The sequence below is a fragment of the Myxococcus sp. AB056 genome, from assembly GCF_006547365.1.
GTDB lineage: Bacteria > Myxococcota > Myxococcia > Myxococcales > Myxococcaceae > Myxococcus > Myxococcus virescens.
Map to the genome: position 1 here is coordinate 1 of NZ_VHLB01000057.1, position 54,249 is coordinate 54,249.

The 54,249-nt window shown below is 68.0% G+C and carries 59 protein-coding genes and 1 pseudogene (1 of these 60 only partly in view); 45 read left to right on the forward strand and 15 right to left on the reverse strand.

Annotated features, from left to right (window positions below):
- The 30 genes and pseudogenes from tuf to rplQ form a co-directional block, all read left to right on the forward strand.
- Positions 1–128: pseudogene (gene tuf, locus FMP39_RS23315) on the forward strand (elongation factor Tu); the annotation flags it as partial.
- A 201-nt stretch (positions 129–329) separates the two neighbouring features.
- Positions 330–638, forward strand: coding sequence for a 30S ribosomal protein S10 (gene rpsJ, locus FMP39_RS23320; RefSeq protein ID WP_002633608.1), 309 nt, complete (start codon positions 330–332; stop codon positions 636–638).
- A 53-nt stretch (positions 639–691) separates the two neighbouring features.
- Complete coding sequence (gene rplD / locus FMP39_RS23325; RefSeq protein WP_002633607.1) at positions 692–1,315, forward strand: 50S ribosomal protein L4; 624 nt, start codon at positions 692–694, stop codon at positions 1,313–1,315.
- Complete coding sequence (locus tag FMP39_RS23330) at positions 1,312–1,605, forward strand: 50S ribosomal protein L23 (protein WP_002633606.1); 294 nt, start codon at positions 1,312–1,314, stop codon at positions 1,603–1,605. Before rplD ends, FMP39_RS23330 begins: the two co-directional genes overlap by 4 nt.
- A 34-nt stretch (positions 1,606–1,639) precedes the next feature.
- Positions 1,640–2,485 (forward strand): 50S ribosomal protein L2, encoded by an 846-nt coding sequence (gene rplB / locus FMP39_RS23335; protein ID WP_141592467.1) that lies wholly within the window; start codon positions 1,640–1,642, stop codon positions 2,483–2,485.
- A 9-nt stretch (positions 2,486–2,494) separates the two neighbouring features.
- A complete protein-coding gene (gene rpsS, locus FMP39_RS23340) occupies positions 2,495–2,782 on the forward strand; it encodes a 30S ribosomal protein S19 (protein ID WP_002633604.1) in 288 nt (95 codons plus the stop codon).
- Between the two features lie 35 nt (positions 2,783–2,817).
- The gene (gene rplV / locus FMP39_RS23345) at positions 2,818–3,162 is read left to right on the forward strand and encodes a 50S ribosomal protein L22 (RefSeq protein WP_013939877.1); all 345 of its coding nucleotides are present in this window, start codon (positions 2,818–2,820) and stop codon (positions 3,160–3,162) included.
- 41 nt (positions 3,163–3,203) lie between these two features.
- The gene (gene rpsC / locus FMP39_RS23350) at positions 3,204–3,866 is read left to right on the forward strand and encodes a 30S ribosomal protein S3 (RefSeq protein WP_002633602.1); all 663 of its coding nucleotides are present in this window, start codon (positions 3,204–3,206) and stop codon (positions 3,864–3,866) included.
- A 66-nt stretch (positions 3,867–3,932) separates the two neighbouring features.
- Entirely contained in the window at positions 3,933–4,352 is a 420-nt protein-coding gene (gene rplP / locus FMP39_RS23355) for a 50S ribosomal protein L16 (RefSeq protein WP_002633601.1), read from the forward strand.
- Positions 4,353–4,397: 45 nt separating this feature from the next.
- Positions 4,398–4,604, forward strand: coding sequence for a 50S ribosomal protein L29 (gene rpmC / locus FMP39_RS23360; RefSeq protein ID WP_011553344.1), 207 nt, complete (start codon positions 4,398–4,400; stop codon positions 4,602–4,604).
- Positions 4,605–4,694: 90 nt separating this feature from the next.
- The gene (gene rpsQ / locus FMP39_RS23365; RefSeq protein WP_194858534.1) at positions 4,695–5,021 is read left to right on the forward strand and encodes a 30S ribosomal protein S17; all 327 of its coding nucleotides are present in this window, start codon (positions 4,695–4,697) and stop codon (positions 5,019–5,021) included.
- Between the two features lie 67 nt (positions 5,022–5,088).
- Complete coding sequence (gene rplN / locus FMP39_RS23370; RefSeq protein WP_002633598.1) at positions 5,089–5,457, forward strand: 50S ribosomal protein L14; 369 nt, start codon at positions 5,089–5,091, stop codon at positions 5,455–5,457.
- A gap of 43 nt (positions 5,458–5,500) precedes the next feature.
- Positions 5,501–5,836, forward strand: coding sequence for a 50S ribosomal protein L24 (gene rplX / locus FMP39_RS23375; RefSeq protein WP_011553346.1), 336 nt, complete (start codon positions 5,501–5,503; stop codon positions 5,834–5,836).
- A gap of 181 nt (positions 5,837–6,017) precedes the next feature.
- Complete coding sequence (rplE, locus tag FMP39_RS23380; RefSeq protein ID WP_020478749.1) at positions 6,018–6,671, forward strand: 50S ribosomal protein L5; 654 nt, start codon at positions 6,018–6,020, stop codon at positions 6,669–6,671.
- A gap of 27 nt (positions 6,672–6,698) precedes the next feature.
- Positions 6,699–6,884, forward strand: coding sequence for a type Z 30S ribosomal protein S14 (locus tag FMP39_RS23385; protein WP_011553348.1), 186 nt, complete (start codon positions 6,699–6,701; stop codon positions 6,882–6,884).
- Between the two features lie 162 nt (positions 6,885–7,046).
- The gene (gene rpsH, locus FMP39_RS23390; RefSeq protein ID WP_011553349.1) at positions 7,047–7,463 is read left to right on the forward strand and encodes a 30S ribosomal protein S8; all 417 of its coding nucleotides are present in this window, start codon (positions 7,047–7,049) and stop codon (positions 7,461–7,463) included.
- A gap of 64 nt (positions 7,464–7,527) precedes the next feature.
- On the forward strand, positions 7,528–8,094 hold the full coding sequence (gene rplF, locus FMP39_RS23395) for a 50S ribosomal protein L6 (RefSeq protein WP_141592469.1): 567 nt from the start codon (positions 7,528–7,530) through the stop codon (positions 8,092–8,094).
- Between the two features lie 108 nt (positions 8,095–8,202).
- On the forward strand, positions 8,203–8,559 hold the full coding sequence (gene rplR / locus FMP39_RS23400) for a 50S ribosomal protein L18 (RefSeq protein WP_026114014.1): 357 nt from the start codon (positions 8,203–8,205) through the stop codon (positions 8,557–8,559).
- A 22-nt stretch (positions 8,560–8,581) separates the two neighbouring features.
- Complete coding sequence (rpsE, locus tag FMP39_RS23405; RefSeq protein ID WP_011553352.1) at positions 8,582–9,103, forward strand: 30S ribosomal protein S5; 522 nt, start codon at positions 8,582–8,584, stop codon at positions 9,101–9,103.
- A 3-nt stretch (positions 9,104–9,106) separates the two neighbouring features.
- A complete protein-coding gene (gene rpmD, locus FMP39_RS23410; protein WP_011553353.1) occupies positions 9,107–9,376 on the forward strand; it encodes a 50S ribosomal protein L30 in 270 nt (89 codons plus the stop codon).
- 20 nt (positions 9,377–9,396) lie between these two features.
- On the forward strand, positions 9,397–9,924 hold the full coding sequence (gene rplO / locus FMP39_RS23415) for a 50S ribosomal protein L15 (protein ID WP_011553354.1): 528 nt from the start codon (positions 9,397–9,399) through the stop codon (positions 9,922–9,924).
- A gap of 134 nt (positions 9,925–10,058) precedes the next feature.
- The gene (gene secY, locus FMP39_RS23420) at positions 10,059–11,405 is read left to right on the forward strand and encodes a preprotein translocase subunit SecY (RefSeq protein ID WP_090491527.1); all 1,347 of its coding nucleotides are present in this window, start codon (positions 10,059–10,061) and stop codon (positions 11,403–11,405) included.
- A 163-nt stretch (positions 11,406–11,568) separates the two neighbouring features.
- Complete coding sequence (locus tag FMP39_RS23425) at positions 11,569–12,216, forward strand: adenylate kinase (RefSeq protein WP_141592470.1); 648 nt, start codon at positions 11,569–11,571, stop codon at positions 12,214–12,216.
- 356 nt (positions 12,217–12,572) lie between these two features.
- Positions 12,573–12,791 carry a translation initiation factor IF-1 gene (gene infA / locus FMP39_RS23430; RefSeq protein WP_002614803.1) on the forward strand — a complete coding sequence of 73 codons (219 nt, stop codon included), beginning with the start codon at positions 12,573–12,575 and terminating at the stop codon, positions 12,789–12,791.
- Positions 12,792–12,864: 73 nt separating this feature from the next.
- On the forward strand, positions 12,865–12,981 hold the full coding sequence (gene rpmJ / locus FMP39_RS23435; RefSeq protein WP_011553357.1) for a 50S ribosomal protein L36: 117 nt from the start codon (positions 12,865–12,867) through the stop codon (positions 12,979–12,981).
- Positions 12,982–13,035: 54 nt separating this feature from the next.
- Entirely contained in the window at positions 13,036–13,419 is a 384-nt protein-coding gene (rpsM, locus tag FMP39_RS23440; RefSeq protein WP_011553358.1) for a 30S ribosomal protein S13, read from the forward strand.
- A 61-nt stretch (positions 13,420–13,480) separates the two neighbouring features.
- Positions 13,481–13,921 carry a 30S ribosomal protein S11 gene (gene rpsK, locus FMP39_RS23445; protein WP_140862539.1) on the forward strand — a complete coding sequence of 147 codons (441 nt, stop codon included), beginning with the start codon at positions 13,481–13,483 and terminating at the stop codon, positions 13,919–13,921.
- A 69-nt stretch (positions 13,922–13,990) separates the two neighbouring features.
- Entirely contained in the window at positions 13,991–14,617 is a 627-nt protein-coding gene (rpsD, locus tag FMP39_RS23450) for a 30S ribosomal protein S4 (RefSeq protein WP_141592471.1), read from the forward strand.
- A 143-nt stretch (positions 14,618–14,760) separates the two neighbouring features.
- The gene (locus tag FMP39_RS23455; RefSeq protein ID WP_011553361.1) at positions 14,761–15,783 is read left to right on the forward strand and encodes a DNA-directed RNA polymerase subunit alpha; all 1,023 of its coding nucleotides are present in this window, start codon (positions 14,761–14,763) and stop codon (positions 15,781–15,783) included.
- Between the two features lie 183 nt (positions 15,784–15,966).
- Positions 15,967–16,386 carry a 50S ribosomal protein L17 gene (gene rplQ / locus FMP39_RS23460; RefSeq protein ID WP_011553362.1) on the forward strand — a complete coding sequence of 140 codons (420 nt, stop codon included), beginning with the start codon at positions 15,967–15,969 and terminating at the stop codon, positions 16,384–16,386.
- Between the two features lie 103 nt (positions 16,387–16,489).
- Here rplQ and FMP39_RS23465 read toward each other — a convergent pair whose 3' ends face one another.
- The 3 genes from FMP39_RS23465 to FMP39_RS23475 form a co-directional block, all read right to left on the reverse strand.
- On the reverse strand, positions 16,490–17,074 hold the full coding sequence (locus tag FMP39_RS23465; protein WP_228558270.1) for a hypothetical protein: 585 nt from the start codon (positions 17,072–17,074) through the stop codon (positions 16,490–16,492).
- A gap of 132 nt (positions 17,075–17,206) precedes the next feature.
- Positions 17,207–18,586, reverse strand: a complete 1,380-nt coding sequence (locus FMP39_RS23470) for a lipopolysaccharide assembly protein LapB (protein ID WP_141592473.1) — start codon at positions 18,584–18,586, stop codon at positions 17,207–17,209.
- Between the two features lie 14 nt (positions 18,587–18,600).
- Positions 18,601–19,395 (reverse strand): 1-acyl-sn-glycerol-3-phosphate acyltransferase, encoded by a 795-nt coding sequence (locus FMP39_RS23475; RefSeq protein ID WP_141592474.1) that lies wholly within the window; start codon positions 19,393–19,395, stop codon positions 18,601–18,603.
- Between the two features lie 235 nt (positions 19,396–19,630).
- Here FMP39_RS23475 and FMP39_RS23480 point away from each other — a divergent pair, with 235 nt between their 5' ends.
- The 3 genes from FMP39_RS23480 to FMP39_RS23490 are packed head-to-tail and all read left to right on the forward strand — an operon-like array spanning position 19,631 to position 23,173.
- On the forward strand, positions 19,631–20,245 hold the full coding sequence (locus tag FMP39_RS23480) for a deoxynucleoside kinase (RefSeq protein WP_011553366.1): 615 nt from the start codon (positions 19,631–19,633) through the stop codon (positions 20,243–20,245).
- Complete coding sequence (locus FMP39_RS23485) at positions 20,242–21,417, forward strand: hypothetical protein (RefSeq protein WP_186817663.1); 1,176 nt, start codon at positions 20,242–20,244, stop codon at positions 21,415–21,417. Before FMP39_RS23480 ends, FMP39_RS23485 begins: the two co-directional genes overlap by 4 nt.
- A gap of 55 nt (positions 21,418–21,472) precedes the next feature.
- The gene (locus FMP39_RS23490; protein WP_141592475.1) at positions 21,473–23,173 is read left to right on the forward strand and encodes an FHA domain-containing protein; all 1,701 of its coding nucleotides are present in this window, start codon (positions 21,473–21,475) and stop codon (positions 23,171–23,173) included.
- A gap of 15 nt (positions 23,174–23,188) precedes the next feature.
- Here FMP39_RS23490 and FMP39_RS23495 read toward each other — a convergent pair whose 3' ends face one another.
- Complete coding sequence (locus FMP39_RS23495) at positions 23,189–24,100, reverse strand: DMT family transporter (RefSeq protein WP_141592493.1); 912 nt, start codon at positions 24,098–24,100, stop codon at positions 23,189–23,191.
- 75 nt (positions 24,101–24,175) lie between these two features.
- Here FMP39_RS23495 and FMP39_RS23500 point away from each other — a divergent pair, with 75 nt between their 5' ends.
- Complete coding sequence (locus tag FMP39_RS23500; protein ID WP_141592476.1) at positions 24,176–25,087, forward strand: pseudouridine-5'-phosphate glycosidase; 912 nt, start codon at positions 24,176–24,178, stop codon at positions 25,085–25,087.
- 21 nt (positions 25,088–25,108) lie between these two features.
- On the opposite strand, the gene FMP39_RS23505 is transcribed toward FMP39_RS23500, so the two are convergent.
- On the reverse strand, positions 25,109–25,594 hold the full coding sequence (locus FMP39_RS23505) for a GAF domain-containing protein (protein ID WP_141592494.1): 486 nt from the start codon (positions 25,592–25,594) through the stop codon (positions 25,109–25,111).
- A gap of 99 nt (positions 25,595–25,693) precedes the next feature.
- On the opposite strand from FMP39_RS23505, the gene FMP39_RS23510 reads away from it, so the two are divergent.
- Positions 25,694–26,431 (forward strand): NAD-dependent deacylase, encoded by a 738-nt coding sequence (locus tag FMP39_RS23510; protein WP_141592477.1) that lies wholly within the window; start codon positions 25,694–25,696, stop codon positions 26,429–26,431.
- Positions 26,432–26,487: 56 nt separating this feature from the next.
- Here FMP39_RS23510 and FMP39_RS23515 read toward each other — a convergent pair whose 3' ends face one another.
- Positions 26,488–28,176, reverse strand: coding sequence for a serine/threonine-protein kinase (locus FMP39_RS23515; protein WP_194858535.1), 1,689 nt, complete (start codon positions 28,174–28,176; stop codon positions 26,488–26,490).
- Between the two features lie 122 nt (positions 28,177–28,298).
- Here FMP39_RS23515 and FMP39_RS23520 point away from each other — a divergent pair, with 122 nt between their 5' ends.
- Positions 28,299–30,272, forward strand: coding sequence for an ABC-F family ATP-binding cassette domain-containing protein (locus FMP39_RS23520; RefSeq protein ID WP_141592478.1), 1,974 nt, complete (start codon positions 28,299–28,301; stop codon positions 30,270–30,272).
- A gap of 23 nt (positions 30,273–30,295) precedes the next feature.
- Here the strand turns inward: FMP39_RS23520 and FMP39_RS23525 are convergent, their stop codons facing one another.
- Both FMP39_RS23525 and FMP39_RS23530 read right to left on the reverse strand, forming a co-directional pair.
- Positions 30,296–30,958 carry a zf-TFIIB domain-containing protein gene (locus tag FMP39_RS23525; protein ID WP_141592479.1) on the reverse strand — a complete coding sequence of 221 codons (663 nt, stop codon included), beginning with the start codon at positions 30,956–30,958 and terminating at the stop codon, positions 30,296–30,298.
- Between the two features lie 85 nt (positions 30,959–31,043).
- Positions 31,044–33,287, reverse strand: coding sequence for a sensor histidine kinase (locus tag FMP39_RS23530; protein ID WP_141592480.1), 2,244 nt, complete (start codon positions 33,285–33,287; stop codon positions 31,044–31,046).
- Between the two features lie 107 nt (positions 33,288–33,394).
- Here FMP39_RS23530 and FMP39_RS23535 point away from each other — a divergent pair, with 107 nt between their 5' ends.
- The 8 genes from FMP39_RS23535 to FMP39_RS23570 all read left to right on the forward strand — a co-directional run bounded on the left by FMP39_RS23535 (position 33,395) and on the right by FMP39_RS23570 (position 42,784).
- Positions 33,395–35,800 (forward strand): transglycosylase SLT domain-containing protein, encoded by a 2,406-nt coding sequence (locus FMP39_RS23535; RefSeq protein WP_141592481.1) that lies wholly within the window; start codon positions 33,395–33,397, stop codon positions 35,798–35,800.
- Positions 35,801–36,030: 230 nt separating this feature from the next.
- Positions 36,031–36,234 carry a cold-shock protein gene (locus tag FMP39_RS23540; protein WP_011553379.1) on the forward strand — a complete coding sequence of 68 codons (204 nt, stop codon included), beginning with the start codon at positions 36,031–36,033 and terminating at the stop codon, positions 36,232–36,234.
- A gap of 135 nt (positions 36,235–36,369) precedes the next feature.
- Positions 36,370–37,767, forward strand: coding sequence for an L-seryl-tRNA(Sec) selenium transferase (gene selA, locus FMP39_RS23545; protein WP_141592482.1), 1,398 nt, complete (start codon positions 36,370–36,372; stop codon positions 37,765–37,767).
- Entirely contained in the window at positions 37,764–38,357 is a 594-nt protein-coding gene (locus FMP39_RS23550) for an HNH endonuclease (protein WP_140862554.1), read from the forward strand. Before selA ends, FMP39_RS23550 begins: the two co-directional genes overlap by 4 nt.
- A 220-nt stretch (positions 38,358–38,577) precedes the next feature.
- The gene (locus tag FMP39_RS23555; protein ID WP_141592483.1) at positions 38,578–39,531 is read left to right on the forward strand and encodes a P-loop NTPase; all 954 of its coding nucleotides are present in this window, start codon (positions 38,578–38,580) and stop codon (positions 39,529–39,531) included.
- A complete protein-coding gene (locus tag FMP39_RS23560) occupies positions 39,528–41,384 on the forward strand; it encodes a helix-turn-helix domain-containing protein (protein ID WP_141592484.1) in 1,857 nt (618 codons plus the stop codon). The genes FMP39_RS23555 and FMP39_RS23560 overlap by 4 nt, the downstream gene beginning before the upstream one ends.
- A gap of 85 nt (positions 41,385–41,469) precedes the next feature.
- Complete coding sequence (locus FMP39_RS23565; protein WP_011553384.1) at positions 41,470–41,733, forward strand: hypothetical protein; 264 nt, start codon at positions 41,470–41,472, stop codon at positions 41,731–41,733.
- Between the two features lie 10 nt (positions 41,734–41,743).
- Positions 41,744–42,784, forward strand: a complete 1,041-nt coding sequence (locus FMP39_RS23570; RefSeq protein ID WP_141592485.1) for an RluA family pseudouridine synthase — start codon at positions 41,744–41,746, stop codon at positions 42,782–42,784.
- Here FMP39_RS23570 and FMP39_RS23575 read toward each other — a convergent pair.
- Together FMP39_RS23575 and FMP39_RS23580 are read right to left on the reverse strand one after the other, a co-directional pair.
- A complete protein-coding gene (locus FMP39_RS23575; RefSeq protein ID WP_141592486.1) occupies positions 42,765–44,075 on the reverse strand; it encodes an HD-GYP domain-containing protein in 1,311 nt (436 codons plus the stop codon). The two genes, FMP39_RS23570 and FMP39_RS23575, sit on opposite strands and share 20 nt — an antisense overlap.
- A gap of 4 nt (positions 44,076–44,079) precedes the next feature.
- Complete coding sequence (locus FMP39_RS23580; RefSeq protein WP_141592487.1) at positions 44,080–45,846, reverse strand: HEAT repeat domain-containing protein; 1,767 nt, start codon at positions 45,844–45,846, stop codon at positions 44,080–44,082.
- Positions 45,847–46,004: 158 nt separating this feature from the next.
- On the opposite strand from FMP39_RS23580, the gene FMP39_RS23585 reads away from it, so the two are divergent.
- Entirely contained in the window at positions 46,005–46,346 is a 342-nt protein-coding gene (locus FMP39_RS23585; RefSeq protein WP_141592488.1) for a hypothetical protein, read from the forward strand.
- Positions 46,347–46,509: 163 nt separating this feature from the next.
- On the opposite strand, the gene FMP39_RS23590 is transcribed toward FMP39_RS23585, so the two are convergent.
- The 5 genes from FMP39_RS23590 to FMP39_RS23610 form a co-directional block, all read right to left on the reverse strand.
- Positions 46,510–48,975 (reverse strand): OPT family oligopeptide transporter, encoded by a 2,466-nt coding sequence (locus tag FMP39_RS23590; protein WP_141592489.1) that lies wholly within the window; start codon positions 48,973–48,975, stop codon positions 46,510–46,512.
- A 161-nt stretch (positions 48,976–49,136) separates the two neighbouring features.
- Positions 49,137–50,024 (reverse strand): RNA polymerase factor sigma-32, encoded by an 888-nt coding sequence (locus tag FMP39_RS23595; RefSeq protein ID WP_020478755.1) that lies wholly within the window; start codon positions 50,022–50,024, stop codon positions 49,137–49,139.
- Positions 50,025–50,455: 431 nt separating this feature from the next.
- Positions 50,456–52,510, reverse strand: coding sequence for a DUF3488 and transglutaminase-like domain-containing protein (locus FMP39_RS23600; RefSeq protein WP_194858536.1), 2,055 nt, complete (start codon positions 52,508–52,510; stop codon positions 50,456–50,458).
- Complete coding sequence (locus FMP39_RS23605; protein WP_141592491.1) at positions 52,507–53,475, reverse strand: DUF58 domain-containing protein; 969 nt, start codon at positions 53,473–53,475, stop codon at positions 52,507–52,509. Before FMP39_RS23605 ends, FMP39_RS23600 begins: the two co-directional genes overlap by 4 nt.
- A protein-coding gene (locus tag FMP39_RS23610; protein WP_141592492.1) for a MoxR family ATPase crosses the window boundary here: on the reverse strand, positions 53,472–54,249 show its 3' portion. 203 nt of this gene lie beyond the right edge of the window; 778 of the gene's 981 nt are visible here — the last part of the coding sequence; the start codon falls outside the window, past its right edge — the gene reads right to left on this strand; its stop codon occupies positions 53,472–53,474. Before FMP39_RS23610 ends, FMP39_RS23605 begins: the two co-directional genes overlap by 4 nt.

Here is a 54,249-nt window from a genome sequence, read left to right on the forward strand (position 1 = left end):
CGGGCGACAACATCGCCATCGAGGTGGAGCTCATCACCCCTGTGGCCATGGAGAAGGAGCTGCGCTTCGCTGTTCGCGAGGGTGGCCGCACCGTGGGCGCCGGCGTCGTGGCGGAAATCATCGAGTAGCGCAAACCCCCAGTGGCTCCCTGCGTTCCCAATTCCGGGAAATTTCAGGGAGCCGTTGGGAATCATGTTGCACACCCTGGGGCGGGATGGTACACACCGCGCCCCTTCGTTCTGAAGAAACGGCTCTGTGAAATCCAGGGGACGTCGGTCGTAACGCCCTCCCGCGGCAGAGGCAGAGTCCGTTCAAAGAGGTTCTTGCGAATGGCGACACAGAAGATCCGCATCCGGCTGAAGGCGTACGACTCGAAGCTCCTGGACCAGAGCGCGGGTGAGATCGTCGAGACGGCCAAGCGCACAGGCGCGAAGGTGGCCGGTCCGATCCCCCTTCCCACGCGCATCAACAAGTTCACGGTGCTGCGGTCTCCGCACGTGGACAAGAAGAGCCGTGAGCAGTTCGAGATCCGCACGCACAAGCGCCTGCTCGATATCCTCGAGCCCACGCAGCAGACGCTGGATGCGCTGATGAAGCTGGATCTGTCGGCTGGCGTTGACGTCGAGATCAAGTCCTAGGAAGCGGGTGGGCGTTCGAGTGGTTTCACTCCGACCCCCGCGAGGAAAGTGCCATGGCGAAGTTTGACGTTGTCGACCTGGATTTGAAGAAGGTGTCGGAGATTGAGCTCTCCGACGATGTCTTCGGCACCGAGCCGAACGCCCACCTGTTTTACGAGGTGGCGAAGATGCAGCAGATCAACCGGCGCCGCGGCACGGTCGGGGTGAAGAACACCTCGCTGGTCAGCGGCGGCGGCAAGAAGCCCTGGAAGCAGAAGGGCACCGGCCGCGCTCGTCAGGGCTCCATCCGCGCTTCCCACTGGGTGGGCGGCGGTAAGGCGATGGCTCCCAAGGCGCGCGACTACTTCTACCGCCCGCCCCGCAAGGTGCGCCGCGGCGCCCTGAAGTCCGCGCTGTCCCTGCGGGCCCAGGAGAAGACGCTCATCATCCTGGACGGCTTCTCCCTGGATGCTCCGAAGAGCAAGCAGGCCTTCGAGGTCCTCACCAAGCGTCTGAAGCTCCAGAACGCCCTGGTGATTGACGACAAGGGCAACACCAACCTGCACCGCAGCGTGCGCAACCTGGCGAAGTTCGACGTGCTGCCGCCCGAGGGCCTGAACCTCGAGGCCGTTCTCCGGCACTCGCACCTCGTCCTCACGTCCGCGGCCGCGAAGACCCTCGAGGGGGCGCTGTCATGAATCTGAACGACGTCATCAAGGGCCCGCTCATCACCGAGAAGCTGGACAAGGCCCGCGAGAAGTTCCGCCAGTACTCGTTCATCGTCGACCGCAAGGCGACGAAGCACGACGTCGCCCGCGCGGTGGAGACGCTCTTCAAGGTCACCGTCGAGGGCGTGAACACCAACATCGTCCGCGGCAAGATCAAGCGGGTGGGTCGTAGCATCGGCAAGCGGCCCAACTTCAAGAAGGCGGTTGTGACGCTGAAGCAGGGCGACTCGATCGAACTCTTCGAGGGAGGGGCGGCCTGACGCCACGGCGTCGAGCCAGCCTGAGGAACACACCATGGGCATCAAGAAGTACAAGCCGACTAGCGCCGCCCGCCGTCTGATGACGGTGTCCGACTTCGCGGACATCACCAAGGACTCGCCCGAGAAGAGCCTCACCGAGCCGCTCAAGCGCTCCGGTGGTCGCAACGTCCACGGGCACATCACCCGCCGGCACCAGGGCGGCGGCCACAAGCGCCGCTTCCGCGTCATCGACTTCAAGCGCCGGGACAAGGATGGCGTCCCCGCGAAGGTCGTGGCCGTCGAGTACGACCCCAACCGCACCGCCAACATCGCCCTGCTGCACTACGCGGACGGCGAGAAGCGTTACATCCTCGCTCCGGTGGGTCTGAGCGTGGGTGACACGGTGTTCGCCGGCGAAGGCGCGGACATCCGGCCTGGCAACAGCCTGCCGCTGCAGAACATCCCGGTGGGTACAGTCATCCACAACGTGGAGCTGAAGCCGGGCCGTGGCGCCCAGGTCATCCGCTCCGCCGGCACGTCCGGACAGCTGATGGCGAAGGAGGACCGTTACGCGCAGGTGCGTATGCCCTCCGGCACCGTCCGCAAGGTCCTCATCGAGTGCCGCGCCACCGTGGGCCAGGTCGGCAACATCGAGCACGAAATCATCCGTATCGGCAAGGCGGGTAAGAGCCGCTGGCTGGGCATTCGTCCCACCGTCCGCGGTCTGGCGATGAACCCGGTCGACCACCCGCACGGCGGTGGTGAAGGCAAGTCCGGTCAGGGTAACCCGCACCCTGTGTCGCCCTGGGGCAAGAAGACCAAGGGGCTCACCACGCGCACCAACAAGCGCACTGACAAGTTCATCGTGTCCGGCCGCCGCCAGGGCGCGCGCAGCCAGTAAGAGGATTCCATGGCTCGTTCGATCAAGAAGGGTCCGTTCGTCGACGACTTCCTCGTGAAGAAGATCGAGGACATGATCAAGACGAACAAGAAGGCCGTCGTAAAGACGTGGTCCCGTCGCTCCACGATTCTTCCGGAGTTCGTGGGTCACACCTTCGCGGTGCACAACGGGAAGAAGTTCATCCCGGTGTTCGTCACGGAGAACATGGTTGGCCACAAGCTCGGCGAGTTCGCCCCGACGCGTACGTTCGGCGGTCACTCGGCGGAGAAGAAGGTCGCCAAGGCCCCGGGCAAGTAGCCTGGCGCATTGCCTGAGAGCCTGAGGAGAAGACCATGGAGTCGACTGCACATCTGCGTTTCCTGCGCATGAGCCCCCGCAAGATTTCCACCGTTGCGGAGCTCGTCCGGGGCAAGCCTGTTGAGGCGGCCCTCAACATCCTGAAGTTCACCAAGCGCGCCGCGGCCAAGCCGGTGGAGAAGCTCATCAAGAGCGCCGTGGCCAACGCGACTGACAAGTCCAAGGGCCAGGTCGACGTGGACACGCTCTACGTGAAGACCATCTCCGTGGACCAGGGTCCCACCCAGCGCCGGTTCATGCCGCGCGCCATGGGCCGGGCCACCCCCATCAAGAAGAAGACGGCCCACGTCCACGTGGTGCTCGCCGAGGCGAAGAAGTAGGACCCGTCGGGCCCTGCCCGGACGCTTCAAGGAGAATCACGTTGGGACAGAAAGTTCATCCGATCGGGTTCCGGCTTGGTGTCATCAAGACCTGGGACTCCAAGTGGTTCGAGCACAAGAACTACGCGCAGTGGCTCCACGAGGACATCCGCATCCGCGAGTTCGTGAAGAAGTCGCTGAACCACGCGGGCGTGTCGAAGGTGGAGATCGAGCGCGCGGCCAACAAGGTCAAGGTCAACGTCCACACTGCGCGGCCGGGCATCGTCATCGGCAAGCGCGGCGCGGGCATTGAGACGGTGAAGAAGGACCTCCAGCAGTTCACGAAGAACGAGGTCTTCCTCAACATCGTCGAGGTCCGCAAGGCTGAGACCGACGCGCAGTTGGTGGCGGAGAACATCGCCACGCAGCTCGAGCGCCGCATCGCGTTCCGCCGGGCCATGAAGAAGGCCCTGCAGACGGCGATGAAGTTCGGTGCCAAGGGCATCCGCGTGGCCTGCTCGGGCCGCCTCGGTGGCGCGGAGATGGCGCGCTACGAGTGGTACCGCGAGGGTCGCGTGCCCCTGCACACCCTGCGCGCGGACATTGACTACGGTTTCGCCGAGGCGAAGACGACCTACGGCAAGATCGGCTGCAAGGTCTGGGTCTGCAAGGGCGAGGTCCTCCCGGGCAAGGGTGGCCAGGCCCCCATGCCCTCCAACCGGTAATCAGCCCACCCGCGCCGGGCGCTCCCAAAAGGGGCGCCCGGGGCAGGGCGGCGAAGGACAGCGACGATGCTTCAGCCTGCTCGTACGAAGTACCGCAAGATGCACAAGGGCCGCATGCCTGGCAGTGCCCACCGGGGTAGCGACATGACCTACGGTGAGTACGGCCTGATGAGCCTCCAGCCGGGGTGGATCACCTCCCGGCAGATCGAGGCGGCTCGTATCGCGATGACGCGTCACGTGAAGCGTGGCGGCAAGATCTGGATCCGTATCTTCCCGGACAAGCCCATCACCAAGAAGCCCGCTGAGACCCGTATGGGTACCGGTAAGGGTGGCGTGGAGTACTACGTCGCGGTGGTGAAGCCCGGCCGCATCCTCTACGAGATGGAGGGTATGACGCCGGAAGTGGCCACCGGGGCGCTGAAGCTGGCGCAGGCGAAGCTGCCGGTGCTCACGAAGATCGTGAAGCGGGCGGACCTGAGCCTCTAAGGCACCGAGCGGCGGGAGCTGGTCCCCTGGACAGCTTCCGCTCGCATGGAGAGTGAAATGGCGACTGCGAAGGAATTGAAGGAACTGTCGGCGGACGACCTGAAGCAGCGCGCGGCCGAGCTGCGCGAAACGCTGTTCCAGGACCAGCTGAAGCGGCGGACCGGTTCGCTGGACAACCCGGCCGAGCGCACCCAGCACCGACGGGACCTGGCGCGGGTTCTGACCGTGCTGACCCAGAAGACGAAGGCTTAAGGGCTGAACACCCACGACTCCAAGCGCGCTCAGCTGATAGAGGAGCGCGTGCGGCCATCCGGGCGCCAATGCCCGGGTGCATGAGAGACAGTGAGAGAGAAGATGGCTGAAGCGACCGAGACGCAGGCTTCCGAGACTTCCACCCGTGGCCGTCCCAAGACGCGCGTGGGGATTGTCACCTCCAACAAGATGCAGAAGACGGTGGTCGTCACCGTCCAGCGCCGGGCTCCGCACCCGAAGTACGGGAAGATCATGAGCCTGCGCGAGAAGTACAAGGCGCACGTGGAGGATCACGACTACCCCAAGAAGGTCACCATCAACGAGGGTGATCGGGTCCGGATCGCCGAGACCAAGCCCGCTTCGAAGGACAAGCGTTGGCGCGTGGTCGAGGTGCTGGAGAAGAGCAAGAACGTCTAGCACGCATGTCCCTTCCGCGCGGCCGTGAGGCGGCGCGGGATGGTCACCGGCGACAGGAGATTCCCAGATGATTCAGATGACGAGCGTGCTCGACGTGGCGGACAACTCGGGCGCGAAGAAGGTGTTCTGCATCAAGGTGCTCGGTGGTTCGAAGCGCAAGTATGCGTCCATCGGCGACGTGATTGTCGTCTCGGTGCGCGAGGCGCTTCCCAACTCGAAGGTGAAGAAGGGTGACGTGGCCAAGGCCGTCATCGTTCGCACCAAGCGCGAGGTGGGTCGTCCGGACGGCAGCTACATCAAGTTCGACGGCAACTCCGCGGTCCTCATCAACAAGGACATGGAGCCCATTGGTACGCGTATCTTCGGGCCGGTGGCCCGTGAGCTCCGCGCCCGCAAGTTCATGAAGATCATCTCGCTGGCGCCCGAAGTCCTCTGAGAGGACGGCAGGCCGGACGGCGAGCAGCCAGAGAGAGGAAGCCATGCAGAAGCTGAAGGTTGGAGACACGATCCAGGTCATGGCCGGGGCCGAAGCCTCCGAGAAGAACCCGGCGACCAAGCGCGGCAAGGTACTGAAGATCGATCGCGAGGCTGAGCGCGTGACGGTCGAGGGCCTGCGCCTGGTCAAGCGTCACATGAAGAAGACGCCCCAGAGCCCGGAAGGCGGCATCGTCGAGAAGCCGGGCACGATCGCGCTGGCGAACGTGCAGGTGGTTTGCGCCAAGTGCGACAAGCCGACCCGAGTGGGCATCCGTACTGAAGGTGAAGAGGGCAAGAAGAAGCGGTTCTGCAAGAACTGCGACGCCCTGATTGACTAGGTGTCCGCGTTGGTGCATGTATGCGCGCCCTTTGCCCACCCTGGTGGTGGCGAAGGGCGGGCGTGCAGGCATGGAGGGCCCGTGGAGCAACAGGGGCCCTCGCGGTGTTTCCAGGTTCCATACGAAGGACTGATCGGGCGTGCTGGGTCCACGACGGCGCCCCGAAGCAGAGGACAGGACGATGGCTGACGAGAAGAAGGCCGAGCAGAAGGAAAAGAAGGCGAAGCGGGGCAAGAAGGAAGAGGCCAAGAAGGTTGGCTTCGCCGCCAATATCGAGGAAGGCTTGGAGTCCAAGCCGGCCCGTCTGAAGGTCCGTTTCTTCAAGGAAGGTGTTCCGTCCCTCCTGAAGGAGCTGAGCCTGAAGAACCCGATGCAGGTTCCGCGTCTGGAGAAGATCGTCGTCAACATGGGTCTGGGCGAGGCGCTCGCCAACAACAAGATCCTGGAGTCGGCGGTGGAGCAGCTCGCGGCGATCACCGGCCAGAAGCCGATCGTCACGCGCGCCCGCAAGTCCATCGCGAACTTCAAGCTGCGCCAGGGGCAGGCCATCGGTGCCGCCGTCACGCTGCGCGGCGACCGTATGTACGAGTTCATGGACCGCCTCATCACCGTGGCGCTGCCGCGCGTGCGTGACTTCAAGGGCGTGTCCCCCAAGGCGTTCGACGGGAAGGGCAACTACACGCTCGGCGTGCGCGAGCAGATCATCTTCCCTGAGATCAACTACGACCAGATCGAGAAGGTGAAGGGGCTCAACATCAGCTTCGTCACCACTGCTGCCAACGACGAGCAGGGGCTGGCGCTGATGCGTCACTTCGGCATGCCGTTCCGTCAGTAAGCCCTCGAGTCAAGGACCCGACGAAACATGGCCAAGCTCTCCAAGATCGCCCAGGCAAAGCGCAAGCCGAAGTTCTCGGTGCGCCAGTACAACCGCTGCCCGCTGTGTGGCCGGCCGCGCGCGTTCCTGCGCAAGTTCAAGATGTGCCGTATCTGCCTCCGCAACCGCGCTCTCCGCGGTGAGGTCACCGGCGTTACCAAGTCGTCCTGGTAGCCAGAAGGGCAGGGTGCCTGGCGGGCCTCATCGGCCGGCCAGGCACATTGAAGTAGGAAGTTTGTAGTGGCGGTCAGCGCGAACCCCCGGGATGGGCCCGGCAGGCGCGATGGCCGCGAACGCGGGGCGCCCGGTATGGGGCCTCGTTTGGGAAGGTACTCCATGCCGGTCAATGATCCCGTCGGCGACATGCTGACCCGCCTGCGCAACGCTTCGCGCGCGCGTCACGACAAGGTCGTCATCCCCCACTCGAAGCTCAAGCTCGAGATCATCAAGGTCCTCAAGGACGAGGGCTACATCGGCGAGTTCGTGGTGCACGAGCAGACCGTGCAGAACAAGCGCACGGTGTTCCCTGAGATCTCCGTGCAGCTGAAGTACGGTCCGGACCGTGCGCCTGCCATCACCGGTATCCGTCGTGTGTCGAAGCCGGGCCTGCGTCGCTATGCCGCCGCGCGTGAGATTCCGCAGGTGCTGGGTGGCCTGGGTATCTCCATCCTGTCCACCTCCCGCGGCATCATGGTGGATTCCGAGGCCCGCAAGCAGAAGGTCGGCGGCGAGCTGCTCTGCACCGTCTACTAGCCAGCCGCCAGGGTGCGGCGCCCCGTGAGGGAGCGCGCCCCAGGCACACAGGACCGAGGCAACCATGAGTCGGATTGGAAAACTGGCGATCAAGCTCGGCGACAAGACGAAGGCCGTCATCGCCGGCGAGCAGGTGAACTTCGAGGGCCCCAAGGGCAAGCTGTCGGTGAAGCTGCCTGGCAAGGTCAAGGTCGAGATCAAGGACGGCGAGATGACCGTGCAGCGCGAGGATGACTCGCGCGAGGCGCGCAGCCTGCACGGCCTGACCCGGACCATCCTCGCGAACGCCGCGAAGGGTGTGAGCACGGGCTTCGAGAAGAAGCTGGACATTCGCGGCGTTGGTTTCCGCGCCGAGGTGAAGGGCAAGGCCATTCACTTCGCGCTGGGGTTCTCGCACCCGGTGGTGTTCAACCTGCCCGAGGGCGTGACCGCCGAAGTCGACAAGGCGCCGCGCAACGAGGACAGCTTGCCCACCGTGGGCCTGACGCTCCGTTCTTCAGACAAGGAAGCGCTGGGCGCGACGGCGGTGAACATCCGCTCGCTGCGTCCCCCCGAGCCCTACAAGGGCAAGGGCATCAAGTACGCCGAGGAGCGCATCCGCCGCAAGGAGGGCAAGACCGGTACGACCTAGTCGTCCTGTCTTTCCTAAGTGTTCCAAACTCCACCGGGTCCTCGGGACCTGGTGGCATCATCCGGAGGCGGAAGGCCGCATCGCCTCCGGACGGAAAAGGAAGCAGCCATGCCTACGAAGATTGAAGCCCGTCTCAAGAGGAAGAACCGCATCCGCAAGAAGCTGTCGGGTACGACAGAGCGGCCGCGGCTCACCGTGTACAAGAGCCTCAAGCACATCTACGCGCAGGTGGTGGACGACACCACGGGCAAGACGCTCGCGTTTGCCTCGTCGCTGTCCAAGGACCTGAAGGGTCAGGACGAGGGCGACAAGAAGGCGGATGCGAAGCGGGTTGGTGCTCTGATTGCGCAGAAGTGCAAGGCCGCCAACGTCGAAGCGGTGGTGTTCGACCGCAACGGCTTCCCTTATCACGGGCGCATCGCCGCCGTGGCCGACGCCGCGCGCGAGGCCGGGCTGAAGTTCTAAGAATTCGAAAGGAATCCCCCAAGTGGCAACTCCGATCAATCCGAACGATCTGGACCTCACCGACCGCGTGGTGAATATCAACCGCGTGGCCAAGGTCGTGAAGGGCGGCCGCCGTTTCTCGTTCGCCGCCCTGGTGGTGGTGGGGGACGGCGCCGGACACGTGGGCGTCGGCCTGGGTAAGGCCAACGAAGTCCCCGAGGCCATCCGCAAGGGTGGTGAGAACGCGAAGAAGAACCTGTTCCGCGTCCCGCTCGTGGGTCACACCATTCCGCACGAGGTGCTCGGGCACTTCGGCGCTGGCTGGGTGCTGCTGAAGCCGGCCACCCAGGGTACGGGCGTCATCGCCGGCGGCGCGGTTCGCGCGGTGCTGGAGGCGGCGGGCATCCGGAACATCCTGACCAAGAGCCAGGGGTCGCGGAACCCGCACAACGTGCTGAAGGCCACTGTCGCTGGCCTGAAGCTGCTGCGCAGCGCGGAGCAGGTTTCGCGTCTCCGTGGCAAGGACGTCGAGCCGGCGAAGCTCGCCGGGGAGCAGAGGGGCTAGCCCATGGCGCTCAAGGTGAAGCTGGTGAAGAGCTTTGCGGGTGCGTCCAGCGACATGCTGGACACCATCCGTGGGCTGGGCCTGAAGAAGTTCGGTGACGAGCGGCTCCTCAAGGACACGCCTGCGGTTCGCGGGATGGCGTTCAAGGTGAAGCACCTGGTCACCCTGGAAACCGTTTCCGGCGATGCGCCGGCGCCCAAGCGCCGCAAGCCCGCCAAGATTGCCCTGCGGGAGCGGGCGATCGCGTATCAGGCCAAGCAGAACAAGGCCTGAGTCACGAGAGGATCGAGACGATGAGCACTCTGAACAAACTGCAGCGTCCGGCGCGCTCGTGGCACCGCAAGAAGCGCGTAGGCCGCGGCCAGGGTAGTGGTCTTGGCAAGACGGCCGGCCGTGGTGGCAAGGGCCAGAAGGCCCGCACCGGCAACATGCGGTTCGAAGGCTTCGAGGGTGGCCAGAGCCCCCTGCAGCGGCGCCTGCCGAAGTTTGGCTTCACGCCGCCGAACCGGACGGTCTACGCGGTCGTCAACCTGTCGGACCTCGAGCAGCACTTCGATGCCGGCGCCACGGCGGACGTGGAGACGTTGCGCAAGGTCGGCCTGGTCAAGGGCCGCTACCATGGCGTGAAGCTGCTGGCCCGCGGCGAACTGACCAAGAAGGTCACCGTGGTCGTGCACAAGGCGTCTGAGGCGGCGAAGGCGGCCATCCAGAAGGCGGGCGGCGCAGTGGAAGAGATTCCGCTGGTGGCCCACAAGCCGGAGTCCGCGGCCAAGGCGCACGCTGGCAAGGGCGTCAAGGCTCCTCGGCAGCCCAAGGCCTGAGCGTGCCTGGCGCGCATCACTTGCTGGTGGTGCGCGCAGTTTCGCTTGTGTAGGCTTCTGCGCCCCTTTCCCACTCGTGGAACAGGGGCGTTTTGTCGTCCTGGCAGAACCCTCTCGAAGAGGATGGCTACCCCGTGGCTCTGAACGCCTTCGCCAACGTCTTCCGTATCGCTGAGCTGCGCAGTCGGCTCGCGTATACGCTCGCGCTGCTCGCCGTCTATCGCATCGGCATCTTCATCAACACGCCAGGCGTGGACCGTTCGGCGATGAACGCGTTCATGGACGCCCAGAAGCAGTCGGGCGGCCTCGTCTCGCTATTCAACCTCTTCTCCGGCGGCGCGCTGGAGCAGATGTCCATCTTCGGATTGGGCATCATGCCGTACGTCAGCGCCTCCATCATCATGCAGCTGCTCGCCGTGGTCGTACCCAGCCTGGAGCGGCTGCAGAAGGAAGGTGCCGGCGGCCGGCAGAAGATCAACCAGTACACCCGCTACGGCACGATCGCGCTCTCCGTCGTGCAGGGCATCGGCATCTCGCGGTGGCTGGCGTCGCTGGGCCGCTCCGACGGTGGCCAGAGCGGCTTCAACCAGGTGGTCGTCCCCGACGACAGCGCCTGGTTCACCTTCATGACGGTGGTCAGCCTCACGGCCGGCACGGCCTTCATCATGTGGCTGGGTGAACGCATCACCGAGCGCGGCATCGGCAACGGCATCTCGCTCATCATCTTCGCCGGTATCGTGGCGGGCCTGCTCCCGGGCGCGAAGCAGTTGCTGGACCTGACCCGTCAGGACGTCATCTCGATGGCCGAGGTGCTGGCGCTGGTCGTCTTCATGCTCATCATCATCGCCGCGGTCGTCTACGTGGAGCGCGGCATGCGGCGCATCCCCATCCAGTACGCCAAGCGGATGGCGGGGCGGCGGATGTTCGCCGGCCAGGCGACGTACTTCCCGATGAAGGTGAACACCTCGGGCGTGATTCCTCCCATCTTCGCGGGCGCAGTGCTGTCCTTCCCGGCCACGCTGGGAACCTGGTTCCCGTTCCTCCAGGGGTTCCAGCGCGCCATCGAAGGCAACCTGTGGATCTACAACGGGCTGTTCGTCGTGATGGTCATCTTCTTCGCCTACTTCTATACGGCGCTGACGTTCCGGCCGGACGACGTGGCGGACAACATCAAGAAGCAGGGTGGCTACATCCCGGGCATCCGTCCGGGCCGTCAGACGGCGGAGTTCATCGAGCGCGTGCTCAACCGGCTCACGTTCGGTGGTGCCATCTACCTGTCGGTCGTCTGCGTGATTCCGTCGGTCATCAGCGGCTTGCTGGGGGTGCGGTTCACCTTCGGCGGCACGGCGCTGCTGATTGTCGTGGGCGTGGCGCTGGATACGGTGCAGCAGATCGAGGGCCATCTCATCAGTCGTAATTACGAGGGCTTCGCCGGCCCTCGCGGCCCGCGCATCCGGGGTCGGGTGCGCGTGGCGGCCTGAGCCTCCGCGCGGGCGTTCCGGGCGCCTCTCCCCGTCGCGGGGAGGGGCGCCTCGTCGTTCCCAGGCTAGGTGTTGTTCAAGGATATTCGCTGGTGCACACGGAGCGCGCTCGGGGGTTTGAGTCCTACGACTTCCGTGCCTTCCTTCGGAGCTGAGAGGACACATGAACCTGATCCTGTTGGGGCCGCCGAACGCGGGGAAGGGTACGCAGGCGAAGCGACTGTTCGCCGACTTCCAGATCCCCCAGATCTCCACCGGGGACATCCTCCGCAAAGCAGTCGCGGAGGGCACGGAGCTGGGCCGGGTGGCTGGCCCGCTGATGGCCGCCGGGCAGTACGTCCCGGACGACGTCGTGATTGGCATCGTCGAGGAGCGCCTCAAGGAGGCGGACGTGGCCAAGGGCTTCGTCCTGGACGGCTTTCCGCGCACGCCAGGCCAGGCGGACGCGCTGGACAAGATGCTGGGTCGCCTAGGCAAGCAGCTGAGCGCCGTCATCTCGCTCGAGGTGCCGCACGCGAAGCTGGTGGAGCGCGGCTCCGGCCGCCGGGTCTGCCCGGTGGACGGCAGCGTCTACCACGTCTACCAGAGCCCGCCGAAGCGGGCGGGGTACTGTGACAAGTGCAATACCGGGCTTGTCCAGCGCCCGGATGACATGCCCGAGGTCATCGAGAAGCGCCTTCAGAAGTACGACTCGGAGACGGCGCCACTGAAGGCCTTCTATGAGAAGAAGGGCCTGCTCAAGAGCGTGGACGGCGTGGGTGCGCCCGAGGGCATCTACGAGGAGATCAAGGCCGCTGCGGGCAAGGCCTGATCCATCTGGCGGGTGGGGTACCGGCCTGGCTGGTACCTCCTCGCCGGTTCGTCGCTTCAGCGACGGAGCTTGCTTTCGCTGGACATGGGGAGCTCCGGCCTGGGGGATCTGGACTCCCGTCAAGGATGGGCGCATTTTCACCCCGCCGGGAGAGCACCCGCTCCAGGTGTGGGCCTTGACGTGGGTCTCACAGATTGAGTTGATTTTCCCATGACTGCGGGTGAAGTAGCCCGCTGTTATGAGGGGTTAGTAGGAAACCAAGTTTTGCAGTCGCGCGACGCTTGCCACTTGCGGACCAAAGTGCTATCCCGCCGCGCTTCCAAGAGGTTCGTGGTCCGGGGAAGAGAGTCTGACGCTTGCCGAAGGATGATTCCATCGAAGTCGAGGGGACCGTGATGGAGCCCCTCCCGAACGCGATGTTCCGCGTGGTGCTGGACAACGGCCACAAGGTGCTCGCGCACATCTCGGGCAAGATGAGGATGCACTTCATCCGCATCCTCCCGGGTGACAAGGTGAAGGTCGAACTGTCTCCGTACGACCTGACGCGCGGGCGGATCACGTACCGGGCGAAGTAGTAGGGTGCACCCGCCTGGGAATGGCGGGCCGCCCGTTGGGCTTTTCTTTAGCTGAGGAAGGAAGTTCGCTCCAATGAAGGTACGGGCGTCCGTCAAGAAGATCTGCGACAAGTGCAAGATTGTTCGCCGTAAGGGAATCGTGCGCATCATTTGCGCCTCCAACCCCCGGCACAAGCAGCGCCAGGGCTAACGGCCAAGCGGCCGTTGGCTTCAGACCAACTCCACTTAAGAAGGAAGACCGAAGATGGCTCGTATCGCCGGCATCGATCTGCCGCCCAACAAGCGCGCGGTGATCTCGCTCCAGTACATCTACGGGATCGGCAACAAGTCCGCGCAAGACATCATTGCTGCGGCGGGCATCGATCCCACGACCCGGACCAAGGACCTCACCGAGGAGCAGGCCCGCAAGATCCGCGAGATCATCGAGGCCAGCTACAAGGTGGAGGGCGACCTCCGGCGCGAAGTCACCATGAACATCAAGCGGCTGATGGACCTGGGTTGCTACCGGGGCCTTCGTCACCGCAAGGGCCTGCCGGTTCGTGGCCAGCGGACCCACACCAACGCGCGTACCCGCAAGGGTCCGAAGCGGGGCATCGTCCGGGCGAAGCCGGCAGCTCCGGCCCGGTAAACGCAGCGCTGGCCCGTAAGGTGCCGGCGTCGATCACCTCCTCCCAGGAGCAGCAATTCACATGGCTGACGAGATCAATACTTCGGCTGCGGCGTCCACGGGCGCCGAGGGCGAGGCCCCTGCCGCGAAGAAGTCGAAGCGCAAGGGCAAGAAGAGCATCCTCAACGGCGTGGTCCACATCCAGTCCACGTTCAACAACACCATCATCACGATCACGGACGTGTCCGGGAACGTGATCTCCTGGTCGTCCGCCGGGGCGCGTGGCTTCAAGGGAAGCCGCAAGTCCACCCCGTTCGCGGCGCAGGTGGCCGCTGGCGACGCCGCGGCGAAGGCGATGGAGCACGGCCTGAAGAACGTGTCCGTGTTCGTGAAGGGCCCGGGCGCGGGCCGCGAGTCGGCGCTGCGCGCGCTGGCGGCCGCCGGTCTGAAGATCAACCTCATCCGCGACGTGACGCCCATCCCGCACAACGGATGCCGTCAGCCCAAGCGTCGCCGCGTCTAACCCCTTCGTCAGGGCTGCCCTTGCACCTTGGTGTGAGGGCGGCTCCAGATCACCTCTAAGGACCTCTCAATGGCTCGTTACACTGCCAGCGCCTGCCGTATCTGCCGGCGCGAAAACCTGAAGATGTACCTCAAGGGCGACCGTTGCTACACGGACAAGTGCGCCATTGAGCGCCGCCCCTATCCCCCGGGTCAGCACGGCCAGGGCCGCGTGAAGTTCTCCGGCTACGGCGTGCAGCTGCGCGAGAAGCAGAAGGTCAAGCGCATGTACGGCCTGCTGGAGAACCAGTTCCGCGGCTACTACCACCGCGCGTCCGCCGCCAAGGGCAAGACGGGTGACAACCTCCTGCAGCAGCTGGAGCTCCGTCTGGACAACGTGGTGTTCCGCATGGGCTTCGCGGACACGCGCAACGAGGCGCGCCAGCTGGTGCGTCACGGTCACTTCCAGGTGAACGGCCGCAAGGTGAACATCCCCTCGTTCGCCGTGAAGCCGGGCACCGCGGTGGAGGTGGTGGAGAAGAGCCGCAAGGTGCTCCGCATCTCCGAGGCGCTGGAGACGGTGGACCGCCGTGGCGTTCCGCAGTGGATCTCCCTGGACAAGAAGGCGTTCAAGGGCACGGTCACCACGGTTCCGAACCGTGAGGACCTGACGATGCCCATCTCCGAGCAGCTCATCGTCGAGCTCTACTCGAAGTAAGCACGCTGGATGTCGCAGTGGACGCCCTGGCCGACGAGGCCGGGGCGTCTTGCTTTCAAGCAGTTGCAGTCCCCGCGTGCGCATCCTCCCGCCAGGCCGGTGGGTAAGTCGGTGGTGCGGCACGAACCGAGGAGCGGTACACCATGGCTGATACGTTCGTTGCGAAGAACTGGCGTGACCTGATCAAGCCCCGTCGCATGGAGGTGGATCAGGACAGCGCGACCCCCACCTACGGCAAGTTCGTCGCGGAGCCGCTCGAGCGCGGTTTCGGTACGACGCTGGGCAACTCGCTCCGCCGGGTGCTGCTATCGTCGCTGCAGGGCGCCGCCATCACCACCGTCAAGATTGAAGGCGTGGACCACGAGTTCACGACCATCCCCGAGGTGTCCGAGGACGTCACGGACGTCGTGCTGAACCTGAAGGAAGTCCTCCTTCGGATGCACACGAACGAGACGAAGACGCTCCGCATCGAGGCGGAGGGCCCCAAGGAGGTCAAGGCCGGTGACATCATCACCGACCCGGACACCGAGATCCTCAACCCGGGCCACCACATCTGCACAATCTCCGAGGGTGGCAAGCTCCGCATGGAGCTGACCTGCCGCCGCGGCCGTGGTTACACGCCGGCCAACGTGAACAAGGTCGCCGGTTCGCCCATCGGCACCATCCCCATCGACTCGCTGTTCTCGCCCATCCGCAAGGTGAACTACCAGGTCACCAACGCGCGCGTCGGTCAGGTCACGGACTTCGACAAGCTGTCGCTCGAGGTCTGGACGGACGGCTCCGTGTCCCCGCAGGACGCGGTGGCGTACGCGGCGAAGATCATCAAGGAGCAGCTCACCGTCTTCGTGAACTTCGACGAGACGGAGGAGCCCGTCGTCGCCGAGGCGCCGAAGGAAGAGGCGAAGCTGAACGAGAACCTGTTCCGCTCGGTGGATGAGCTCGAGCTGTCGGTCCGCTCGGCGAACTGCCTGCAGCAGGCGAACATCAAGTCCATTGGCGACCTCGTGCAGCGCACCGAGGCCGAGATGCTCAAGACGAAGAACTTCGGCCGCAAGTCTCTGAAGGAGATCAAGGAGATCCTCGCGGAGATGGGCCTGTCGCTGGGCATGAAGCTGGAGAACTGGCCGCCGAAGCAGGCGCCGGCTCCCGCGCAGCCGAAGGCGTAGTAGGGTTCACGCAGGGCCTCCCCACGCGGCCGCGGTACGGCGGTCAGCGGCGCGAGGGGAGGGGGCTGGGACGTCTTCCGGTCCAAATGACAGCGGCGGGCCTCGTGCCGGGTCCGCCCATCCCACCCGGTACCTGATACGGCCGGAGTGGTGGAGTCCTCACCAGGACTCCGGAGCACGACGATGCGCCATAAGGTCGGACAGAGGAAGCTTCACCGCAGCACGAGCCACCGGCTCGCGATGCTCAACAACATGGTGACCTCGCTGCTGGAGCACCAGGCCATCCGCACCACGCTTCCCAAGGCCAAGGAGGCCCGGAAGATCGCGGAGCGGATCATCACCCTGGGCAAGCGTGGCGGCCTCGCCAACGTTCGCCTGGCGGCCCGTACGGTCAAGGACCGCGACGTGCTGCAGAAGGTGTTCGGCGAGTACAAGGACCGGTACGCCAGCCGTCCCGGTGGCTACACCCGCATCGTTCGGCTCGGCTTCCGCCGGGGCGACGCCGCGGAGATGGCCCTCCTGGAGCTCGTGGACCGGCCGGAGAAGGCCGCTCCCGTCGACACCGAGGCGGCTGCGCCTGCGGAAGAGACGAAGGCGGAGTAGTCCAGCACGGACTGCATACCTGGCCCCTTCGTGAGAAGGGGCTGGGAGCAACGCGAGGGCGCGCTTCCGAGAGGAAGGGCGCCCTTCGTGTTTCCACGGCGGACTACCGCTGCGGCTTGTGAATGCGCTCCCAGGCGGCGTTGAGGTCCTCGGTGAGGTCCGCGCTGTCATCCCGGCTGCGCATCTGGATGGACTGGAAGCGGAGGTCCGCGGGCGCGGCGCCGCTGGAGCCCATCAGTTGCTTGGGAGTGATGGTGATGAACTCACCTGGGGCCACCGTCAGCACCGCCGCCTGGTACTGCCCGTTGACGGTGAGGGTGACGTCGTACCAAGGCTCCTTGCTCTCGTTCCAGATGGTGACCGAGGGCCGGTCCAACCTGTCACTGAGCACCAGGCGCGCGTCCATGTCCCCCTTGCGCACCGTGCTGCCCGGGCACGCAATGGCCAGGCTCGTCACCGTCATCACCAGCCAGCCGGCGATGATGGACGCCTTGTATTTGAAGAAGCGGTCGCTCCGTCGGAAATCCGCGACCAGCTCCTTGAGGATGGAGAGGCCATTGAGGAGGTGGTTTGACGCATCTCCTGCCAGGCGCTTCCCCAGCGGTCCGTCTGGCTTCTCCTTCAGGAGCGGCTCGGCGCGCGCGGCGGACATCACCCGCAGGTTGGACTGGCTGGGTGCGCGCGGCATGCCGGGGTTCGTCGGCGTGCGCGGCTGAGAGCCAGACGGAGACGCCGCCCGAGGAGGCTGCGTTCCAGGCTGGGGGGGCTTGCGACCGTCGCTCATCGGACAACGAGTGTAGAGGGCTGGGCCCGTGGATGGCTACTGTGCCTTGAGTTGCTGAAGCGCGCGTGACGCCACCGCGTTTTCAGGCTGGGTCTCCAGCACCTTCATCAGCCAACGCTCAGCCTCGCTGGCCGCTGTCTTCCGCGCTTCGGGGCGCGAAGCCTTCATCGCCTGCTCCGTGTAGAGCAACCCCAGCCGCAGGCTGAACTCCATGTTCTCCGGGTCCTTTTCGACCACGCGGCGCAGCTCGCGCTCGGCGGCGGCGAAGTCACCCTCCAGTTGGTACACGAGCGCCAGCTTGCCTCGCATCGCCACGGCTTCCGGTGCCAGGGCGGTGGCCACGGTGAAGGACTCGCGGGCGGCCGTGAGGTCCCTGCGCTCCAGGTGGATGTCACCCAGGTGGAACCACGCGGTCTCCAGCAGTGGATGGAGCGCCACGGCTTTCTCGAAGGAGAGGCGGGCCGCGTCGGGGCGCTGGCGCGCCAGGTAGAGCTCGCCCAGATAGAAGTGGTTCTTGCCGTCGCGGGGGGCGCGTTCGATGGCCTGCTTGAACTCATCCACCGCGCGACCCGCGTCATCCAGGCGTTGGTAGGCCAGGCCCAGCAGGGCATGCACCACCGCGACGTCCGGGTAGTCGAGCAAGATCTCCTCGAAGGCGAGGATGGCGTGCTGGGGCGCATCCAGGTCCTTCAGGTAGCGCATGCCTTCTTCCAGCTTGGCCTCGGCGGCCTTGGGGAAGCCGGAGAACGGATCCGCGATCTGCTCCATCAATGCCCGCGCGGTGGTGACCTCGGCCGGCGTGGGCTGGCCCCGCACCACCGTGCCCAGGGCTTCCACGGCTCCGGGCGCGTCTCCCGTGCGGTGCAGCGCCTTGGCCAACGGCAGGCGCCAGGCGGTGCGGGCTGGCTCCAACGCCGTGGCGCGCCGCAGGGGGCCGAGCGCCTCCGTGTATTGTTCGGACTCCAGCTGCGCGAGCCCCAGCCGGTAGTGGAACTCCGCGGTGTCCGGTGCCAGGGTCGCGGCGCGCTCGAAGGCGGCGACGCTGGGCGCCCCCGCGTCGCGAGCGCGTGAGAAGAGGGCGAGGCCCAGCATGTACTGGTCGACCGCGCGCTCACCCGCCGCGATTCGCTTCTGGAGCTCCGCGATCCACGCGTCCGTCTGCCCCGCCTTCACGTAGGCCTCGGTGAGCGAGCGCGCCACGTCCAGGTCGTCCGGCGTCTGCCGGTGCAGGTCCGTCAGCAGCCCCAGGGCCTTCGTGGGCTGGTGCTCGTCCAGGTAGGCCCGCGCCTGGGAGAGCGGATCGGTGGGGCGCGCCTTGGCGGAGTTGGAGGAGGTGGTGCTGCAACCAGTCAGGAGGCCGACGCCGAGTACCGCGGCGCGAATCCAGGGACGGGAACGGAGGTGGCGAATGGTCATCTCGGAGAGGCGTCTCAGGTGGAGGAGAGGGCTCGGGCGCTCGCGTCGCTGACGCCCTCGGCGCCCGCGGCGGCCACGGCGTCATCCACGTCGCCGCCCTTGCCCCCGAGGGACAGGCTGTCCGCGATGATGACGGCGCGGACGGCTCGGGCCAGCCCTTCGCGGTCGTTCTCGGCGAACGCGGTCGTGTCGATGGGCTGGCCAATCTTCACGCGGATGGGACCGGGGGTGATGTTCCAGGTTGACTTGGGCATCAGGTCGCCAGAGCCCTCGATGGTGACGGGGCAGACGGGGACGCGGGCCTTCAGCGCCAGGGCGAAGGGGCCCTTCTTGAAGGGCAGGACGCGGCCGTCCGTCGAGCGGGTGCCTTCCGGATACAGGAAGATGCTCGTGCCGCCGCGAATCTTGGCCGCTGCCGCGTTGAGCGAGGCGATGGCCTTGGAGCGGTTGGACCGGTTGATGAAGACGTGGCCCGCGAGCGCCAGGTACCAGCCGATGAGGGGCACCCACTTGAGCTGCGTCTTGGCGACGTAGCGGAAAGGGATGGGGACGGCCAGGAAGTGCGCCGGGATGTCGATGGTGGACTGGTGGTTGGCCACGTAGATGGTGGGCCGATTCGGGTCCACGTTCTCCTGGCCGATGATTTCCAGCTTCGCGCCTCCTGCCCACAGCAGCACGGGCGACCAGAGCTCGCGCGCCACCCAGATGGAGCGCGATGGGTTGAGCGTGAGCAGCATCGCCAAGAGGGCAAGGGGGAAACAGAAGAGCGTCCAGACGCCCGCCACGAAAATGCAAAAGAGCTTGCGCATCCCTCAGCCCGCCTCCTGGGGGCCGATGTTCAGAGCCGGAAGGTGCCCGGGCCCGCGGGCTTGCCCGCCGAAGCTCCCTGGCCAGGCGGTCAGGCGGCGACTCCCACGAGGGAGGACGGCGGCACCTGTCACGCGTTGAACGGGACGACGGGGGGGCATGCACTTCTTCTACCACGTCCTACCTACACGTTGTTTCTGGTGCGCGTCGCTCGGCGGGGTTACAAGCAGGGGTGGTGTGGCCAGGAAAAAGTTCATCGCCATCGCGGGCAACATCGGCGCCGGAAAGACGGAGCTGACGTCCTTCCTCTGCCGGAAGTACGGGTTGACGCCCTCTTTCGAACCCAACGACCAGAACCCTTATCTGGCGGACTTCTACAAGGACATGAAGACGTGGGCGTTCCGCTCACAGCTCTTCTTCTTGACGCACAAGTTCCGCTTGCACCGGGAGCTGGAGCGCACCTCCGGGACGGTGCTTCAGGACCGCACCCTCTATGAGGACGCGGAGATTTTCGCCAAGAACCTCCACCGGCAGCGGCTCATCGACAAGCGGGACTGGAAGACGTACTGCGAGCTGTACGAGACGATTTCGGAGTCGTTGCGGCCCCCCGACCTGATGATCTACCTCCGCTGCCCTGTGCAGACGATTCGTGAACGCATCCGCATCCGTGGCCGGGCCATGGAGCGGGACATCCCCACCCGCTACCTGCAGCGCCTCAATGCCCTCTATGAGGAGTGGTTCGAGGGCTACCGCCTGTCACCGGTGCTCGTGCTTCCCACGGACAAGCTCGACTATTTGACCAACCTGGTGGACCGCGTGGACCTCTTCCGGCAGATCGAGAAGCACCTGTGATGGAGGTCTACCTGCTGGCGACGGAGCAGGAGGGCCCGGCTCCCCTCGATGCACTGCGCGCGTCCTTCGCGAACGATGAGGTGGAGTTCACCCCGGACGCGGACGGCGAGGGGTTCACCCTGCGGGCGGACGGCTCCGAGGTGCTGGTGCGCCTGACGCGGGGCTCCGAGGGACTGCCGCGCTTCCGCAAGGAGGTGTTCAGCGGCAGCCCGGAGGCCTTCGAGCGGCTGGGGCGCGCCAAGGCCTACTACCATCTGTCCGTGGAGCCGGGCGGGGCGCAGCCCACGCTGCCTGTCTTCGAGGCCCTGTGGGCCGTGCGCACGCTGCTGGAGCACGTGCAGGGCGTGCTGGTGGACCTCACCGCCTTCAAGCTCCACGAGCCCGACGACGTGGCGGAAATCACGGAGCTGGATTTCGACATCCGCGACCATGTCCACCTCCATGCCGTGGAGGCGACGGAGGGGGACACGCCCCTGTGGGTGCACTCGCACGGGATGGAGAAGTTCGGGGCCCGGGACCTGGAAATCTTCCACCTGGCCGAGAAGGACCTGCTGGCCGCGGAGAGCTTTCTTCACGAGCTGTGCACCGACCTGGCCTTTGGACAGGGGCCGGCGCTGCGCACTCAGGTAGGCACCAGCGAGGGGCAGGTCTTCACGCTCGTGCCCTCGGAAGAGGCCCGCGCCAACCTGCTGGGCGTTCCCCTGGACACCTTCGAGGGCCATGAGGGGCTCTTCCTCACCGTGGTGTCCCCGCTGGGCCGGCACAACACGTCCCAGCTCCTGGCGCCCTATCGTGAGCGCTTCGAGAAGGAGCCGGAGGAGCAGACCCAGGCCATGCGGCGGGAGGCCCAACTGGTGCTCCCGTCCTTCCTGGCGCGCTTCCAGCGCAAGGGCCTGATGGAGCCGCTCACCTTCCTGGTGCGTGCTCCTTTCGACACCCATCCCGAAGGGAACACCGTCACGGAGAACCTGTGGCTGGAGGTCATGGGCCGGGATGAGGGCTCCGTGGTGGGCAAGCTCGTTGATGGCGCGGTGCATACAACCGAGTGGCGTAAGGGTGCCCACGTGGAGGTCGCGGAGACCCAGGTCAACGCGCTGGCCATCAGCCGGGAAGGCCGGGCGCTGGACGAGCGGGAACTCCGTGAACTCCTGAACGCCGAACGGCCGATGTAGCAAGCGGCGCCGGGGGCCTTGCCCAGCCATCGCGGGGCGCTAGGCTCCGCGCCCCATGCCCGCCCTCCTGCTGCTCACCGGTCCTTCCGCGGGGCGTCGTCACGACGTACTCGCGGAGGCGACGATTGGCCGCAGTCCATCGTGTGAAATCCCGCTGGATGACCATCAGGTCTCCCGCAAGCACGCGCTGATTTCCGTTCTGGACGGGCTGGCGCGCATCCGCGACTTGCGCTCGCGCAACGGGACGTTCGTCAACGGCGAGCGCCTCGTGGATGAGGTGGTGCTCAAGCCCGGTGACCAGGTGCGCGTGGGCGTGACGACGGCCCTCTTCGAGCCGCCCCCGGTGACCCTGGTGGCCGACGGGCCGGAGAAGATGGGGCAGGTGCCCATCGAGGAAGTGCTGCCTCACGTGGGCGCGGCGGCGGCGATGTACTCGGCGGGCATTGCCCTGCTGGGCGCGACGAGTGGCGCCCTGGTTCTGCGGCGCCTGGCGGATGAGGTCGCGCACGCACTCAATGCCGACCGCGCGGCCGCACTGCTAGGCAGCAGTGATGGCTTGCTCACCGCGGCGGTGGCGGGCGCGGATGCGCTGACGATGCCGCGTGCGCTGGCGCAGGCCGCGCTGGAGCGCAAGGAGCTGGTCCAGACGGATGACGTCCTCTGCGCGCCCCTGGTCGCCTCAGGCGGCATGCCCTTCGGCGTGCTGTACGTGACGCGGGCGGAGCCGAAGTTCAGTGAGGGCGAGGGCCAGTTGCTCGCGGCGCTGGGACGGTTGGGGGGCGAGGCCTACACCACCGTGCGCTCCCGCGTAGATGCGGAGCCGCCCGTGGCCGCGCTCTCCGGGACGTCCCGGCCGCTGCGGGCCTTGCTGGAGCTGGCGCGCCGGGTGGCCGCCAGCGCCGCGCCGGTGGTGATTCATGGCGAGCCGGGCGTGGGCAAGGCGCTGCTGGCGCGCTTCGTCCATGCGCGGTCGCCTCGGGCCCTGGGGCCTTTCATCGTGGTGGACTGCCGGGAGCCGGCCGACGCCGTGGAGGAGGTGCTGTTCGGCAGGGCGAGCGGGCCCGGGCAGCCGCCTGTCGTCTCCGCGCTGCTGCGCGCGGATGGGGGCTCGCTGGTGCTGCTCCACGTGGAGTCGCTCGCGCGGCCTGCTTCGGAGCGGTTGGCGAGGGCCCTGGCGCGCCGTTCAGCGCCCGCGCGGCAAGGTGGCGAGGAGCCCGTGGACGTGCGGGTGCTGGCCACCGCGCCCGCGTCGGTGTCGTTGCTGGCGGCGCGCGGCGACGTGGAGGCCTCGTTGGCTCGGGCGCTGTCGGGCTTCGAGCTGGATGTCCCGCCCATCCGCGAGCGGCGTGCGGACGTGCTGCCGCTCCTGGAGCAGTTCTCGGCGCGCGCGGCCCGCCGGATTCGCAAGGAGCCACCGACGCTCAGTCCCGAGGCCCGGCGCCTGCTGACGGAGTACGGGTGGCCGCAGAACCTGCGGGAGCTGGAGCTGGTGGGGGAGCGCCTGGGCCTGCTGTACGCGGCGAGCCGAGTGGGCGCGCTGCAACTGCCCCCGGAGTTCCAGGAGGGCGGCGACGAGGGCGCGAAGACGTTGCAGGGACGCGTGGCCCGGCTGGAGCGGGATGCCATCGCCGAAGCCCTGCGCGAGGCGTCGGGAAAGAAGGTCCGCGCCGCGGCGTTGCTCGGCATCAGCCGCCCCACGCTGGACAAGAAGATTGAGGAGTACGGGCTCGCGGTGGAGCGGGGACGCCGGGAGTGAGTCAGGCCCTGGCGCCTACGACTTCCGCCGGCTGAGCAGCACGCCGGAGAGGACGAGCCCCGCGCCGAGCACCTGCGTCCAGGTGGGCCGCTCTCCACGCACGGCCCACGCCGTGAGGGCGGCCACCACGGGGATGCCCGTGTTGTAGAGCCCCGCGCGGCTGCTGCCCACCTTCTGCACGGTGCGGCCCCAGATGAAGTACGCGAGCACCAGCGGCACCAGCGCCGAGTACACGACGCCCGCCCAGGCGCCGGCGCGGATGTTCTCGGTCTCCAGCCGCAGCAGCTCGGGCACGCCCACGAGCACCACGCCCGGTGCGCCCGTGAGCATGCTGATGGCGGTGATGCGCAGCGCGGACACCTCCGGGCCCACGGTGCGGATGCCCACCGTGTAGATGGCCCAGCAGAGGCTCGCGCCGACAATGAGCCCGTCGCCGAGCAAGGACGCGCCATGTTCGGAAGCGCCGCGTCCCCCCAGCACCAGCAGCATCCCCACCACGCCCAGCGCCAGTGCCGCGATGAGCGGGCGGGTGAGCCGATCCACGCCGAACAGGGCGCCAAGCGTGGCCACCAGCACCGGCGTCACCGCTGTCAGCATCCCGCTGTTCGCCACCGAGGTGTTCGCCAGGCCGACGATGAAGCACACCTGGTACACGGTGTTGCCCACCAGCCCGAGCCCCAACAGCTTGAGGAACACCGGGCGCGGAAGCGGCTTCCAGCCTTCGACGCCGAGGAGTAGCGCGCCCATGGCCAACGCCGCGATGGTGAAGCGCAGCGACATGAAGGCCAGGGGAGGGAGCGTCTCCATCGCCTCCTTCACCACCGTGTAGTTGGTGCCCCAGGCAATCACGACGCCGACGATGGCCAGGTCGGACGCGGAGATGCCGCGTGAGGGGACAGGCACAACGGCGGTGGTGGGCGTGGACACGGCGGCAGGGGAATAGGCCCGAGGGGCTGCGCGCGCAAGCCGACGTTTGAAGCCGGGCATGCTAAACGCCTGGGCATGGACCTACGCTTTTCGGAAGAGGTGCGCCGCGCGCTCAAGGCCGGCCAACCGCTGGTGGCCCTGGAGACGAGCGTCGTGGCCCAGGGCCTTCCGTATCCAGACAACCTGGCCGCGGCCCGAGCGTGCGAGGAGGCCATCCGCCGCGCTGGCGCCGTTCCCGCCGCCACCGCCATCATCGACGGGCAGCTGTGCGTCGGGCTGGAGGAGCCGGAGATGCGCCGGCTGGCGGAGGGCAAGGAGCGTCTGCTCAAGGTGGCGTCCCGAGACCTGGCTGTCGCCATGGCCACGCGCGCCACGGGAGGCACCACCGTGAGCGCCACGTGTGAGATGGCCGCCGCCGCGGGCATTCGTGTCTTCTCCACCGGTGGCATCGGAGGTGTGCACCGTGGGGCGTCGGAGCACTTCGACATCTCCCAGGACATCGCCGCGCTGGCGCGCTTCCCCGTCGCCGTGGTGTGCGCGGGCGCCAAGTCCGTGTTGGACCTGCCCAAGACGATGGAGCTGCTCGAGACGGCCGGCGTGCCCGTCATCGGCGTGGGGACGGACGAGCTGCCGTCGTTCTACAGCCGGGGTTCTGGCATCCCCCTGGAGCACCGCGCGGATGACGTGGACACGGCTGCCCGCATCGCCCGCGCCCGCTTCGAGTCGCTGAAGCAGGGTGGGGTGCTCTACACCGTGCCTCCGCCCGAGGAGACGTCCCTGCCTCGCAACGAGGTGGAGTTGCACATCGCCGCGACGCTCGCCGACGCGGACCGGCAGGGCATCCGCGGCAAGGCCGTGACGCCCTTCCTCCTTTCGGAAATGGCGAAGCGCACCGGGGGCAAGACGCTCAAGGCCAACGTGGCGCTGCTCACCAACAACGCGCGCTTCGCCGGTCAGCTCGCCGTGGCGTACGCACGCGCGAGCTGAGTCCCCGGACGCGGGCCGCCGCTACCGCTGGAACCAGCGCACCAGCTCTTCCAGCTCGCGGCGGTCCACTTCGTCGAAGGCGTTCTTGTGCTCGGAGTCGATGTCGAGCACGGCCAGCAGCTCCCGGTTGCGGCCGAACACCGGGACAACGATTTCCGATGCCGAGCGCCCGTCACAGGTGATGTGGCCCGGGAAGGCGTGGACGTCCGCCACCACCACCGACTCGCCCTTCGCCGCGGAGGTACCGCACACGCCCTTGCCGAACGGGATTTCCAGGCACCCGAGCGTGCCTTGGTAAGGGCCCACCCTCAGCAGCCGGCCCGGCGTGACGACGCGGTAGAATCCCGTCCACAGGTGACCGAAGGCGTGGTGCAGCAGGCAGCTCATGGTGGCCATGCCGGTGATGTCGTCATCGATGCCCTCGAGCACCGCGCGCACATGCTGCTTCAGCTCGGCGTAGGCTTCGGCCTTGGGCATGCCGCGCAGATCCAGGGTGACTTCCGCCATGATGGGACCTCGCAAGGCGACCTCCCGCGAGCACCAGGCCCCGGTAGGGTCAGCGTCCCATCCATAGCTTGATTCGCTTTCCGCCGCACAGGAGCCGACATGGATTCGCTCATCCTCGATTCGAATACCTGGCTGCTCGTTCTCACGGGCGCGGGAGTCTCCGCTGAAAGCGGAGTCCCCACCTTCCGCGGGATGAGCGGACTCTGGGAGGACCAGCCCGTGGAGGCCGTGGCGTCGCCGGAGGGCTTCCGGAAGGACCCGGCGCTGGTGTGGCGCTTCTACTCGGAGCGCCGCAAGGCCGCCGCCGCCGTCCACCCGAACCCGGGCCACGAGGCGCTCGTCGCCTGGGAACGCCACCTGGGGGACCGCTTCCTGCTCGCCACCCAGAACGTCGATGGCCTGCACACGCGCGCTGGAAGTCAGCGGGTGGTGGAGATGCACGGCAACCTCTTCAAGACGCGCTGCAGCCGCTGCGAGCGGCCCCCGTTCGAGGACGCCACCGTGTACCCCGCGGGGGTGGTGCCCGAGTGCGACGCGTGTGGGAAGCTGCTGCGGCCCCACATCGTCTGGTTCGGCGAATACCTGGACCCGGCGGACATCCAGCGCATCGAGGACTTCTCGCTGCGGGCCGCCACCTCGGGTGGACGCTTCGTCTTTCTGGCGGCGGGGACCTCTGGCGCCGTGTACCCGGCCGCTGGAATCGTGGACCAGGTGCGCAAGGCGGGAGGGAAGACGTGGCTCGTCAACCTGGACCCGGCGGAGAACTCCAGCCGCTTCGAGCACCGCATCGTGGGCAAGAGCGGGGAAGTCCTCCCGACCCTCGCGAAGCTCGCCTGACGCGGGTGTCGGAAGGACAGGGGGCACCGCGGCGCTTCCGCGTGCCCCCTGAGGGACTATTCGAAGACGGAGATGTCAGGCCCGGACGGGCTCGCCGGCTTCGGCGGGGGGCGCGGCGAACGTCCGGGAGCCGCGGCTCGCACGGGCTCCAGCACCACGTTCGCCGTCTGCGTATCCCCGGCCACCCGGCGCAGGTTGAGCGTGAGCTCCTTGTCTTGGTGTCCCGGCAAGCGGAAGCTGAAGGAGTGCACCTTGTCGCGGCGGAGCTGGAGCTTCGTGGGCGTGGTGCCCACCATCTCCTCGCCTTCGTAGATGGATGCGCCGGACGGCGTCGAATCGAGGCTCACCGTGAGGACGGGCGCCTCCTCGGGCGTTCCCGTCGTGGCGGTCGCGGTCTGCGTCGTGGCCGGTGGGGCGTCGCGGGGGACGTTCACCACCACCGGCGTCGTGGGGGCGCTGCCGCCCGGGGTGCCCAGGACCACGGCCGCGCCAATGCCCAGCAGGACCAGCGGCACGGCGACCAGCGCCACCTTCTTGCCGGTGGACATGCCCTCCGGCTCGGGAGGCGGGGGCGGCGGCGCGGACCGGGATGTCTGCGAGCGGATGCGGCTGGGAGAGGACGACGAGCTGCTCCCGCCGCCCTGGGACCTGGCGACGACGACGTTGGACGGCGTGGAGCCCCGGCCCAGGGTCGGCGCGGCGCCCACCCGCGAGGAGCGGATGCCGCTCTGGCTCCCCTGACGGCTGGAGCGGCTGCGGCTGTTGCTGCCGCGCTCGCTGGCGCTGGGGACGCCGCCGCTGGGCATGGCGTCGAGCTCCTCGGAGGTGAGGTCCGCCACGGTGTCCAGCATCGCGTCGATGAATTCCTGCGCGTTCTGGTACCGGTCCTCCTTCTCCGGGGCGAGCGCCTTCTTGAAGAAGGCATCCAGCGCGGCCGGCACGGGGGCGCCCTGGCGCTTGGTGTTGACGGCGGGCACCGCCTGGGTGAGCGACGCCGTCAGCGCCTTGCGCACCGTGTTCGCGCCGAAGGGCGAGCTGCCGGTGAGGCAGAAGTAGAGCACGCCGGCCATGGAGTAGAGGTCGGAGCGCTGGTCCACGGACTCGCCGCCGGCCTGCTCGGGCGGCATGTACTGGGGCGTGCCCAGCACCTGTCCGGTCGAGGTGAGCTGCTCCTCCTCCTCGGACTCCATGGCCTTCACCAGACCGAAGTCCAGCACCTTGACGAAGTCCTGGCCGCTGAGCTGCTGCACCATGATGTTGTGCGGCTTCAGGTCGCGGTGGACACAACCCTCCGCGTGCGCGTGCGCCAGGCCCTGCGACGCCTGCTCCACGAGGCTCAAGGCCCGTCGCAGGGACATGGGGCCCTGGCGCTTCACCGTCTCCTTCAGGCTTTCGCCTTCCAGGAGCTCCATCACGTAGTAGCAGGTGCCGTCCGGCGACCGGCCGAAGTCGAAGATGGTGATGACGTTGGGGTGCCGCAGTCGGCTGGCGAGCTCCGCCTCCCGGCGAAAGCGCTCGAAGAACTGGGGGGCGGCGGCCAGCGACGGGTTGAGCGTCTTCACCGCCACCGGGCGTTGCACGGACGTCTGGGTGGCGCGAAACACCATGCCCATGCCGCCCTGGCCCAGGACGCTTTCGATTTTATAACGGCCGTCGAGCACCTGGCCGAGGAGCTGGAGGCTCTGGCCTGAACAGAGGTGGTCGACGCCGTCGGTGCTTCCGCAATGGGGACAGGGGGCAGCCATGTGGGGTCAGAGTATAGACAGGCCCCGGCCCAACCCGGAAAGCCCCTGTAGGGCCCCTGAGCGAACGGACGGGCACATCCGACATTCCCGAGGGGCTCGCGGGCTGTTACATCCCCGGCGCCATGAGCCTCGTCATCGCCCAGGACCTCTGTCTCTCCTACGGAAAGAAGGTCCTCTTCGATCAGGACAGTTTCACACTGGGTCCCAGGGACCGGGTGGGCCTCGTAGGGGCCAACGGGACGGGCAAGAGCTCGCTGATGAAAATCCTGGCGGGCGTGTCCCAGCCCGATTCGGGGACGGTGCAGTACAGCCGCAAGGCCCGAGCGGGCTATCTGCCGCAAGAAATCGCCGGGCTGCCGGATGGCACCGTGGTGGAGGCGGTGATGAGCACCGTGCCCGGCCGCGATGCCATGGAGGCGCGCCTCAAGGAGACGGAGGCGGCGCTCGCCGCCGCCACGGACGAGGAGGACCAGCTGGAGCTGTCCCAGTCCCTGGCGGACCTGCACGCGGAGCTGGACGACTTCGAGAACCGCTACGGCCGCCACCACGCCGAGCGCATCCTCAAGGGCCTGGGCTTCCGCGACACGGACCTGGCCAAGCCCACCTCCGCGCTGTCCGGCGGCTGGCGGATGCGCGCGGCCCTGGCGGGACTGCTGCTCCAGGACCCCGACCTGCTCCTGTTGGACGAGCCCACCAACCACCTGGACGTGCCCACGCTCACGTGGTTCGACGACTTCATGCGCCGCTCCAACAAGGCGCTGGTGCTCATCTCCCACGACAAGGACTTCCTCAACCGGCAGATCAACCGGGTGGTGTCCCTGGAAGTGGAGGGCGTGCGCGAGTACGCGGGGAACTACGACGAGTACAAACGCCTGCGCGCCGAGGAGAAGGAGCTGTTGAGGGCCCGCGCCGAGAAGGTGGAGTCGCGCCGCGCGGAGCTGCAGGGCTTCATCGACCGCTTCGGCGCCAAGGCCACCAAGGCGCGTCAGGCCCAGAGCCGCGCCAAGATGTTGGAGAAGCTGGAGAAGGTGCAGGTCCTGGAGGAGCGGACGTCGATGAAGTTCCGCTTCCCCGAGGTCGAGCGGAGCGGGCGCGACGTGGTGACGCTGGAGGGCATCACCAAGCGGTACGGCGCGCAGACCATCTACGACGGCCTCACCGGGCGCGTGGAGCGTGGGCAGCGCATCGCCGTGGTGGGCGCGAACGGCGCGGGCAAGACGACACTCCTGAAGATGGTCGCTGGCGAGCTGGCGCCGGACACCGGGACGGTGACGCTGGGGCACAACGTGGTGGTGGGCTATTACGCGCAGCACCACGCGGACAAGCTGAACCGGCAGAACACCATCATCGAAGAGGTGCGCCCGCTGGCCGCGGACAAGCCGGAGAGCTACGTGCGCGGTGTGCTGGGCGCTTTCCTCTTCAGCGGCGACGATGTGGAGAAGCCCATTGGCGTGCTGAGTGGTGGTGAGCGCGCGCGGGTGGCGCTGGCCAAGCTGTTGCTGGTGCCGTCCAACTTCCTGCTGATGGACGAGCCCACCAACCACCTGGACCTGGACTCGGCCGAGATGCTGATTGAAGCCCTGAAGGGCTACGGCGGCACGTTGCTGTTCGTCAGCCACAGCCGGAGCTTCATCAACGGCCTGGCGTCGCACGTGTGGGAGGTCGCGGACGGGAAGCTCACGCCGCACCCGGGCAACCTGGACGACTACCTGTACCACCAGCAGAAGCTCCAGCAGGCGGCGGCGGAGGCCTCGGCCATGGCGGCGGGCCAGGCGCGGGGCGAGAAGGTGGCCTCCGGGCCGATGACGGAGAAGGACCGCAAGCGGCTGGAGGCGGAGGCGCGCCAGCGCCGCAGCGTGGTGGAAGGGCCCCTCAAGAAGGAGATCGCGAAGCTGGAGGCGCGCATCGCCGAGGTGGAGGCCGGACAGAAGGAGCGCGAGGCGCAGCTCGCGGACCCGGCCCTCTACAACGACTTCGCGCGCGCCAAGCCGCTGATGGACACGCACCGCGCGAGCAAGGAGGAGCTGGAAGACCTCTATGCCCGCTGGGAGGCCGCGCAGGAGAAGCTGGCCGAGGCGTCCGCGTCACTGGGATGAGGGCCGCGCGGCGCTCGCCCGGCTCATCGGGTGAGCATCCGGTGGAGCAGCCACATCAAGCCCTCGGAGGCGTACCCGGCCAGGTTGAAGGTCTTGCCTCCGCGCCGGGTGGGGACGAACATCGGGATGTCATGGCTGCTGAACGTTTCCCTGTAGGGGGTGGCGCCACTGGGCGCGCAGCTCCCGCAGTAGAGGCGCTCCTCCGCGACGAAGCCGTGCTCCAGCCGGAGCTTGCGTCGGCACGCGGTACAGCAGGGGGGCCCTTCGAGCCGCACCGTGGCGCGGGCATCCAACGGCTCGTCGCGGTACGTCTCCACGGCGTCTTGCAGTTGCTGGAGCTCGCCCTCATCCAGGGCCACGCCCGCGCAGCCCGAGCACACCTCCATGGGGACCCCGAACACCTCCACCACGGGCAGGGGCGCGCGGCCACAGCGTGGACAGGTGGGGGCTCGGGTTCCGCAGTGTGTGCACTCCGAGACGGACTGGAGCTCGCCCTGACAGCCCTTGCAGCATCCTGGGCGGTTCTTCGCGCGTCGCAGGAGCGCATCCGACACGGAGCCTCCCATGACTTTCGTGAGCGCTTCGCCCTCGAACCACACCGCGCCACAGGCGCCACAGGTCTCCAGGGGAAGCTCACCGCTGGGCGTGAGCTGCATTGAGTTCTGGCAGAAGGGGCATGCGCTCATGGGGATGAGCTATAGGCGCTCGCCCCCAGGGGTGAAAGCAGCAATGTCCGGAAGGTGCGTTCCCCCGGTGCACCACCCGGTGTCGCTACGCGCGGAGCCGCTTGCGGCGCTCCCGCTTGGCGCGGCCGTCCACATGCGATGGCTTGCCCGCGTCGCGGAGTTCATCGGACACGGGCAATGACTGCGACGGCCGCTTCCCGGCAGGCAGGCCGTCCACGGAGAAGGCCTCCGCGGGTGGCTGCTCGGAGGGGAGGGCGGGGAGGCGGATGACGAACGTGGTGCCTTCGCCCATCTTGCTCTGCACGGAGATGCTTCCGCCGTGGTTCTTCACGATGCGTTGGCAGATGGCCAGCCCCAGGCCGGTGCCTTTCTGCTTCGTCGTGTAGAACGGCACGAAGATGTGCGGGTGCTGGTCCGAAGGAATGCCGGGCCCGTTGTCGGACACCTGCACCTCCACGAACTCGGTGCCGGCGCTGCGCAGCTCACCGAAGCGCTCCGGCTTCTCCGTGCGTACGCTGATGCGGCCCTCGCGCGTCTCGAGCGCCTGCACCGCGTTCTGCACCAGATTGATGAGCACCTGCTTGAGCTGCTCCGCGTCGCCGTCCACGCGCGGCAGCATCAAGTCCAGCTCCACGGCCAGGTGGAGGTTGGACGGCACATCGTTCTGGATGAGCCGCATGGTGCGCGTGACGACCTCGTTGAGGTCGGTGGTGCCGAAGCTCTGCTTCAGCGGGCGCGCGTAGTCGAGGAACGCCGTCACCACGCCGTTGAGCCGGTTGACCTCCTCGACGATGACTTCGAGGAACTCCGCGTCTTCGCCCTGGTAGTGCGCCGGGTCCAGGCACTGCGCCGCGCCTTTGATGGCGCCCAGCGGATTGCGAATCTCATGCGCGAGACCCGCCGCCATCTCACCCAGCGCGGCCAGGCGGTCCCGCTCGCGAATCTTCTCGTAGAGCTTGGAGTTCTCCAGCACCGTCGCCAGCCGCTCCGCCACCTCCAGGATGATGGCGATTTCGTCGGACGCGAAGGCCTCCGGCACCCGTTCGTCCCACAGGTTGAGGAACCCGATGACGCGGTCATTGCCCATCAGCGGCACGGCGATGCCGGCCTTCACCTGCACCAGCGCCGTGCGCGTGTCGTTGAGCCGCTTGAGCTCGTCCCGGTAGCGCTTGCCCTCCACCGCTTGCAGCCGCATGGTGGCCATGCGGCGCTCCACGTTCTCCCGCAGCACCGCCTTCTGTCCGCTGGCCGCGGCGAAGAGCAGGCCGCGCGCCACCGCCGTGTCCAGGAAGGCCACCGGCAGCGGCCCGCGTGAGTCCAGCAGCCGGTACCCGGGCCGGTCCTCCGCCAGCAGGTACACGGAGGCGTGCGTGACGCGGCCCGTCTCGTGGAGCGTGTCCAGCACCAGCCGGGCCAGCTCGGAGATTTCGATGACGTTCGCCATCCGCGCGCGCAGCGCGCCCAGCGAGTCCAGGAGGGCGAAGCGCTCGCGGAAGAAGATGCGCACCACCATCTCCTCCACCTTCACCTTCAGCGGCTCCAGGAGGATGAGGATGACGAACGCGGCCACCACGGTGTTGAAGAGGAAGAGGCCGGTGTTCTCCTTGCCCCACGCCGTCAGCACCGTGAAGACGGCGGCCAGGATGCTGGCCAGCACCGTCTGCGAGGCAATCTTGCCCAGCAGCTCGTGCAGGTCCATCAGCCGCAGGCGCAGCAGCGTGTGGGCCAGGAAGAACAGGTACAGCGTGGAGAAGACCGACCCCAGCGTGGGGAAGGGGATGCCGAAGCTGACCAGGAAATCCAGCGCGGAGAAGAGGATGGCCGCGCCCGCGCCACTGGCAAGGTAGGCCAGCCGGAACTTCTCGATGCGCGACTCGGTGGTGCGGACCCGGTGGAGCAGCAATGAACCGTAGGTCAGCAGCGTGCCCAGCACCCACACGCCCATGCCCACCCGGGCCCAGAGCTTGTCGGCCAGGGGGGTGACCGCCACGGTCAGCCCCAGGACGGCGGACAGCAGGGCGAGCCGGCGGCCCACCAGGTTCGTCCCCTTGCTGACGCCCAGGAACTCCAGGAAGAAGGCCACGGCCGCGCCCGGCACCAGGGAACCCACCAGGATGGTGGCGCCCACGAAGATGCGGGATGTCCACGGGTAGTCGCCGGCCGGGAAGACGCTGTGAAAGAAGAGCGAAAGGTAGTAGCCGGCCACCGTCAGCGCGAAGACGGAGTACAGCGTCAGTACCCTGGGCCTGCCGGGCCGCAGCAACATGGACACGCCCAGGGCGAGCCCGATGATGGATGCCAGCAGCGCGCTCTGTGTCCGGATGTCCATGAGGAGGCGGACAGTCTAACCTGTGTCAGCCTCCGGAAATTTTCCATGACCTGCCGGTTGTCCTGGGGCGAGCCCGCGCGCATCTCCCTGGGACCCAGCCCCCGCGTATGAAGCCCTTCCTTTCCAAGCTCGCCGTCGCCGCCTCCGCGCTCCTGATGACCGCGCAGGCACCCGCCCCGCAGGCGGTTTCGTCCACCCCGGCCGAGCCCGAGGCGTCCGAAGCGCCGGCCCAGCACCCCAGCAACGCGCCTCCAGAGGCGCAGTTGTCGCCCCCTCCCGACTCGGAGAAGGCGCCGCTTCCGGTGGGCTACGTGGAGGTGCTCAACCCCGCCTTCCCCAATGCCGCGCCGCCCACACCGGTGGTGCACCGGGGCCGCCGCTACGCGCTGGAGGACCTGGCGCCTTACTTCGGCGAGGGCAAGAAGAAGGAGGCCCGTGACGCGTTCGACCGTGGACAGTACGCGCGCGCCCGCGAGCTGCTGAAAGACGAGGGCGACAGCCCGCCGGTGCGCTACCTGCGCGCCCTGGCCGCAGTCCGCGCCGGAGATGACGCGTCCGCCGCCAAGGAATTCGCCGCGCTGGCCCCGGACTATCCCGCGCTGAAGGACCGCTGCCTGACGCATGGCGGCGTGGCGCTGGAGAGCCTGCGCCGCTTCGATGAGGCCGCGGTGCTGCTGGAGCAGGTGCCCCCCGAGTCCAAGCTGTACGTGGACGCGCGCCTGGCCCTGTCGCGGGTGCTGCGCAAGAAGAAGGACGCGGCGGGCGCCATGGCCGCGCTGGAGCCGCTCACGTCGCGCGCGGCGCCCAGTTGGGGCCGCAACGTGGGCGCCGAGGCGCTGATGGCCATCGCCGACATCGCCGCGGAGAAGAAGGACAAGGCCGCCGAGCGCGCCGCGCTGTGGCGCCTGTGGGCCGCGCACCCGCTGTCCGCCTTGTCGAAGCAGGCCGAGAAGCGCCTCAAGGGGCAGACGCCGCCCGTCGATGCGAAGGTGGGGCGTGGCGAGGCGCTGGTGGAGCTGCACCGGAACAAGGCCGGCCTGGAGCAGTTGGAGCCGCTGCTGCCGAAGCTGGCGCTTCCGGATCCGCTGGCCTGCCGCGCGCACTTCGCCTTCGGCAAGGGCATGCGCAAGGAGCGCCAGCACACGCGCGCCATCCAGGTGCTGACGCCCGTGGCGGAGAAGTGCCAGGACCGCGACCTGCTGGCGCGCGTGCTGTACGTGCTCGGCTCGTCGCGCTCCATCGTCGACCAGGCGCGGGGCACGGAGACCTACGAGCGGCTGGCGCGCGAGTTCCCGGACCACTCGTTCGCGGATGACGGCCTCTTCTACGCGGCCGACCTCTACCTGAAGACGGGCCGTCCGAAGGAGGCCATGGCCCGCCTGGACACGTTGGCCCGGCTGTACCCGCAGGGGGACTTCCTGGGCGAGGCGCTCTTCAAGGCGTTCTGGATTGCTCGCACCACGGGCGTGGAGGACTCCGGCCTGTCGTTCCTGGACCGCATCGAGGCGCAGTTCGCCAAGGCGGACGAGAGCTACGACGTGGAGCGCGCGCGCTACTGGCGGGCGCGGACGATGCAAGAGAAGGGCAACATCCAGGGCGCGGCGGAGCTGTTCGAGAAGCTCTCCGTGGACCACCCGGCGACCTACTACGGGCTGATGGCGCGCTCGCAGCTGGCGAAGGTGGACCCGCCGCGGCTGGAGAAGGTGTCCGCCGAAATCTTCACCGTGCCCGAGGCCGCCAGCCCCTGGCCGCTGTTCGCCGGCCCCATGGGCGAGGACCCGCACTTCCGCGCGGGCGTGGAGCTGTACCGCCTGGGCTTCAAGGAAGCCGTGTCGTCCGAGATGCTGGCCGTCAATCGGACCAATCTGCCCGCGGAGTCCGTGCGCCTGCTGGTGCTGGTGCTGCACGAGGCCGGGGACGAGCGCTCCGCCCACGCGGTGGCGCGGCTGGCGCTGCGGAAGGACTTGAGCGGGCGCATCACGCCGGAGACGCGCGTGGTGTGGGAGGTGGCCTATCCCAACGCCTTCCGCGACAGCATCGAGAAGCACACCGCGGACGCGGGCGTGGAGCCGGACCTGCTCCAGGCGTTGATGCGGGAGGAGAGTGCGCTGGACCCCAAGGCGCTCTCGTGGGCGGGCGCGATGGGCCTCACCCAGTTGATGCCGTCCACCGCGAAGGGCGTGGCGCGCGAGCTGAAGCTCAAGCGCTTCAGCGTGGACCAGTTGCTCCAGCCCGACCTCAACATCCGCATGGGGGCCCACTACCTGGGCGGCTTGCTCAAGCGCTTCAACGGGCACACGCCCTATGCGGTGGGCAGCTACAACGCCGGTCCTGGCGCGGTGAATCGTTGGAGGTCCGACAGGCCGGACATGGCGCTGGACGCATGGGTGGAGGAAATCCCCATCTCCGAGACGCGCGGCTACATCAAGCGCGTGCTGCGCTCCTTCAACACGTACCAACTGCTGTACGGACGGGCGCCCAAGCTGCCGGTGCTCAAGAGCGCCGCGAAGTAGGTGCGCTGCCGCCTTCCGGGCGCCTGCTGGGTGGTGTCGGTGGAGAATTCGTGCGGAATGGGGCGCGGATGCCGCGGGTTATGTCCACGCCCGGAAAAAGGGTGCCTGCGTGTGGGGGACCCCCTATGCAACTGGCCGGAAACGTGACACATGGCCAAGGCCGCACCCTCACACGGCGTGGCAACCAGCTCAATTCATGAAGCTGGTAGAGAAAGACGAAGAGAAGCGTAATGGCGACTGGTACCGTGAAGTGGTTCAACGATGCGAAGGGCTTTGGGTTCATCATGCAGGACGGCGGCGGCGAGGACCTCTTCTGCCACCACACTGCGATTCAGACCCAGGGCTTCCGCACGCTGCAGGAAGGCCAGAAGGTCGAGTTCGACGTGGCCCGTGGCCCCAAGGGCCTGCAGGCTCAGAACGTTCGCCCGGTCTGAGTACCTACTGAGCGCTCATAGCGCTTAGTCCGAAGGCTCAGTCTCCCCGAGGGAGGCTGGGCCTTTTCCTTTTTGTCACCCCGATGTTCCAGGGCGCGCCTGGAACTTGCCCGGCGGCTCCCCTAGACTCGGGGCATGGGCGCCCCGTCGAACAGTGGAGACGGTGGGAAGAATGCGCTCTTGCGCGCGCTCCCCTCCGTCGAGCAGCTCCTGCGGCGCCCGTCGCTGGAACCCCTGTTGAGCGGAGTCCCCAGGGCCCGTGCCGTGGCCGCGCTCCGGCTGGCGGTGGACCGAGCCCGGGGCCGGTTGGTGGCGTCGGGCGGGCCGGGCTTCGAGGATGCGGATGTCCAGCACGCCCTGGACACGCTGGCCACGCCGGGGCTCCGGCCCGTGCTCAACGCCACCGGGGTGGTGCTGCACACCAACCTGGGACGCGCACCCCTGGCGGCCTCGGCCGTGGCGCGCGTGGCGGAGGTGGCCCGGGGGTATTCCAACCTCGAGTACGACCTGGATGAGGGAGAGCGGGGCAGTCGCTACGCGCCGTTGGTGGGGCTGCTGCGCTCGCTGACGGGCGCGGAGGACGCGGTCGTCGTCAACAACTGCGCGGGCGCGGTGTTGCTGGTGCTGGCGGCGTTGGCGTCCGGCCGCGAGTGCGTGGTGTCGCGCGGTGAGCTGGTGGAGATTGGCGGCGGCTTCCGTGTCCCGGAGGTGATGCGGCAGTCGGGCGCGAAGCTGGTGGAGGTGGGCACCACCAACCGGACGCGGCTGTCGGATTACTCGGCGGCGCTGGGCCCGGAGTCGGCGCTGCTGGTGAAGGTGCACCGCTCCAACTTCGCGTTGGTGGGCTTCACGGAAGAGGTGGAGGTCGCGGAGCTCTCGGCGTTGGGCCGCGCGCGCGGCGTGCCGGTGTTCCAGGACCTGGGCGCGGGCGCGCTGGTGCCGCTGAAGGGCGAGGGCCTGAGCCGGGAGCTCACGGTGGCCCAGGCCGTGGCGGCGGGCGCGGACGTAGTCGCCTTTTCGGGAGACAAGCTGTTGGGAGGACCCCAGGCGGGAGTCGTGGTGGGCCGGTCCGTGCTGCTGGCACGCATCAAGGCCCACCCGCTCATGCGGGCCCTGCGGGTGGACAAGCTGACGGTCGCCGCGCTCGAAGCCACCCTGGCGTTGTACCGGGATGGCCGGGCGGACGAGGTTCCGGTGCATCGCCTGCTTGCCCAGTCGCCGGAAGACCTGCGCGCCCGGGCGGTACGGCTGCAGGGCCTGCTGGCGGGGCATGGTGTGCGTGCGCGGGTGGCCAGCGTGGAGGGGCAGGTGGGTGGGGGTGCCATGCCGCTGGCCAGGTTGCCGTCCTCCGCGTGCATCCTCACCCTAGGGACGCCGGAAGAATTCCTGGAGCGCCTGCGCGGAGGAATGTCGCCGGTTATTGGGAGGATCGCGGATGGCGAGGTGCTCCTCGACGTCCGGTGTCTCGAGGAGGAGGAGCTCCAGGCCGTCGCGGATGCCGTTGCGGCCGCCATTCCAGGGAACCCGCCATGATCAACAGCGCCGTGCTTGTCCTCAACCGGTACTACCAGCCGGTGCATGTCACCTCGGTGAAGCGGGCGTTCTCGCTCCTGTACCTGGGTGTGGCCAAGGCCATCGACTCGCAGTACCGGCTCTACGAGTTCGCGGATTGGGCAGAGCTGAGCGCGACACAGGACTGCATCACCACCATCGAGCGCACCATCCGCGTTCCTCGTGTCCTGGTGCTCAGCGCGTATGACCATCTGCCCCGAGGCCGGGTGCGCTTCTCCCGGCTCAACATCTACGCGCGCGACAACGACACCTGCCAGTACTGCGGCAAGAACCTGCCGCGCAGCGAGCTGAACCTGGACCACGTCATGCCGCGCACGCAGGGCGGCAAGACGACATGGGAGAACGTGGTGTGCTCCTGCGTGCCCTGCAACCTGAGGAAGGGTGGGCGGACGCCGGAGCAGGCCCACATGAAGCTGCTCAAGAAGCCCGTGCGCCCGCGCTGGACGCCGCTGTTCCGCGGCGCCACCCGCAAGGTGACGTACCGGGAGTGGCTGCCGTTCCTGCACCTGGCAGATGCGTCGTACTGGAACGTCGAGCTGCTCGACGAGTAGCGCCTGCCTGGTAGGCATCCGGGCTCGACGCAGGGGCTGGAAACACCGGGAGTGACGGGTTTCCGGCGCATGCGCGGGCCGGGATGTTCCACTGAACGGATGAAGAAGGCCGGGGAGTCGACGCGACCCCGGGTTCGCGATTTGATGGGGGAGCATGCCCCAACCCTCGCCAGCGCCCTGGACTGAATCCCGTGTCCTGGGCCCCACGGAGCCAGGCTCCATGGTCTCCGGCCCTCCTGGTCTGTCACGCCGTCCTCGCCCGCGGCGCATCATTGCCGTGGGAGGCGGGAAGGGCGGCATTGGCAAGTCCATGGTGTCCGCCAACCTGGGCGTGGCCCTGGCCCAATCCGGGGCCAACGTGCTGCTCGTGGACGTGGACCTGGGCGGCGCCAACCTCCACACGTGCCTGGGGGTCGGACAGCCCAACGCGACGCTGTCCGACTTTCTTCGTCGGAACAAGGCGCAGCTGGAAGAGGTCATCATTCCGACGGGCGTGCCCCGGCTGTCGCTGATCGCCGGCGCGCAGGATGCGCTGGACGCGGCCAACCTCAAGTACGCGCAGAAGCAGAAGCTGCTGCGGACGTTGATGGGCACGTCGGCGGACTACCTCATCCTGGACCTGGGCGCGGGGACGAGCTTCAACACCATCGACTTCTTCATTCTCGCCGACCACGGCGTGCTGGTGATGTTGCCCGAGCCCACGTCGGTGGAGAACGCCTACCGCTTCGCGAAGGCGGCCTTCTTCCGCAAGCTCCAGCAGGTGGAGTCGCAGTACGGCATCGAGGACCTGGTGGAGGACGCGCTCACCACCCGTGAGGGGGCGCTGCGCACGCTGCATGACGTGCTGGCGCAGGCCCGGCGCAAGGACCCGGCCATCGCGGACCGCTTGGAGCGCGAGCTCTCCGCGTTTCGCATCCGGCTGATCGTGAACCAGGCGCGCACGGACGCGGACCTGTCGGTGGGCACCTCGGTGGCCGCCGCATGGAAGAAGTTCTTTGGCATCGAAATGGATGTCCTGGGAGCCATTCGCTACGACGACGAGGCGTGGCGCGCGGTGCGCAAGCGCAAGCCCGTCCTCATCGAGCGACCCGACTCCGCGGCGGCCACTGCCATTCAGGGCATCGCAACGCGTATCCTCTCACTCGACGGCTCCGCCCAGCGTTCCACACCATGAAGCCCTTCGAGCAGCAGACCTATTACGAGATTCTCGAAGTCCCCGTCACCGCTCCAAAGGAGGAGATTCAGGCGGCGTACGAACGGCTGACGGAGCTGTATTCGCCGGACTCCATCGCCGTCTATGCGCTTGTGGACGAGGGTCAGGTGGATGAACTCCGCACTCGGCTCGCCGAGGCGCTGGAGATTCTCTCCGACGAAGAGCTGCGTGCCGAGTACGACAAGGACCTGGGGCTCCCGGCCCGCCGGTTGATGGACGCGGTGTCGACCGGGGGCGAGGTGGCACACGCCGCCGCGCCGGTGGAGCCGGAGCTCGTTGGGGTTGCCGCTTCCGGCGCGGAAGATCAAACTGGCCACCTTTCGACGCAGGTCCCCGAAACGGGGACGAACGGGAGGACAGGAGCAGTGCGAGACGTGCCGGTGGAGGACTCGGAGACCGCGATGACGGGGCGGGATGGGGAAGGGGATGCCGGGGCCCATGCGACGGAGCCTCGGGTGGAGGCGATGCCGGCGTCCTCGGGACAGGCGGACTTCCGGGCGTCGTTTTTCCGTGGGTTCTCGTTTGCGTACGTGTCCAGCTCGTTGCAGGACACGCAGCGGCTGGGGAGCGCGGTGGATGTTCCCGTTGCGTCGATTCAGCCCCAGGTTTCGGGTGGTGGCACAGGGGCCGCGAGCGCTGAGTCGCAGCGCGAGGCCTCTGGTGTGGTGGCTGCGGCTCCGGTGGGTGAGCCGTCCGCGGCGCATGAGGCCGCTGCGGTGGTGCCTGGAGTCGTGGCGGCCAGCGCAACTGCTGCGGTTTCCCCAGGGGGCCCTGCGGTAACGGGCAGCGCGCCGGCTCCGGCGACGGCTCCCCAGGTCAGCGTCCCATCTTCGGGCAGCGACGCCTCGGTGACTGCTTCGGCCGCCGTGCCGACACCTGGTCCGGGTGCGCTGGCTCCGGTCAGCGATGCGCCGGTGCCTGCGACGGCTGCCGTGCCGACGCCTGGTCCGGCTGGCGCTGTCAGTGCGCCGGCTCCGGTCAGTGATGCGCCGGTGACTGCTTCGGCCGCCGTACCGACGCCTGGTCCGGCAGGCGCTGTCAGCGCGCCGGCTCCGGTCAGCGATGCGCCGGTGCCTGCGACGCCCGCCTCGGCCGCTCCCGTCAGCGCCCCGGTGGCGGAAAGCGGTGCCGCGGTGGCTGCCTCGGCCACTCCGGCCAGCGGCCCAGCCGCCGCGCCGTCCCCCACGCAAGGCGCTCCGGCCAGCGCCGTGGCGGCCCAGCCCCCGTCGGCGCCTGCTACCGCCGTGACTGGCGCCCCGGCATCCGAAGCCAGCGCTGAGCCCCACCCGCCGGTTCCAGCGAGCGCCAGCCCGGTACCGCCGGCCTCCCAGGCACCCGAGGCCGAGTCGACCGCCCTCGTCCCTGTCCGTCCGTCGCCCGCCACGGAGGCCCAGCCCGAGCCGGGCCGGGCCGGAGCGCGTCCCGGGCGGCCCCTGGGAGACGCACCGCAGATCGCCCAGGACTCCGCCATCGCCACGGCGGAGGCGGCGCTGGCGCAGGCGTCCCAGGCCGCGTCGCGGGCCCGTGAGCCCCGGCCTCGCGTCCCGGACATCCCGTCCGATGCCGAGTTCAACGGCGAACTGCTCCGGCAGGTCCGAGAGGCCCGAGGGGTGACCCTCCAGCAGGTGGCCGACCGCACCCGCATCACGCGCATGCACCTGGAGAACGTCGAGGCGGACCGCTACAACCTGCTCCCGCCCTCGGTCTACCTGCGAGGTATCCTGATGAGCCTCGCCCGCGAGCTGGGGTTGGATCCACTCCGCGTGTCCAAGAGCTACCTGGCCCTGTCTTCTGAGAAGTCAGGCCGGAAGTAGGGGAGGCGCCCGGAAGTGCTCGGATGTCACCGGCGTTGCGAGGAAAGTTGACTCGCCTCCAGCCGCTGCCTAAGTAGGTAGCACGATGACGGACGAGGAAAAGGTCAAGGCGATGCGGCTCGCCCGTGCGATTGCCTCGGATATCTCGCTCTACAACGAGCAGAAGATCATCAAGGGAATCGAACAGGACAACCTCTTCGAGGTCCTCAAGGAGGAACTGGAAGAGGGCCGCGAGCTCTACAAGAGCCGCGTCAGCCAGGAGATCTTCACGAAGATGAACTTCTTCGAGCGGGCGATCAACGACATCGTCCTGCGCTCGAAGGCGCATGTGAAGTCGAAGATCTGGTAACCCCCTCCCCGTGGTAGCGCCTGACACGCGAGAGCACCGCGCTCCGCCCGAAGCTCGCGGCGAGCGCGTCGACCAATACCTCGCGCGCGCGTTCCCGGACCTCACGCGCTCTCGCATCCACGGCCTCATCGAGGCCGGGCATGTGCTCGCGGACGGCCAGCCGGCCAAACCGGCCCGGCGTCTGCGCGGCGGTGAGCTGCTCGTCCTCCACATTCCGGCGCCCGTTCCCGCCGTCCCGTTGGCGGAGGAGCTCCCGCTCGCGCTGCTGCACGAGGACCGCGACCTGGTCGTCGTGGACAAGGCGGCGGGCATGGTCGTCCACCCCGGCGCGGGCCACGCTTCCGGCACCCTGGTCAACGCGCTGCTGCACCGGGTGAAGGACCTGGCCGGTGTTGGCGGCGAGCTGCGGCCCGGCATCGTCCACCGGCTCGACAAGGACACCACCGGCTGCCTCGTCGTGGCGAAGAACGAGCAGGCGCTGGTGGCGCTCCAGAAGGCCTTCAAGACGCGCGCGGTGGAGAAGACGTACCTGGCGCTGGTCCACGGCGTCCCGCCGGCGGAAGGGCGCATCGAGACGCTCTACGGCCGCCACCCCGTCCACCGCCAGCGCTTCACGGGCAAGGTGAAGGAGGGCAAGAACGCCATCACCGAGTACCGCGTCCTCGAGGCCTTCGATGGCGCCGCGCTGGTGGAGGTGGACCTGCTCACCGGCCGCACGCACCAGATTCGCGTGCACCTCTCCGAAGCCGGCCACCCCCTGCTCTGCGACGCGCTCTACGGCGCCGGACGCAAGGCGAAGGGCGCCGCGGCGGAGGCCCAGGAGCGGCTGGGGCGCCAGGCGCTCCATGCGTGGCGCCTGTCCTTCGCGCACCCGCGCACGGGCAAGGTGCTGAAGCTGGAGGCGCCCATTCCCGCGGACCTGGAGGCGGCCCTGACGCTGCTCCGGGCCACCGTCCCCGCGCCGCCGGAGGCCCCTCCCGCCACCCGAAAGCAGCCCGCGCCCCGGAAGGCGGCGGGCGGCTCGAAGCGGACTACAGGCCGGACACGCTGAGCGACTGCTGCCGCTTGGACAGCACCTTCACGGGCTGGATGGCCATCACCCGCATGAAGACGGACAGCAGCTCCGGGTCGAACTTGTTCCGCATCTCCGACCACATCAGCATCAGCGCCACCTCCGGGCCGTAGGCATCCCGGTACGGGCGCTTGGAGGTGAGGGCGTCGTACGCGTCGCAGATGGCTATGATCTTCGCGTACACCCCGAGGTTCGTCTTCGGGATGATCATCTGGATGTTGCCGCGGGAGTCGCGCACGGCGGTACCGAAGTCCGTCTTGTGCTCGAACGTCGTCACCACGCGCAGCAGCGTGGAGCGGCTGAAGCCCTTCTCCATCAGGATGTTGCGCACGGAGATGAGCGGCGCGCGCTGCACCGTCTGCTTCTCCTCGGGCGTCAGCGCGCCTCGCTTCGTCGACAGCTCCTCCGACAGCGTGGCCATGCCGGCGTCGTGGAAGAGGGCGATGTAGCCCAGGTCGCGCAGCTGCGGCTTCGTCAGCCCCAGCTCCGCGCCGAAGACGACGCTCATGAGGCACACGTTGACCTGGTGGTACACGAGGTAGTCGTCCTCGCGCCGCATGGTCGTCATGCCCAGGAAGTGCGTCCGCTGCTCGTAGGAGATGTCGACGAAGTCCTGCACCAGGCGCAGCGCCTTGGAGGCGTTGATGGGCTTTCCGGCGCGCACCGACTCCAGGTACTTCGTGAGGAAGAACACGGCGCGCGCGTAGATGGTCATCGCGTACTTCTTGCGGTCCACCTTCTGGTCGCCCGGGTTGTCCAGGTCCTTGTTCAGCTTCTCCTTCAGCTTGGAGAACTTGGCCACCCGCATGTTGAGCAGCTTGCGGTTGGACAGGCCGTCCTCTTCGGACGCGGTCGTCTGCTCCTTGCTGAAGATCCAGATGAAGTTCTTCAGCTCCGGAACGGTGACGGGCTTGGTGAGCGTGAAGCCGCCCACGTCCTTCGAGCGCAGCTCCGCCAGCAGGTATCGCTGGTTCTCGATGGAGTTGAGGTCCACCTTCACCAGCATGCCGTTCAGGTAGAACGACTCCTTGACGCCGGTGAGCTCCAGGCGGCCTTCCTTGCCGATGATTTGATTGATGATGTCCTGGAGCTGGTGCAGCGGCTTCTGGAAGACCGCGTTCTCCGGGTCATACATCTTCACCGAGCGCACCAGCATGTACAGGCCGGCCACCAGCGAGCGCGCCAGGACCTGGAGCTTCTCGTTGTGCTCGCGGCCGTACTCGTTGGTGTTCTCGTCCTGCGCCTGGGTGATTTTCAGGTTGTCGGCCATGCGCCTATGCCTCCTCCGACAGCGCCGAGTCTCCGAAGAGCGCCTTCTTCGTCTGGTACATCGCCTTGCGAGCCGAGGTGAGGACCTCCAACGGCTGGTTCTTGTCCTCCACCACCGCCTGCAACAGCTTGTAGCCCTGGATGGAGCACGCGCCGCCCAGGCCGTGGATGGCCAGCAGCTTGTCCTCCAGCACGCGCTTCTTGTTGAGCAGCGAGGGCTTCGTCGCGAGCATCTGCTGCATCATCGACAGGGCGCCCGGGGTGCCCGTGGAGCCGATGGCCGCGTACACCGCGGCGCGCTCGTCGGGCGTCTTCTTGTCGAAGCCGGGCTCCCGCACCAGGCGCATCAGGTCCGCGTAGCCCTTGTCGCGGTCGAACTCCGGCAGCAGCTTCGCCGCCAGCATGCGCACCTGGGAGATGGAGTCCGTGAGCGCGTCCGCGATGATGCGCCGGGCCTCGCCCGTGCGCCCGCGGCCGATGATGTTGAGCACCTCCAACTTCACCACCAGGTTGGGGCTCTTGAGCACCTGGCCGAACATCTTCACCCGGTCCGGGTGATTGCTCTTCTCCAGGATGTAGACCATGTCGCGCACTGTCTGCGGTCGCTCTGACATCAGCCGCGCGACGAAGGGGTCGGGCAGCTCGCGCGCGAAACCCGCGAGGGCGTCACAGAGCAGGGTGCGGTTGTCGGCGACCTCGATGCTCTCCAGCACCGACAGCAGGGGGATGATGGAGTCCCGGTCCAACACCTGCAGGTAGCGCGAAACGTCCGCGGGGTTCTTCGGACGCGTCGACTTGAGCGACTCGCCCAACCGCATCAGTCGCTGCTCCTCGCCCATCTTGTGGAGGAAGTTCTCCAACATCTTCGCCAGGTCCTCGCTGCCTTCGCGCTGGGACAGCGCGCGCAGCTTGAGGACGATCTGGTTGATGGTGCCGAAGTCGTCCTGGAGGAGGAGCATGTCCAGCAACTGCACGAAGATTTCCTCGAGCAGGGACGCGTCATCCACGCCGCCTTCCACCACCTGGAACACGGCGCTCACCAGCTTGGGGAACAGCCGGGCGTTCTCCTCCTCGGAGACTTCGCGCTGCAGCTTGGCCTTCAGCTCGTCCGAGGCATGCCGTCCACCCACCACGAGTCCGCGAATCTGCTCCACGCCGTCCAGCTTGGCGTCCAGGTCCTCCGCGGACACGCGCGCGAAGCGCAGGTAGTCATCCGAGTTCGTCTGCAGGCGCGAGTAGAGGTAGCCCACCACCTTGTCCACCTCGACCTGCACTTCCTCCTCGCTGGCGTTCTCCATGGAGAAGCCTTCCACCACCACGTACTCCACGTGCTCCATGCTCGCGCGCCACAGCTGCGCCAGCACGTCCTCCGCGCCGCGCTCCGGCTCGGACAGGGCGATGAGCGTGAAGGTGGTCAGCTCCTCCACCGTGAGACCTGGGCGGAAGATGAGCTGCCGGATGCCGTCACGGAAGAACTTGTAGGGCAGCGGGGTGTCCTCGGAGAACAGCGACTCACCGAGGAGCAGGAAGTTCTGCTGCTCCACCTTCATCGACAGGGGACCGAACTTGTCGGTGTAGGTGGCAATCGACTCGAGCGCCTTCCCGAGGAACTCCGGGAAGCGCGACTCGTTGTGGCGATACATCCCGATCTGCTTGATGCCCTTGAGCAGGTGGAAGGCGAACGTCTTCGCCAACTCAACCTTCTCACGTGCCTCAGGCGAAAGCGGGGGCTCCGCGTTGGATTCCTGGATGGCTTTAGGGGGGTGGGCCATGCTGTCACCCAAGCCTAACCCGATTTTGGACGGCCACCCAGGAGACGGCCCGTGGAAGTCTCATGGCTTGGGTGTCGTTCCCGTGACGAGGCATGAGAATGACGGGGATTTCTGGTTGTGTTGCCACATGCGTCATCCGCCGGAACGGGGTGACGTCCATGGCGCGGTTGCTGACGTGCTCGCTGCTGCTGGTTTCGTTGACGTTGACGGGGTGTTTCCGGATGAGCCTCCGTTCCGGAGCGCCGCGCGGAGGAGCGCCCGAAGAGCAGACCGGAGCCAGCCTGGTCGCCGGACTGACGACCTCGAACGTGGTGGCGCCGGAGTGCCAGCACGGCTTCTCCCGCGTGGATGTGTATTGGCCGTGGTGGAGCCCCATCGTCTACGCGGCGACCTTCGGCATCGTCGCGCCGTTGCGCACGGAGTACGTGTGCGCGGAGGCCACGGAGGCCGCTGGCCCCGTGCGGCCCGAGCCCGTGCCGTCCTCCCACTCGCCGCTCTGAGCGAGACGGCCCGGGTGGGTGCTCGCCGCCTCCTGGACGGGGTTTCAGGAGGCACGCCGCACCCGCTCTGGAAATGAGCGGGGCGGCGAGGATTGCTCCTCGCCGCCCCGGGTGTCTCAGCGGTGTTTCACCCGGCCTCCAGGAGGAGGTTCGGGCACGTGGCCTACGCCTCCTTCTGCGGCGGCGGGGACATGGCGGCGCTCTGGCCCTTGAGGGCGGAGCGCAGCAGGAACAGCGTCAGGCCGGCGAAGAAGAGCAGGCCCCAGAGGTTGGACCACAGCGGGTGGGCGTGCTCGCTCTCGCCCACCATGTTGAGGAAGCCGCCCAGGCCGCCCTGGTTGCCCAGCAGGGCAGGCAGATTCAGTGCGCGGGTGCCTGCTCCGTCGGTGGCGATTTCCAGGAAGGCGATGAGCACGCCCGCGATGGAGCCACCGGCGATGAAGCCGGAGGAGAGCAGGGTGCCCGGCGAGAAGTCGGACTCGCCGCCGCGGATGCGGTCCACGAAGTAGCGCACCATGCCGCCCACGAAGAGCGGCGCGCTGCTGCTGATGGGCAGGTACACGCCCACCGCGAAGGGCAGGGAGGACACGCCGCACAGCTCCAGCATCAGCGCGATGAACACGCCCAGGAGCACCAGGTCCCACGGCAGCTTCTGGGTGAGGATGCCGTCGATGATGAGCGAGAACAGCTGCGCCTTGGGCGCCGCGTAGCGCGTCAGTTGCTGGCCTTCATAGACGCTGACGCGGCCGCCGATGCCCGGGTCCACCACGTACTGGATGGTGTCGGACTCATCGAGCAGGTACTTGCCCGCGGGCACCGGCGTGTCCGCGCCGCGCACGTAGCCTTCCTTGTAGGTGCGCTCCGGGCCGTCCGTGACGGCGCCCAGGTCCGCCACCTTGATGGGGGCGCCACTGGAGACGTTGAGCGTCACCGCGCCCAGGTCCTGCGAGGACACGTCGCGCCAACTGCGCAGCTCCATCGCGCCGCTCTGCGTGTTCAGCTCGTAGCCCTGCGCCCAGACGGCCTTGCGCAGCGCCGCCTCGTCCAGGCCGCGGGCCGCCATTGCGTCGGCGGAGACGGCCCAGGAGAAGGTGTGCTGGACGCGCGTCTCGTTGGAGAACTCCGTCACCTTCACGCCCGGGTGGGGCTCGGGGATGGTGACGGTGGCGCCGCGGTTGAGCGTCACCAGCACCAGGCCGATGAACATCGCGCTGGTGAGCACACCGACGAACAGCGCCAACTGCTGGCGACGCGGCGTTCCGCCGACCAGGAAGGCCGTCTTGAGGTCCTGCGCGGTGGTGCCGCCGTTGGACGCGGCGATGCCGACGATGGCCGCCGTGGTGAGGGCCATGAAGCGGTCCTCGGACGACGTCCAGCCCATGAGCAGGTACACGAGACAGGTGATGAGCAGCGTGGCCACCACCATGCCGGAGATGGGGTTGGACGAACTGCCAATCTCACCGGTGATGCGCGCGCTCACCGTGACGAAGAAGAATCCGAAGATGACGATGAGGAAGGCGGAGATGAAGTTCACCTCCAGCGGCGGCGACAGCCAGATGGCCAGCACCAGCAGCGCGCTGCCACCCAGCACCACGGTGATGGGCAGGTCCTGCTCCGTGCGCAGCAGCTGCGGCATGGCGCCCTGACCCCGCGACGCCTTCAGCGACTCCAGGCTGCGCTTGAAGGCCCCGACGATGGTGGGCAGCGAGCGGATGAGGCTGATGAGACCGCCCGTCGCCACGGCGCCCGCGCCGATGTAGAGCACGTACGCATTGCGAATCTGGTCCGGCGACATGTCCCGGATGAGCTGGCCGTTGTGCATCAGCAGCGGCGTCTCCAGCCCGCTGCCGAAGAACGAGATGGCCGGGATGAGGATGAGGTAGCTCAGCACACCACCGGCGAAGGTGATGGCCGCCACGCGGGGGCCGATGATGTAGCCCACGCCCAGCAGCTCCGGGCTCACCTCGGTGGAGACGGTCGCGCTCTTGAGCCCCTGCAGCGGCGTGCTCAGCACCTCGCGGAACAGCTTCATGCCGGAGTAGGCGAGCTTGTAGATGCCGCCCACCAAGAAGCCGGTGATGACGGTGCGGGCGTTGGTGCCGCCCTGCTCGCCGACGATGAGGACGTCCGCGCTGGCGGTGCCCTCCGGGTAGGGCAGCTTGCCGTGCTCCTGGACGATGAGGCCCTGGCGCAGCGGAATCATCATCAGCACGCCGAGCACGCCGCCCAGCGCCGCCGTGAGGAAGGCGTGGGTGAGGCTGATGTCGTAGCCCAGCAGCAGCAGGGCGGGGAGCGCGGCGGCCACACCGAAGGCGAGCGACTCACCGGCCGAGCCCGTCGTCTGGACGATGGTGTTCTCCAGGATGCTGGAGTTGCCCAGGGCCCGGAAGATGGCGATGGAGAGCACCGCGACGGGAATGGACGCGGAGACCGTGAGGCCCACCTTGATGGCCAGGTACACGGACGAGGCGGCGAACACGATGCCCAGCACCGAGCCGAGCACCAGGGCTCGAATCGTCATCTCCGCCGGAGACTTGTCGGGGGGGACGTACGGGGTATGGGCGACTTTCGCGAGTGTCTGCGCGACCGGGACGCGATCCTCGGAGATTGGCGGCGAACCGTGGGCCAAGCGGGGGGCTCCTTCGAAGGGAAACCGACTCCTTCTAGCAGGCCCCCGGCTGGCCGTGAAACAACGCCCTCAAATGACAAGCGCCTCCGCCGGTAGGGCAGAGGCGCTTCGATGCGGGCCAGCCCCGGAATGCTGGGGCAACTGGCCGGGTCAATTCCGGCTCACTGCTGGGCGGCGACGGCCTCGGGGTCCACCTCGGCCATGAGCGCGGCCAGCTCCGACTTGAGCTTGTCCTTGGCGCGAATCTCCAACTGGCGGGCGCGCTCGCGCGAGAAGCCGAAGTGCTCCCCCAGCTCCTTGAGCGTCATGGGGCGCTCGTTCATGACGCGTTGCTCGATGATGAAGCGCTCTCGCGGGTCCAGGCGCATCAGCGCGGTACGGACGCGGGCGTTGATGAGGCCCGCCTCCTCCTTGTCCGCGAACTCGTCGTCCTGCGGGGCCGCGGCGCTCACCACGAAGTCCACGTGGCTGTTGCCGCCGTCCTCGCCCATGGGCGCGTCCAGCGACAGATCACGGCCACCCATGCGCTGCTCCATCTCCCGCACCTCACCCGGCTTCACGTGGAGACGGCGGGCGATGTCATCCACGTTCACCGCCGCGTCACCGCTGCCAAACTTCTCCAGCTCGCGGCGCGTGCGGGCCAGACTGAAGAACAGCTTCCGCTGCGCCTGGGTGGTCCCCAGCTTCACGAGCGACCAGCTCTTGAGGATGTAGTTCTGGATGTACGCGCGAATCCACCAGACGGCGTAGGAGATGAGACGGATGCCCTTGTCCGGATCGAACTTCTGTACGGCCTTCATCAGGCCGATGTTCCCCTCCTGGATGAGGTCCGACATCTTGATGCCGTATGAGCGGTACTCATAGGCGACCTTCACCACGAAGCGCAGGTTGGCGGTCACCATCCGGTGCCCGGCCGCCAGGTCGCCCTTGAGGAAGCGGCGCGCGAGCTCCTGCTCCTCCTCCACCTTGAGGAGGGAGTAGTGGTTGATCTCCGAGAGGTACATCGCCAGGGAGCCGGAGTTGGACGACTGCTCGGTGGATGCCTGCATGAATGATTTCTCCGCCGGTGGGCCTCGCGGTGAGGCCTGGATGGATGGATTTCGTCTGACGACGTGACGAAGGGAGCTTGAGCAACAGAAATGCCAACCTGCCCCGAAGGGCCATTCCCAATGTCTGCGAGGGGTTGGCGTGCTCCAGCGGCGCGTACAGCGCCGCAATCCTGTAACCGTTACGTCGCACCGGCATGAATCGCCGGATGCGCTAGCTGTAGGAGCTTCAGAACTGTTCGCATTCAAGCCTCCCGGGGGCTGCGCAGGGCCGTGCTCCCAGTGAGGGCGCGGCCATTGGAGCGATGCCCGTCACACGACGTGGCCGCCCGCGGGAAAAGGCGTAACGACGCCTCGGGCCGCTGACACACCCGGGTCGCCGGCACGCGCGGTGGGCAGCCTGGCAATCAGGCGCGAGGACCGAGGTCCGGGTGTCAGGAAGCGCGCGCTTGGGGCGGGCGAGTGCCCTCGCTGGCGACGCGCTGGGACTCCGTGAGAACAGCGCGTCTCAAGTCCGTCAGCAGCCGCGTCGCCTCTCCCTGCTGGAGCGGGCGACCGCCAAAGCGGGCTTCCAGGTAGCGCCGGGTGACGGGCGTCAGGGCGGGGGACAGCGGGTGCCGCTCCCGGGCGAGCCGAGCGTCCAGTGCTTCCAGTGTCTCGCCGTCGACACGTGTGATTCGCGCGGAGGCGAGCTGCGCCTCCACCGCGTCCGCGAAGCGCGTGGCCTCCAACGGCCGCTTGCGCGACAGGAACTGTGTCAGCAGCCGCCAGGCGGTATAGGCCGCGGCGGCCGCGAGCAGCGCGGCACCAAAGGCCCGGGGGGGCGGCGTGCGGCTGGGCGGCTCGTCCTTCTTCGGGACCTCGCGCGAGCGAGTGAGCGAGCGGACGACGGTCAGCTGATCGCGGAAGTTGTAGTCCAGGACGACGTCACGCCACTGCGACTCCACGATTTCATAGAAGTTGATGAGCTGCTCCAGCAGGCGAGGGGACTGGTTCGCGCGGTGGGCCGGCGGCGTCGCGTCCACGGTGATGAAGCCGCGCCCCGGCACCAGCACGTGCGTCCAGGCATGCGCATCACCCGCGCGGACGACGTAGCCGCCCGTCACGCGCTCGCCGCCAAAGAAGCCGGTGGCCAGCCGCGCCCGCATGCCCTGGGTGCGCAGCATCAACGTGAGCGCGGTGGCGAAGTGCTCGCAGTGTCCCTGCTTGCGCTGGAAGAGGAAGTCGGCGACCGGGTCCGGCACGTCGCCGCTCAACTCCAGCGTGTAGCTGTATTCGCGTTGCAGCCACGTGGACAGCTTCCGCGCGGCGGCCAGCGGGTCGCGTTCGCCATTCAGCACCCGCGCGGCTGTCTGGCCGACGCGGACGTCCAGCCCGTCCGGCAGCGACAGCAGGGCATCCTGCTCCACCGGGGGCAGGTCCTGGACGTCGTCGCCGCTGGCGCCGGGCGGGAGGCTGTAGGCCTCATATGAATACGAGATGCCGGAGTCTCGGAAGCGCACCTCGCCGCCGCCCAGTTCGTGGATTTGCGTGCGCCGGGAGCCCACCTGCGTGTTGGCCACGGCGTTGCCCAGCCGCGAGGGCGTCTCCAGCGCCACCAGCGTGCGCGCGCCGTACGCGGGCATCAGCTCCACGTGCTGGTGGACCAGGTTCTCCTGGCCCGGCCGCAGCGTCGTCATGAACTCGGAGCCGTGGCTGGTGGCGCTCGCGTTGGACCACTCCATGCCGTCGAAGACGTCATAGGTGCGGCCCACCCAGTACGCGTCGAGCGTTTCCTTCTCCGGGTCCGGGGTCAGGGTGGCGCGCAGCACGATGCGCGGGTTGCCCTTGATGGTGCCCGCGCCGCCCAGGCGCACGGTGTTGGAGAAGCCCGCGGTGGCCACGCCCAGGCCGGGCGAGGCGCTGGGGCCAATCATGTTCCAGTTGAGGCGGGGGAAGAGGATGAAGAAGGCCACCGCGCCCACCACGGCGAAGCCCACGCCCATGGCCAGCGGGCCCATCACCGCGCGCACCGGCACCGGCTCGCCTTCGGGGACCGCGGACTCCACCACGCCCAGCGCCAGGGCGATGCTGGCCAGCACGCCGAAGACCATCAGGAAGAGGCCGTAGACGAGCTCGCCGGAGAGCGCCGCGCCGCCCGCCACCATCAACAGGCCGGACAGGTGGACCTGGCCATCGGTGGCCGCGTCCGGCGTGGACAGCAGACGCTGCGCGGAGATGAGGCCGGCGAAGGCACAGGCCGCCACCACCAGGTTGAGCGAGCCCGCGAGCACGTTCGTGCCCAGCGTCAGCGCCACGGCCAGCAGCAGCAGCGCGGTGAGCTTCACCCGGTTGGCGAAGGGGCGCCGCCCCGCCAGCGCGACCACCAGGGCCACGCCGTAGAGGGCCAGGGACCAGATGGGGAGCTGGCCCGACACCGCCATGGAGGCGAAGGCGGACCCGGAGCCCAGGTCTCGCAACACCAGCCTCAGCCGCGTGCCCTTCCTCATGCCACCTCCTCGCCACCGCGAGGGCGCTCGTACCCCAGCCACGCCAGCGCCCGGAGCAGGCGCCGCTCCTGGGCCGTGCCCGCGGCGGGCCGGATGCGCTCCTCCGGCGTGTCCAGGCCCACCTCGTGACCTTCCTCGATGAGCCGGTGGGCCAAGGCGGCCACTTCCTCGCAGCGGCGCTCGAGCGCCTCCGCGTCGAGCCCGTCCGCCACCGTCAGCACGAAGGTGCGCCGCTCCTCGTGCTCGCGCTCCACCCGCAGCAGCTTCCCGGCGGAGGCGCTCTTCATCCAGTGGATGCGCCGGGCGTCCTCACCCGGCGCCAGCTCGCGCAGGCCGCTCACGTCCCCGTTGCCGTCATTGCGGCGGGGGTTGCCCGCGTCGCCCACGGGGCCTTGCTCCGGCGCGCCCGGGTCCTGACAGGCGTAGGTCCGCCGCGGGTAGATGAGCAGCGTGCTCTCCAGCGGAAAGGTGCGCGTCTTGGCGAACAGCCCCAGCGGCCAGGTGGTGGTGACACGCACGCCCGTGAGCAGCACGGGCCCACGCTGGGGCGCGGTGAGGTCCGCTCGCACGACGTGGTCCACGCCCGCGGGCAGGTAACCCACGCCGCCCGCGCCGGTGAGCGGCGAGTCCGCCTCCGACAGCGTGAGGGCGAAGGCGTGGCCCTGGCCGCGGGAAATGGCCCACCGGAAGGCGAAGGGCTCCTGGGCGAAGGCCGCGTCCGCGCCCACGCGCCGCACCGACAGGTAACGCAGGCAGCGCTCGGACAGGACGCCCGACACCACCACCATGCTCAGCAGCAGGCCCAGCAGCAGGTAGAGGAGGTTGTTGCCGGTGTTGAGCGCGCCGAGGCCCACGCCGAACGTCACCACCAGATAGGTGCGTCCGATGCGCGTCACCTTGAGGGTGCGCGGCGGGCGGAGCCGCGAGCGAACCCGGGCCCACCATGACGGCAGCCGGGGCTTCACCGGGGCGCCGGGACCTTTCGGGCAATCTCCTCCAGCAGGTGCGCCGCCTCGTCGCGCGCGGTCACGCCCTGCACGGCGCTGCGCAGCATGATGCGGTGGGCCCAGCAGGGCACCAGCGCCGCGCGGACGTCACCGGGCGTGGCGAAGTCCCGGGCGTCCCACAGCGCGTGGGCCCGTGCGGCCGCGCCCAGCGCGAGCACCGCGCGGGTGGAGGCGCCTCGCTCCAGGTCGCCATGCGAGCGCGTGGCCGTGGCCAGCCGCACCACGTAGTCCGCGACCGACGCGTCCAACCGCAGCGCCGCGGCGAACGAGCGCAGGGACGCCAGCTCCTCGGGCTCGGAGACGGTCTCCACCGCGTCCAGGGGCGGCGTGCCGTCGCGGGTGACGAGCAGCCCGGCCTCCACCTCCGGCGTCGGGTGGCCCAGGGACATGCGCACCATGAAGCGGTCCAGCTGCGAGTCCGGCAGCGGGTAGGTGCCGGAGAAGTCCACCGGGTTCTGCGTGGCCACCACCGTGAAGGGGGCGGGCAGCGCGTGCGTGGCGCCGTCCAGGGAGACCTGGCCTTGGGCCATGGCCTCCAGCAGCGCGGACTGGGTGCGTGGCGGGGCGCGGTTCAGCTCATCCGCCAGCACCAGCTGCCGGAAGAGGGGACCGGGGCGGAACTGGAAGGTGGCCGTCTGCGCGTGGAAGACCTGGGCGCCCAGGACGTCGGCGGGCATCAGGTCCGCGGTGAACTGGACGCGGGCGAAGCTCAGGCCGCAGGCCTTGGCCAGG

Coding starts and splice junctions, on each gene's coding strand:
- rpmJ (WP_011553357.1), top strand. CDS start 12,865: ATGAAGGTACGGGCGTCCGTCAAGAAGATCTGCGACAAGTGCAAGATT.
- FMP39_RS23600 (WP_194858536.1), bottom strand. CDS start 52,510: ATGAGGAAGGGCACGCGGCTGAGGCTGGTGTTGCGAGACCTGGGCTCC.
- rplO (WP_011553354.1), top strand. CDS start 9,397: ATGAGCACTCTGAACAAACTGCAGCGTCCGGCGCGCTCGTGGCACCGC.
- rplD (WP_002633607.1), top strand. CDS start 692: ATGGCGAAGTTTGACGTTGTCGACCTGGATTTGAAGAAGGTGTCGGAG.
- FMP39_RS23515 (WP_194858535.1), bottom strand. CDS start 28,176: ATGGCTGCCCCCTGTCCCCATTGCGGAAGCACCGACGGCGTCGACCAC.
- selA (WP_141592482.1), top strand. CDS start 36,370: ATGGGCGCCCCGTCGAACAGTGGAGACGGTGGGAAGAATGCGCTCTTG.
- FMP39_RS23575 (WP_141592486.1), bottom strand. CDS start 44,075: ATGGCCGACAACCTGAAAATCACCCAGGCGCAGGACGAGAACACCAAC.
- rpsS (WP_002633604.1), top strand. CDS start 2,495: ATGGCTCGTTCGATCAAGAAGGGTCCGTTCGTCGACGACTTCCTCGTG.
- rplX (WP_011553346.1), top strand. CDS start 5,501: ATGCAGAAGCTGAAGGTTGGAGACACGATCCAGGTCATGGCCGGGGCC.
- rplF (WP_141592469.1), top strand. CDS start 7,528: ATGAGTCGGATTGGAAAACTGGCGATCAAGCTCGGCGACAAGACGAAG.
- FMP39_RS23465 (WP_228558270.1), bottom strand. CDS start 17,074: ATGCCGCGCGCACCCAGCCAGTCCAACCTGCGGGTGATGTCCGCCGCG.
- FMP39_RS23540 (WP_011553379.1), top strand. CDS start 36,031: ATGGCGACTGGTACCGTGAAGTGGTTCAACGATGCGAAGGGCTTTGGG.
- rplB (WP_141592467.1), top strand. CDS start 1,640: ATGGGCATCAAGAAGTACAAGCCGACTAGCGCCGCCCGCCGTCTGATG.
- rplP (WP_002633601.1), top strand. CDS start 3,933: ATGCTTCAGCCTGCTCGTACGAAGTACCGCAAGATGCACAAGGGCCGC.
- FMP39_RS23475 (WP_141592474.1), bottom strand. CDS start 19,395: ATGCGCAAGCTCTTTTGCATTTTCGTGGCGGGCGTCTGGACGCTCTTC.
- rpsK (WP_140862539.1), top strand. CDS start 13,481: ATGGCTGACGAGATCAATACTTCGGCTGCGGCGTCCACGGGCGCCGAG.
- rpsM (WP_011553358.1), top strand. CDS start 13,036: ATGGCTCGTATCGCCGGCATCGATCTGCCGCCCAACAAGCGCGCGGTG.
- FMP39_RS23565 (WP_011553384.1), top strand. CDS start 41,470: ATGACGGACGAGGAAAAGGTCAAGGCGATGCGGCTCGCCCGTGCGATT.
- FMP39_RS23505 (WP_141592494.1), bottom strand. CDS start 25,594: ATGGCGGAAGTCACCCTGGATCTGCGCGGCATGCCCAAGGCCGAAGCC.
- FMP39_RS23455 (WP_011553361.1), top strand. CDS start 14,761: ATGGCTGATACGTTCGTTGCGAAGAACTGGCGTGACCTGATCAAGCCC.
- FMP39_RS23585 (WP_141592488.1), top strand. CDS start 46,005: ATGGCGCGGTTGCTGACGTGCTCGCTGCTGCTGGTTTCGTTGACGTTG.
- FMP39_RS23555 (WP_141592483.1), top strand. CDS start 38,578: ATGGTCTCCGGCCCTCCTGGTCTGTCACGCCGTCCTCGCCCGCGGCGC.
- FMP39_RS23520 (WP_141592478.1), top strand. CDS start 28,299: ATGAGCCTCGTCATCGCCCAGGACCTCTGTCTCTCCTACGGAAAGAAG.
- FMP39_RS23500 (WP_141592476.1), top strand. CDS start 24,176: ATGGACCTACGCTTTTCGGAAGAGGTGCGCCGCGCGCTCAAGGCCGGC.
- FMP39_RS23525 (WP_141592479.1), bottom strand. CDS start 30,958: ATGAGCGCATGCCCCTTCTGCCAGAACTCAATGCAGCTCACGCCCAGC.
- rplN (WP_002633598.1), top strand. CDS start 5,089: ATGATTCAGATGACGAGCGTGCTCGACGTGGCGGACAACTCGGGCGCG.
- rplR (WP_026114014.1), top strand. CDS start 8,203: ATGCCTACGAAGATTGAAGCCCGTCTCAAGAGGAAGAACCGCATCCGC.
- rpsD (WP_141592471.1), top strand. CDS start 13,991: ATGGCTCGTTACACTGCCAGCGCCTGCCGTATCTGCCGGCGCGAAAAC.
- rpsH (WP_011553349.1), top strand. CDS start 7,047: ATGCCGGTCAATGATCCCGTCGGCGACATGCTGACCCGCCTGCGCAAC.
- rpmD (WP_011553353.1), top strand. CDS start 9,107: ATGGCGCTCAAGGTGAAGCTGGTGAAGAGCTTTGCGGGTGCGTCCAGC.
- FMP39_RS23510 (WP_141592477.1), top strand. CDS start 25,694: ATGGATTCGCTCATCCTCGATTCGAATACCTGGCTGCTCGTTCTCACG.
- FMP39_RS23385 (WP_011553348.1), top strand. CDS start 6,699: ATGGCCAAGCTCTCCAAGATCGCCCAGGCAAAGCGCAAGCCGAAGTTC.
- FMP39_RS23330 (WP_002633606.1), top strand. CDS start 1,312: ATGAATCTGAACGACGTCATCAAGGGCCCGCTCATCACCGAGAAGCTG.
- rpmC (WP_011553344.1), top strand. CDS start 4,398: ATGGAGAGTGAAATGGCGACTGCGAAGGAATTGAAGGAACTGTCGGCG.
- FMP39_RS23550 (WP_140862554.1), top strand. CDS start 37,764: ATGATCAACAGCGCCGTGCTTGTCCTCAACCGGTACTACCAGCCGGTG.
- FMP39_RS23425 (WP_141592470.1), top strand. CDS start 11,569: ATGAACCTGATCCTGTTGGGGCCGCCGAACGCGGGGAAGGGTACGCAG.
- FMP39_RS23560 (WP_141592484.1), top strand. CDS start 39,528: ATGAAGCCCTTCGAGCAGCAGACCTATTACGAGATTCTCGAAGTCCCC.
- FMP39_RS23490 (WP_141592475.1), top strand. CDS start 21,473: ATGCCCGCCCTCCTGCTGCTCACCGGTCCTTCCGCGGGGCGTCGTCAC.
- FMP39_RS23530 (WP_141592480.1), bottom strand. CDS start 33,287: ATGGACATCCGGACACAGAGCGCGCTGCTGGCATCCATCATCGGGCTC.
- rplE (WP_020478749.1), top strand. CDS start 6,018: ATGGCTGACGAGAAGAAGGCCGAGCAGAAGGAAAAGAAGGCGAAGCGG.
- rpsJ (WP_002633608.1), top strand. CDS start 330: ATGGCGACACAGAAGATCCGCATCCGGCTGAAGGCGTACGACTCGAAG.
- FMP39_RS23595 (WP_020478755.1), bottom strand. CDS start 50,024: ATGCAGGCATCCACCGAGCAGTCGTCCAACTCCGGCTCCCTGGCGATG.
- FMP39_RS23580 (WP_141592487.1), bottom strand. CDS start 45,846: ATGGCCCACCCCCCTAAAGCCATCCAGGAATCCAACGCGGAGCCCCCG.
- FMP39_RS23535 (WP_141592481.1), top strand. CDS start 33,395: ATGAAGCCCTTCCTTTCCAAGCTCGCCGTCGCCGCCTCCGCGCTCCTG.
- rplV (WP_013939877.1), top strand. CDS start 2,818: ATGGAGTCGACTGCACATCTGCGTTTCCTGCGCATGAGCCCCCGCAAG.
- rplQ (WP_011553362.1), top strand. CDS start 15,967: ATGCGCCATAAGGTCGGACAGAGGAAGCTTCACCGCAGCACGAGCCAC.
- FMP39_RS23470 (WP_141592473.1), bottom strand. CDS start 18,586: ATGACCATTCGCCACCTCCGTTCCCGTCCCTGGATTCGCGCCGCGGTA.